This window comes from Bacillus sp. AFS017336, assembly GCF_002555445.1.
Taxonomy (GTDB): domain Bacteria; phylum Bacillota; class Bacilli; order Bacillales; family Bacillaceae_G; genus Gottfriedia.
The window spans coordinates 1-54095 of the sequence record NZ_NUCO01000014.1 but is presented as its reverse complement, the minus strand read 5'-3'; the positions used below and the strand labels follow the sequence as shown (position 1 = coordinate 54095).

General features: G+C 33.8%; 82 protein-coding genes (1 of these 82 running past the window's edge). 66 read left to right on the top strand and 16 right to left on the bottom strand.

Features of this window, described 5'->3' with window-relative positions; translation table 11 throughout:
• On the top strand, nucleotides 1–182 hold the 3' portion of the coding sequence (locus CN601_RS07105; protein WP_098119741.1) for a DsbA family protein. Its footprint begins 523 nt before the window's first position; 182 of the gene's 705 nt are visible here — the last part of the coding sequence; the start codon falls outside the window, past its left edge; the stop codon is at nucleotides 180–182.
• 48 nt (nucleotides 183–230) lie between these two features.
• Here the strand turns inward: CN601_RS07105 and CN601_RS07100 are convergent, their stop codons facing one another.
• From CN601_RS07100 to CN601_RS07065, 6 genes are all read right to left on the bottom strand, one after another.
• A complete protein-coding gene (locus tag CN601_RS07100) occupies nucleotides 231–386 on the bottom strand; it encodes a YfhD family protein (RefSeq protein WP_098119742.1) in 156 nt (51 codons plus the stop codon).
• Nucleotides 387–413: 27 nt separating this feature from the next.
• Entirely contained in the window at nucleotides 414–548 is a 135-nt protein-coding gene (locus CN601_RS07095) for a small acid-soluble spore protein P (protein WP_098119743.1), read from the bottom strand.
• Between the two features lie 761 nt (nucleotides 549–1309).
• Nucleotides 1310–1456 carry a small acid-soluble spore protein O gene (gene sspO, locus CN601_RS07085; protein ID WP_098119745.1) on the bottom strand — a complete coding sequence of 49 codons (147 nt, stop codon included), beginning with the start codon at nucleotides 1454–1456 and terminating at the stop codon, nucleotides 1310–1312.
• 1034 nt (nucleotides 1457–2490) lie between these two features.
• Entirely contained in the window at nucleotides 2491–3636 is a 1146-nt protein-coding gene (locus CN601_RS07075) for a site-specific integrase (protein ID WP_098170614.1), read from the bottom strand.
• Between the two features lie 38 nt (nucleotides 3637–3674).
• A complete protein-coding gene (locus CN601_RS07070; protein ID WP_098170613.1) occupies nucleotides 3675–4136 on the bottom strand; it encodes an ImmA/IrrE family metallo-endopeptidase in 462 nt (153 codons plus the stop codon).
• Between the two features lie 97 nt (nucleotides 4137–4233).
• On the bottom strand, nucleotides 4234–4599 hold the full coding sequence (locus CN601_RS07065) for a helix-turn-helix domain-containing protein (protein ID WP_098170612.1): 366 nt from the start codon (nucleotides 4597–4599) through the stop codon (nucleotides 4234–4236).
• 172 nt (nucleotides 4600–4771) lie between these two features.
• Here CN601_RS07065 and CN601_RS07060 point away from each other — a divergent pair, with 172 nt between their 5' ends.
• From CN601_RS07060 to CN601_RS26890, 4 genes are read left to right on the top strand one after another with little or no spacing between them, the layout of a single operon-like run.
• On the top strand, nucleotides 4772–4990 hold the full coding sequence (locus tag CN601_RS07060; RefSeq protein WP_098170611.1) for a helix-turn-helix transcriptional regulator: 219 nt from the start codon (nucleotides 4772–4774) through the stop codon (nucleotides 4988–4990).
• 51 nt (nucleotides 4991–5041) lie between these two features.
• Nucleotides 5042–5224, top strand: a complete 183-nt coding sequence (locus CN601_RS07055) for an excisionase family DNA-binding protein (RefSeq protein ID WP_098170610.1) — start codon at nucleotides 5042–5044, stop codon at nucleotides 5222–5224.
• Nucleotides 5225–5236: 12 nt separating this feature from the next.
• The gene (locus tag CN601_RS27470) at nucleotides 5237–5368 is read left to right on the top strand and encodes a hypothetical protein (protein WP_257131638.1); all 132 of its coding nucleotides are present in this window, start codon (nucleotides 5237–5239) and stop codon (nucleotides 5366–5368) included.
• Between the two features lie 36 nt (nucleotides 5369–5404).
• Complete coding sequence (locus CN601_RS26890) at nucleotides 5405–5575, top strand: hypothetical protein (protein ID WP_179865474.1); 171 nt, start codon at nucleotides 5405–5407, stop codon at nucleotides 5573–5575.
• Nucleotide 5576: 1 nt separating this feature from the next.
• Here the strand turns inward: CN601_RS26890 and CN601_RS07050 are convergent, their stop codons facing one another.
• Nucleotides 5577–6200, bottom strand: coding sequence for a hypothetical protein (locus CN601_RS07050; RefSeq protein ID WP_098170621.1), 624 nt, complete (start codon nucleotides 6198–6200; stop codon nucleotides 5577–5579).
• 72 nt (nucleotides 6201–6272) lie between these two features.
• Here CN601_RS07050 and CN601_RS07045 point away from each other — a divergent pair, with 72 nt between their 5' ends.
• The 14 genes from CN601_RS07045 (at nucleotide 6273) to CN601_RS06980 (ending at nucleotide 14492) form a co-directional block, all read left to right on the top strand.
• Nucleotides 6273–6662: a hypothetical protein gene (locus CN601_RS07045; protein WP_098170609.1), complete on the top strand. Its 390-nt coding sequence runs from the start codon at nucleotides 6273–6275 to the stop codon at nucleotides 6660–6662.
• A complete protein-coding gene (locus CN601_RS07040; protein WP_098170608.1) occupies nucleotides 6659–7459 on the top strand; it encodes an ORF6N domain-containing protein in 801 nt (266 codons plus the stop codon). The genes CN601_RS07045 and CN601_RS07040 overlap by 4 nt, the downstream gene beginning before the upstream one ends.
• Before the next feature lie 155 nt (nucleotides 7460–7614).
• Complete coding sequence (locus CN601_RS07035; protein WP_098170607.1) at nucleotides 7615–7926, top strand: Rossmann-fold NAD(P)-binding domain-containing protein; 312 nt, start codon at nucleotides 7615–7617, stop codon at nucleotides 7924–7926.
• Nucleotides 7920–8822 carry a YqaJ viral recombinase family nuclease gene (locus CN601_RS07030; RefSeq protein WP_098170606.1) on the top strand — a complete coding sequence of 301 codons (903 nt, stop codon included), beginning with the start codon at nucleotides 7920–7922 and terminating at the stop codon, nucleotides 8820–8822. The genes CN601_RS07035 and CN601_RS07030 overlap by 7 nt, the downstream gene beginning before the upstream one ends.
• The gene (recT, locus tag CN601_RS07025; protein ID WP_098170605.1) at nucleotides 8822–9604 is read left to right on the top strand and encodes a recombination protein RecT; all 783 of its coding nucleotides are present in this window, start codon (nucleotides 8822–8824) and stop codon (nucleotides 9602–9604) included. The genes CN601_RS07030 and recT overlap by 1 nt, the downstream gene beginning before the upstream one ends.
• Before the next feature lie 29 nt (nucleotides 9605–9633).
• Entirely contained in the window at nucleotides 9634–9999 is a 366-nt protein-coding gene (locus tag CN601_RS07020) for a replication terminator protein (protein ID WP_257131637.1), read from the top strand.
• Between the two features lie 34 nt (nucleotides 10000–10033).
• Nucleotides 10034–10741: a hypothetical protein gene (locus CN601_RS07015; protein WP_098170604.1), complete on the top strand. Its 708-nt coding sequence runs from the start codon at nucleotides 10034–10036 to the stop codon at nucleotides 10739–10741.
• Nucleotides 10742–10795: 54 nt separating this feature from the next.
• Nucleotides 10796–11557, top strand: coding sequence for a DnaD domain-containing protein (locus CN601_RS07010; protein ID WP_098170603.1), 762 nt, complete (start codon nucleotides 10796–10798; stop codon nucleotides 11555–11557).
• Nucleotides 11557–12363, top strand: coding sequence for an ATP-binding protein (locus CN601_RS07005; RefSeq protein WP_098170602.1), 807 nt, complete (start codon nucleotides 11557–11559; stop codon nucleotides 12361–12363). Before CN601_RS07010 ends, CN601_RS07005 begins: the two co-directional genes overlap by 1 nt.
• Nucleotides 12364–12529: 166 nt before the next feature.
• Complete coding sequence (locus CN601_RS07000) at nucleotides 12530–12757, top strand: DUF8096 family protein (protein ID WP_098170601.1); 228 nt, start codon at nucleotides 12530–12532, stop codon at nucleotides 12755–12757.
• A gap of 131 nt (nucleotides 12758–12888) precedes the next feature.
• Nucleotides 12889–13164 carry a hypothetical protein gene (locus CN601_RS06995; RefSeq protein WP_098170600.1) on the top strand — a complete coding sequence of 92 codons (276 nt, stop codon included), beginning with the start codon at nucleotides 12889–12891 and terminating at the stop codon, nucleotides 13162–13164.
• Nucleotides 13161–13574, top strand: a complete 414-nt coding sequence (locus CN601_RS06990) for a DUF1064 domain-containing protein (protein WP_098170599.1) — start codon at nucleotides 13161–13163, stop codon at nucleotides 13572–13574. Before CN601_RS06995 ends, CN601_RS06990 begins: the two co-directional genes overlap by 4 nt.
• A gap of 151 nt (nucleotides 13575–13725) precedes the next feature.
• Complete coding sequence (locus tag CN601_RS06985) at nucleotides 13726–14073, top strand: hypothetical protein (RefSeq protein WP_098170598.1); 348 nt, start codon at nucleotides 13726–13728, stop codon at nucleotides 14071–14073.
• Nucleotides 14070–14492: a hypothetical protein gene (locus CN601_RS06980; protein WP_098170597.1), complete on the top strand. Its 423-nt coding sequence runs from the start codon at nucleotides 14070–14072 to the stop codon at nucleotides 14490–14492. The genes CN601_RS06985 and CN601_RS06980 overlap by 4 nt, the downstream gene beginning before the upstream one ends.
• Before the next feature lie 12 nt (nucleotides 14493–14504).
• Here CN601_RS06980 and CN601_RS26885 read toward each other — a convergent pair whose 3' ends face one another.
• On the bottom strand, nucleotides 14505–14663 hold the full coding sequence (locus tag CN601_RS26885; RefSeq protein ID WP_179865473.1) for a hypothetical protein: 159 nt from the start codon (nucleotides 14661–14663) through the stop codon (nucleotides 14505–14507).
• 461 nt (nucleotides 14664–15124) lie between these two features.
• On the opposite strand from CN601_RS26885, the gene CN601_RS26880 reads away from it, so the two are divergent.
• Both CN601_RS26880 and CN601_RS06975 read left to right on the top strand, forming a co-directional pair.
• The gene (locus CN601_RS26880) at nucleotides 15125–15280 is read left to right on the top strand and encodes a DUF6906 family protein (protein WP_179865472.1); all 156 of its coding nucleotides are present in this window, start codon (nucleotides 15125–15127) and stop codon (nucleotides 15278–15280) included.
• 32 nt (nucleotides 15281–15312) lie between these two features.
• Nucleotides 15313–15738 carry a sigma factor-like helix-turn-helix DNA-binding protein gene (locus CN601_RS06975; RefSeq protein ID WP_098170596.1) on the top strand — a complete coding sequence of 142 codons (426 nt, stop codon included), beginning with the start codon at nucleotides 15313–15315 and terminating at the stop codon, nucleotides 15736–15738.
• Nucleotides 15739–15770: 32 nt separating this feature from the next.
• Here CN601_RS06975 and CN601_RS06970 read toward each other — a convergent pair whose 3' ends face one another.
• A complete protein-coding gene (locus CN601_RS06970; protein ID WP_098170595.1) occupies nucleotides 15771–16871 on the bottom strand; it encodes a GerAB/ArcD/ProY family transporter in 1101 nt (366 codons plus the stop codon).
• A 318-nt stretch (nucleotides 16872–17189) separates the two neighbouring features.
• On the opposite strand from CN601_RS06970, the gene CN601_RS06965 reads away from it, so the two are divergent.
• The 32 genes from CN601_RS06965 to CN601_RS06810 all read left to right on the top strand — a co-directional run bounded on the left by CN601_RS06965 (nucleotide 17190) and on the right by CN601_RS06810 (nucleotide 38745).
• Nucleotides 17190–17417 (top strand): hypothetical protein, encoded by a 228-nt coding sequence (locus CN601_RS06965; protein WP_098170594.1) that lies wholly within the window; start codon nucleotides 17190–17192, stop codon nucleotides 17415–17417.
• Nucleotides 17418–17666: 249 nt separating this feature from the next.
• Nucleotides 17667–18455, top strand: coding sequence for a phage terminase small subunit (gene terS, locus CN601_RS06960; protein WP_098170593.1), 789 nt, complete (start codon nucleotides 17667–17669; stop codon nucleotides 18453–18455).
• On the top strand, nucleotides 18445–19713 hold the full coding sequence (locus CN601_RS06955; protein WP_098170619.1) for a PBSX family phage terminase large subunit: 1269 nt from the start codon (nucleotides 18445–18447) through the stop codon (nucleotides 19711–19713). Before terS ends, CN601_RS06955 begins: the two co-directional genes overlap by 11 nt.
• 11 nt (nucleotides 19714–19724) lie before the next feature.
• Entirely contained in the window at nucleotides 19725–21152 is a 1428-nt protein-coding gene (locus CN601_RS06950) for a phage portal protein (protein ID WP_179865471.1), read from the top strand.
• The gene (locus CN601_RS06945) at nucleotides 21145–21429 is read left to right on the top strand and encodes a Gp49 family protein (protein ID WP_257131636.1); all 285 of its coding nucleotides are present in this window, start codon (nucleotides 21145–21147) and stop codon (nucleotides 21427–21429) included. Before CN601_RS06950 ends, CN601_RS06945 begins: the two co-directional genes overlap by 8 nt.
• Before the next feature lie 92 nt (nucleotides 21430–21521).
• On the top strand, nucleotides 21522–22133 hold the full coding sequence (locus tag CN601_RS06940) for a phage scaffolding protein (protein WP_098170590.1): 612 nt from the start codon (nucleotides 21522–21524) through the stop codon (nucleotides 22131–22133).
• 26 nt (nucleotides 22134–22159) lie between these two features.
• Complete coding sequence (locus CN601_RS06935; protein ID WP_098170589.1) at nucleotides 22160–23119, top strand: major capsid protein; 960 nt, start codon at nucleotides 22160–22162, stop codon at nucleotides 23117–23119.
• Nucleotides 23120–23174: 55 nt separating this feature from the next.
• Nucleotides 23175–23348, top strand: coding sequence for a Rho termination factor N-terminal domain-containing protein (locus CN601_RS27995; protein WP_257131635.1), 174 nt, complete (start codon nucleotides 23175–23177; stop codon nucleotides 23346–23348).
• 2 nt (nucleotides 23349–23350) lie between these two features.
• Nucleotides 23351–24400, top strand: coding sequence for a minor capsid protein (locus CN601_RS06925; RefSeq protein ID WP_098170587.1), 1050 nt, complete (start codon nucleotides 23351–23353; stop codon nucleotides 24398–24400).
• Nucleotides 24401–24404: 4 nt separating this feature from the next.
• The gene (locus CN601_RS06920) at nucleotides 24405–24737 is read left to right on the top strand and encodes a phage head-tail connector protein (RefSeq protein WP_098170586.1); all 333 of its coding nucleotides are present in this window, start codon (nucleotides 24405–24407) and stop codon (nucleotides 24735–24737) included.
• Nucleotides 24734–25090 carry an ABC transporter ATP-binding protein gene (locus CN601_RS06915; protein WP_098170585.1) on the top strand — a complete coding sequence of 119 codons (357 nt, stop codon included), beginning with the start codon at nucleotides 24734–24736 and terminating at the stop codon, nucleotides 25088–25090. Before CN601_RS06920 ends, CN601_RS06915 begins: the two co-directional genes overlap by 4 nt.
• A complete protein-coding gene (locus tag CN601_RS06910) occupies nucleotides 25090–25494 on the top strand; it encodes an HK97 gp10 family phage protein (RefSeq protein WP_098170584.1) in 405 nt (134 codons plus the stop codon). Before CN601_RS06915 ends, CN601_RS06910 begins: the two co-directional genes overlap by 1 nt.
• On the top strand, nucleotides 25494–25907 hold the full coding sequence (locus CN601_RS06905) for a phage tail terminator family protein (protein ID WP_098170583.1): 414 nt from the start codon (nucleotides 25494–25496) through the stop codon (nucleotides 25905–25907). Before CN601_RS06910 ends, CN601_RS06905 begins: the two co-directional genes overlap by 1 nt.
• 2 nt (nucleotides 25908–25909) lie before the next feature.
• Entirely contained in the window at nucleotides 25910–26980 is a 1071-nt protein-coding gene (locus CN601_RS06900; RefSeq protein ID WP_098170582.1) for a phage tail sheath subtilisin-like domain-containing protein, read from the top strand.
• Between the two features lie 25 nt (nucleotides 26981–27005).
• On the top strand, nucleotides 27006–27440 hold the full coding sequence (locus CN601_RS06895) for a phage tail tube protein (protein WP_257131639.1): 435 nt from the start codon (nucleotides 27006–27008) through the stop codon (nucleotides 27438–27440).
• A 40-nt stretch (nucleotides 27441–27480) separates the two neighbouring features.
• Nucleotides 27481–27876, top strand: coding sequence for a phage tail assembly chaperone (locus CN601_RS06890; RefSeq protein ID WP_179865470.1), 396 nt, complete (start codon nucleotides 27481–27483; stop codon nucleotides 27874–27876).
• A 20-nt stretch (nucleotides 27877–27896) separates the two neighbouring features.
• Complete coding sequence (locus tag CN601_RS26875) at nucleotides 27897–28055, top strand: hypothetical protein (RefSeq protein WP_179865466.1); 159 nt, start codon at nucleotides 27897–27899, stop codon at nucleotides 28053–28055.
• A gap of 12 nt (nucleotides 28056–28067) precedes the next feature.
• The gene (locus tag CN601_RS06880; RefSeq protein ID WP_098170579.1) at nucleotides 28068–29828 is read left to right on the top strand and encodes a hypothetical protein; all 1761 of its coding nucleotides are present in this window, start codon (nucleotides 28068–28070) and stop codon (nucleotides 29826–29828) included.
• Nucleotides 29828–30442 carry a LysM peptidoglycan-binding domain-containing protein gene (locus tag CN601_RS06875; protein WP_098170578.1) on the top strand — a complete coding sequence of 205 codons (615 nt, stop codon included), beginning with the start codon at nucleotides 29828–29830 and terminating at the stop codon, nucleotides 30440–30442. Before CN601_RS06880 ends, CN601_RS06875 begins: the two co-directional genes overlap by 1 nt.
• Complete coding sequence (locus CN601_RS06870) at nucleotides 30439–31356, top strand: XkdQ/YqbQ family protein (RefSeq protein ID WP_098170577.1); 918 nt, start codon at nucleotides 30439–30441, stop codon at nucleotides 31354–31356. The genes CN601_RS06875 and CN601_RS06870 overlap by 4 nt, the downstream gene beginning before the upstream one ends.
• Nucleotides 31357–31605, top strand: a complete 249-nt coding sequence (locus tag CN601_RS06865) for a DUF2577 family protein (protein ID WP_098170576.1) — start codon at nucleotides 31357–31359, stop codon at nucleotides 31603–31605.
• Nucleotides 31602–32030: a DUF2634 domain-containing protein gene (locus CN601_RS06860; protein ID WP_098170575.1), complete on the top strand. Its 429-nt coding sequence runs from the start codon at nucleotides 31602–31604 to the stop codon at nucleotides 32028–32030. The genes CN601_RS06865 and CN601_RS06860 overlap by 4 nt, the downstream gene beginning before the upstream one ends.
• Nucleotides 32020–33054, top strand: a complete 1035-nt coding sequence (locus tag CN601_RS06855; RefSeq protein WP_098170574.1) for a baseplate J/gp47 family protein — start codon at nucleotides 32020–32022, stop codon at nucleotides 33052–33054. The genes CN601_RS06860 and CN601_RS06855 overlap by 11 nt, the downstream gene beginning before the upstream one ends.
• On the top strand, nucleotides 33044–33583 hold the full coding sequence (locus tag CN601_RS06850) for a putative phage tail protein (protein WP_098170573.1): 540 nt from the start codon (nucleotides 33044–33046) through the stop codon (nucleotides 33581–33583). The genes CN601_RS06855 and CN601_RS06850 overlap by 11 nt, the downstream gene beginning before the upstream one ends.
• A 15-nt stretch (nucleotides 33584–33598) precedes the next feature.
• Nucleotides 33599–34333: a hypothetical protein gene (locus tag CN601_RS06845; protein WP_098170572.1), complete on the top strand. Its 735-nt coding sequence runs from the start codon at nucleotides 33599–33601 to the stop codon at nucleotides 34331–34333.
• An 8-nt stretch (nucleotides 34334–34341) separates the two neighbouring features.
• A complete protein-coding gene (locus CN601_RS06840; protein WP_098170571.1) occupies nucleotides 34342–34632 on the top strand; it encodes a hypothetical protein in 291 nt (96 codons plus the stop codon).
• A 24-nt stretch (nucleotides 34633–34656) separates the two neighbouring features.
• Nucleotides 34657–34812 carry a hypothetical protein gene (locus CN601_RS26870; RefSeq protein ID WP_179865469.1) on the top strand — a complete coding sequence of 52 codons (156 nt, stop codon included), beginning with the start codon at nucleotides 34657–34659 and terminating at the stop codon, nucleotides 34810–34812.
• Nucleotides 34813–34867: 55 nt separating this feature from the next.
• Complete coding sequence (locus CN601_RS06835) at nucleotides 34868–35239, top strand: phage holin family protein (protein WP_257131634.1); 372 nt, start codon at nucleotides 34868–34870, stop codon at nucleotides 35237–35239.
• Entirely contained in the window at nucleotides 35232–35864 is a 633-nt protein-coding gene (locus tag CN601_RS06830) for a peptidoglycan-binding protein (RefSeq protein ID WP_098170569.1), read from the top strand. Before CN601_RS06835 ends, CN601_RS06830 begins: the two co-directional genes overlap by 8 nt.
• Before the next feature lie 13 nt (nucleotides 35865–35877).
• Entirely contained in the window at nucleotides 35878–36285 is a 408-nt protein-coding gene (locus CN601_RS06825; RefSeq protein WP_098170568.1) for a phage tail fiber protein, read from the top strand.
• Between the two features lie 232 nt (nucleotides 36286–36517).
• On the top strand, nucleotides 36518–38425 hold the full coding sequence (locus CN601_RS06815; protein WP_098170566.1) for a hypothetical protein: 1908 nt from the start codon (nucleotides 36518–36520) through the stop codon (nucleotides 38423–38425).
• Nucleotides 38422–38745 (top strand): hypothetical protein, encoded by a 324-nt coding sequence (locus CN601_RS06810; protein ID WP_098170565.1) that lies wholly within the window; start codon nucleotides 38422–38424, stop codon nucleotides 38743–38745. Before CN601_RS06815 ends, CN601_RS06810 begins: the two co-directional genes overlap by 4 nt.
• Nucleotides 38746–39230: 485 nt before the next feature.
• Here CN601_RS06810 and CN601_RS06805 read toward each other — a convergent pair whose 3' ends face one another.
• The 4 genes from CN601_RS06805 to CN601_RS06790 form a co-directional block, all read right to left on the bottom strand.
• A complete protein-coding gene (locus CN601_RS06805) occupies nucleotides 39231–39689 on the bottom strand; it encodes a hypothetical protein (protein WP_098170564.1) in 459 nt (152 codons plus the stop codon).
• 436 nt (nucleotides 39690–40125) lie between these two features.
• Nucleotides 40126–40404, bottom strand: coding sequence for a hypothetical protein (locus CN601_RS06800; RefSeq protein WP_098170563.1), 279 nt, complete (start codon nucleotides 40402–40404; stop codon nucleotides 40126–40128).
• A complete protein-coding gene (locus CN601_RS06795) occupies nucleotides 40405–40722 on the bottom strand; it encodes a hypothetical protein (RefSeq protein ID WP_098170562.1) in 318 nt (105 codons plus the stop codon).
• Between the two features lie 225 nt (nucleotides 40723–40947).
• Nucleotides 40948–41142 (bottom strand): helix-turn-helix transcriptional regulator, encoded by a 195-nt coding sequence (locus CN601_RS06790; protein ID WP_098170561.1) that lies wholly within the window; start codon nucleotides 41140–41142, stop codon nucleotides 40948–40950.
• Nucleotides 41143–41319: 177 nt separating this feature from the next.
• Here CN601_RS06790 and CN601_RS06785 point away from each other — a divergent pair, with 177 nt between their 5' ends.
• From CN601_RS06785 to tlp, 11 genes are all read left to right on the top strand, one after another.
• Nucleotides 41320–42153 (top strand): ParM/StbA family protein, encoded by an 834-nt coding sequence (locus CN601_RS06785; protein WP_098170560.1) that lies wholly within the window; start codon nucleotides 41320–41322, stop codon nucleotides 42151–42153.
• Nucleotides 42146–42391, top strand: a complete 246-nt coding sequence (locus CN601_RS06780; protein WP_098170559.1) for a hypothetical protein — start codon at nucleotides 42146–42148, stop codon at nucleotides 42389–42391. The genes CN601_RS06785 and CN601_RS06780 overlap by 8 nt, the downstream gene beginning before the upstream one ends.
• 137 nt (nucleotides 42392–42528) lie before the next feature.
• Nucleotides 42529–42810, top strand: coding sequence for a hypothetical protein (locus tag CN601_RS06775; RefSeq protein WP_098170558.1), 282 nt, complete (start codon nucleotides 42529–42531; stop codon nucleotides 42808–42810).
• 10 nt (nucleotides 42811–42820) lie between these two features.
• The gene (locus CN601_RS06770; protein ID WP_098170557.1) at nucleotides 42821–43027 is read left to right on the top strand and encodes a hypothetical protein; all 207 of its coding nucleotides are present in this window, start codon (nucleotides 42821–42823) and stop codon (nucleotides 43025–43027) included.
• The gene (locus tag CN601_RS06765) at nucleotides 43024–43446 is read left to right on the top strand and encodes a hypothetical protein (RefSeq protein WP_098170556.1); all 423 of its coding nucleotides are present in this window, start codon (nucleotides 43024–43026) and stop codon (nucleotides 43444–43446) included. Before CN601_RS06770 ends, CN601_RS06765 begins: the two co-directional genes overlap by 4 nt.
• Before the next feature lie 2 nt (nucleotides 43447–43448).
• A complete protein-coding gene (locus tag CN601_RS06760; protein WP_098170555.1) occupies nucleotides 43449–45617 on the top strand; it encodes an ATP-binding protein in 2169 nt (722 codons plus the stop codon).
• Nucleotides 45618–45963: 346 nt separating this feature from the next.
• Nucleotides 45964–48690, top strand: a complete 2727-nt coding sequence (gene acnA, locus CN601_RS06755; protein WP_098119746.1) for an aconitate hydratase AcnA — start codon at nucleotides 45964–45966, stop codon at nucleotides 48688–48690.
• Nucleotides 48691–49451: 761 nt separating this feature from the next.
• Complete coding sequence (locus tag CN601_RS06750) at nucleotides 49452–50003, top strand: TlpA family protein disulfide reductase (RefSeq protein ID WP_098119747.1); 552 nt, start codon at nucleotides 49452–49454, stop codon at nucleotides 50001–50003.
• 72 nt (nucleotides 50004–50075) lie between these two features.
• Complete coding sequence (locus CN601_RS06745; RefSeq protein WP_098119748.1) at nucleotides 50076–50213, top strand: FbpB family small basic protein; 138 nt, start codon at nucleotides 50076–50078, stop codon at nucleotides 50211–50213.
• A 104-nt stretch (nucleotides 50214–50317) separates the two neighbouring features.
• Nucleotides 50318–50458 (top strand): acid-soluble spore protein N, encoded by a 141-nt coding sequence (locus tag CN601_RS06740; protein WP_069032371.1) that lies wholly within the window; start codon nucleotides 50318–50320, stop codon nucleotides 50456–50458.
• A 43-nt stretch (nucleotides 50459–50501) separates the two neighbouring features.
• Nucleotides 50502–50729: a small acid-soluble spore protein Tlp gene (gene tlp / locus CN601_RS06735; RefSeq protein WP_373604960.1), complete on the top strand. Its 228-nt coding sequence runs from the start codon at nucleotides 50502–50504 to the stop codon at nucleotides 50727–50729.
• 53 nt (nucleotides 50730–50782) lie between these two features.
• On the opposite strand, the gene CN601_RS06730 is transcribed toward tlp, so the two are convergent.
• From CN601_RS06730 to CN601_RS26510, 3 genes are all read right to left on the bottom strand, one after another.
• Complete coding sequence (locus CN601_RS06730; protein WP_098119750.1) at nucleotides 50783–52066, bottom strand: glycosyl hydrolase family 18 protein; 1284 nt, start codon at nucleotides 52064–52066, stop codon at nucleotides 50783–50785.
• A gap of 155 nt (nucleotides 52067–52221) precedes the next feature.
• Nucleotides 52222–53112: a prohibitin family protein gene (locus CN601_RS06725; RefSeq protein ID WP_098170554.1), complete on the bottom strand. Its 891-nt coding sequence runs from the start codon at nucleotides 53110–53112 to the stop codon at nucleotides 52222–52224.
• On the bottom strand, nucleotides 53093–53254 hold the full coding sequence (locus tag CN601_RS26510; protein WP_179865468.1) for a hypothetical protein: 162 nt from the start codon (nucleotides 53252–53254) through the stop codon (nucleotides 53093–53095). The genes CN601_RS06725 and CN601_RS26510 overlap by 20 nt, the downstream gene beginning before the upstream one ends.
• A 141-nt stretch (nucleotides 53255–53395) precedes the next feature.
• Here CN601_RS26510 and CN601_RS26865 point away from each other — a divergent pair, with 141 nt between their 5' ends.
• Together CN601_RS26865 and CN601_RS06715 are read left to right on the top strand one after the other, a co-directional pair.
• Nucleotides 53396–53551 (top strand): acyl-CoA thioesterase, encoded by a 156-nt coding sequence (locus tag CN601_RS26865; RefSeq protein ID WP_179865465.1) that lies wholly within the window; start codon nucleotides 53396–53398, stop codon nucleotides 53549–53551.
• A gap of 42 nt (nucleotides 53552–53593) precedes the next feature.
• On the top strand, nucleotides 53594–54095 hold a 502-nt coding region (locus tag CN601_RS06715; protein WP_179865467.1), incomplete at its 3' end, for a tyrosine-type recombinase/integrase.

Genomic DNA, 54095 nt, shown 5'->3' with positions numbered 1-54095 from the left:
TAAAACAATTTAAAAAAGACTTATATAAAAAAGACGCAATGAAACAAGTTGCTAATGATGTTGCGATTGCTGGCCATTATGGCGTAAACGGTACTCCTACAATTTTTGTAAATGGAAAAGCAGTTGATAATCCAAGTTTAGAATCAATAAAAGCAGCTATTGATGCTGAGGTAAATAAATAAGATTAAAAGAGGTATGCGAGCATAATCGCATACCTTTTTTGTACAAGTTTATTGTTTCTTTTTCACACGTGCATCTGCTTGAGCTGAACGCTCTTGCGCTTGCATATCCTCTTGGTCAGCTAATTCTGCTGAGTACTCAACATCTAGTCCATCTGGTGTTATATTCTGATTAATTTTATTTGTTCCATTACTTTTTTTCTTCAACTTAAAAACCCTCCATTAAATTAAAAATTACATATCGTGACTACTATGTTTTTTCTGTCTAGAATGATTTTGATTCTTTACTTTATGAGAACCACTTAATGGTTTTGGTTGCCCACTTTCATGATCGATTGGGCTATTTCGTTTTGACGATTTGTTTGTCATTCTTGTCACCTTCCTTTATGAATAGCTTTAGTTGTATTGAAAAAAATATGCCACAATGAAAAATTTACTAATTCTAAAATGTAAGCGTTTTAATCAATTTTTCCTACTAATTTTTGATAACCATTTTCCATATAATAAATAAATTAATGAAAGGGAGGAATTTATATGATTTAATTCAGCTTTGAATCATTAATAATAGAAAGTTTGAGAAAATTATTTTTCATAATTTTAAGATAAAAAAACGACAAACAATTTTTAAATATATATTTTCTAAGAAATTACTAGAGTAAAAGTTAATTTTTTTAGTTTGTCTGACTCTTTTGATGTATGAAACAAGTAATTTGACCAATACTAGTAATAGTCAAAATGAAAGAGGAGACTGATACTGATTATGCAAGTTCTAGCGGTTTGTCTTATATATTCGGGTGTGATCGTACTCTATCTCTTGTTCAAGAAAGTTCAATATAATAAGAGACAAAGAAACGTGATTAATTTTTTCCTATACTATAATCGAAGAAAAAGTAATGTTAATAGAGAGACAAAAAGAACTGGTGACATTATTTATTTAATGCCGCAATCGACAATGAACAGAGGTATTCTAAGAAAACGTAAAGATGATTTTGAGTAATGATCAAAAAAAATTTAAAAATAGCAAGCAATTTGGCGATTGCTTGCTATTTTTTTGTTCATAAATTGGCGACGGAGAAGAAAAATTGACGGATTTAGTAGTGTACAACTACCAATAAATCGTCGAGTTTACTTTATTGTCTTTTTTTAGTCTTTTTATTGTTTAATTTATAATCTGCTGAAAGTGGCTCTTGTGCAGTTTCTTCATTAAAACCAGCAGCTTTTCCTTGCTCAACGGATGCAGACATACCACTACCTGAATTATTTTTACGTCTAGACATGTAAATTCCTCCTTAAATATAAGGCTCTATGATTTATTTTCTGTATATCTTCATAAAAACGCCTGAGAATTAATTGAACAAAGCCTTTTATAAAAAATAGTCTTTCCTTAATTTTTTTAAGTAGCCTAATTATCTTTATGGTAATTTTTGTGAGGAGAAAACAATCTGTATACATAAAGTCATGGTTAAGTAAAAAAACATTGGTCTTTTAGACTGATATTACAAACCGTTTTCATTGTTCGTGAATATATTGACATAAGTCTTCTATTTTCTGATTGAACTAAATTATTGTGAAAAGTCTTCCTATTAGGATGGCTTTTTTTTATTTATTAAAAAGGAGAAATGACAATGACAAATCCAACTTATCACGAAAGAAATTTATCAAATTTAATTAGTTAGCTCCAAATACAAAGCAGGCAGCCTTAAAATGGTATAAATACTGCGTAAAAAACAATATAAATGTTTTGATTTACGAACCTACCCGCACAAAGGAGCGTCAAGAAGAACTTAACCTTGTATTTGTGTATATAGGGTTTGTTTGCGTGGTGAGAATAAAACATATTCAATTTTAAAATGAAAAAATCATACTTATTATGATTCATGTGTAATAAAAAAATGTATGCCACTAATTAACAACTGATATTTTAACCACTTAACCCTAATAAACCATTAAATAAATGAAGATCTACCAAGTAATACATAAGTATATGGTAGTTTTACCATTGATTGGAGTATAGTGTGAAATGCTTAGTTATTGATATAATAAAGATATATAACGTCTCCCGAATTGATTTTTAAGAGAGGTTATTGAGTAATTGCTTAGTTTTTTTATAACTAAAAAAATTAAATTTTCCTCAAATGACATTTGTTAATTTAACATAAAAATTTAAATTTTTTGTAAAACCAATTGGTATATTAGTAAAAGATTATTAAATTTCCTATTCGATAAATTTAGTCATAAGTAATTCTTATGATAAAAGAAGAGGAAACTATTAGTATTATTAAGTTTCCTTTTCATTGTGCTCACATAATGCTCACATTTCATTTGTCTTTTTCGAAAAAGATTCTTCAAAACGAGAGGCAGATTGTTGTTGAATGGTTGGTGTGAGGTGACTGTACACATTCAAAGTGGTTTGGACGTTTTTATGACCTAATCGTTCTTGAACGATTTTTGGGTTTTCTCCATTTTCTAACATGATCGTTGCGTGGGTGTGGCGTAACCCGTGTAATTTCACATGTGGTAAATGAAGATTCTTTGAAAAGCGTTGTAAAAAGTGAGCTGCACTTGCTGGATTATACAATTTTAATGGTTCAGTACCATCGAAAATAGTTGATTCATCAGTTACTTTTAGTCCGTATTGCAAGTATTCTTTTTTCTGGTGTATTTTATATTCAGTTAACTGTTCTAATACATAATCAGAAATTGCAATATTTCGTATGGAAGAAGGGGTTTTTGGAGAAGTTATAATTATCCCTTTTCCATTTTGTGAAATTGTTGTTTTTGTAACTGATATTTGTTTCTTCCAGTAATCAATATCTTTCCATTGCAGTGCAGAAATTTCTCCACGGCGCATACCTGTATAAATGGCAAGTAAGAAAAATAAGCGTTCCTTGTAATATTCCCGTTTTTCTAAGAAATCTAAAAACGTAATACATTGATCAATGGACCATGTATCTGGTATCTTCTTTTCTTTCTTTGGTAGCTTCACTTTCTTTAATGGACTATTTTTTACAATTTCCCAATCCAAAGCGTATTTGAAAATGATTTGGAAGTACACATGAATGTATTGAACAGTAGATGCGCTTAAACCATCCTCATACAACTCATGATAGTGTTTTTGAATCATCTGGGCATTTACCTTATTAATATTCATAGCGCCGAATTTAGGTAAAATATGATTTCTTACTGTGTATTCAGAGTTTTGGATGGAAAGAGGCTTTAATTCTTGTTTTCGAATTTCTTGCGCTCTACTCCAAACTTCTTTTACTGTAATATTTTTTGATTCGAAATATACACCTTTTTCAACTTCGCTAATCATTTCAGCGCAAGCAGCCTGTGCTTCTTTTTTAGTTTTAAACCCACTACGAGTTTTTTGTCTTCTTTTTCCTGTAATAGGATCTTTACCTAAATCAACTGCAAAACTCCATTTGTCGCCACGTTTTCTAAAACTGCCTTTCATAATATCACCTCATAATCATTATAGTTTTCTAAATAGGATTATCCGATACTCAAAATTTGGTAACGATTGATTAATTGATTAAAACGCTTTTCACACAAATGATAAGGAACTTTAAAAACTTTCTGTAAAGCAATAGGATTCTCCCAATGACGATTTTCAACCAAGTGGTATGGCATGGTAGCATATAAGGTAAATCGCTGCGCATCCCATTCCTGGTATTCAATAAACGATTTTGGTAAATTCATTTGATTTCCTACGTGCCTTAGCGAATGGCATAATTCATGGAAAAATACTTCACGTTGTTCGTATTCACTTAATCGAGAGTCTATGTTTATGCACGTAACCGATTTGATAGTTGTCATGACAGAATCGAATTCCGAATAAGTCAGTAAAATATTTAAACTTTTTGATATTTTTTTGATATTGATATCTTCTGGCGTAAAAATACCAATATTTTTATATAAAGTTGATACGTAATCTTCTAAAACAGTCGTATGCATGTTCCACCTCTAGAATGTATGTTCTGTTTTTTAGTTAAAAGAAAAGCCCTTTAGGGCAATAATGACACCACAGGTGTGTAAATTTTTGAGTGGGTTACTATTTATTTCTTTGTTCCGCCATTTTTGCAACCATTTCAAAGTGCTGTTTTACTAACTCGATTTCGGCTGGAGAAAGATTCTTCCATTTTTCGATATCAAAGAAACTAATGTTTTCGATTCCGTGTTCTTCTACTAATTTTTGAATTTGAGCAAGAGGATTGCCTCCCGTTTCTTCTCTACCTAATATGTAATCAACAGAAACCTCAAATAAATCTGCAATTTTCGTCAACATTTCCTGATCCGGTTGTCTAACTCCGTTTTCATAATTTGAATATCGTTGTCTACTTATTTCTAGCTTTTTTGCTACATCTTCTTGAGTAAGCTTCTTCGAAATGCGCAACCTTCTTAAATTTTCTTTTAACATTTTAATTATCCTCAAAGTTTTTATTTATTAAATTAATTATAATGCAACTATTCGTTGCATAAAACAAAAGCAACAAAAAGTTTATTTTTTATATTGACAGCAACGAAACGTTGCATTATATTTGAATTACAGAGCAACGATTCGTTGCTAAAAAGAGAGTTGGTGAAACAAAATGAGAGAATGGTTAGTTCGTGCTAGGCAACAAAAAAAGCTTACTCATGAACAGGTTGCTAATGAAGTAGGCATATCAAGACAATATTATTCAATGATTGAAAACGGAGAACGATCTCCAAGTGTTAATGTAAGTAAAAAAATTGCCTTAGTTTTAAATTTTGATTGGACAATTTTTTTTGAAACAAATAGCAACGAATCGTGTCAAAGGGCAACTTGATTTATAGTTAGTTTCCGTAAAACAAAATTATTAATACAAGGAGATGAAGAAGTGCAATCGATTGAAGAATTACCAATTATTTTAACAGCAGATCACGTTGCAAACATTTTAAGTTGCACCAAGAGTCATGTATACGAGGTGATGGAAAGAAAAGATTTTCCATTAATCCGAGTAGGAAGATTAAAACGTGTTAACAGAGATCAGTTTTTTGATTGGTTAAGTAAACAAAGATAAAGGAGGACCTAAATGACTACTTTATTAGTAATGTATTTCATGGTTGGTTTTGGATTAGCTGGATTTTTAGCTTTTATGATGATAGCTCCTAAGAGTATAAAGGCATTATTTAATAAATGGTTGTGGAATCCCGAAGGGGAGTAACCATTAGTGGACAAGCATTGAAGGGTGGTGAGAGGGATGGAGAAGAACGAAAAAACAACCCCAGCTGCAACTGAGGTTGAACAAAGTAAAAACTGTATCATTTGTAAGGAACAAATTGGTCAACTTGAATTAGACAATAATGAGTGGATTTGTGAAACTTGCGCGCAAGTAATGAGTGACTTAGGGCACTCGTTAACACATGACTAATTTATTTGATTCTATTCCATATATACGTAAATTGAGATGCCTCAGATTCTAAAGCGGTTAATTTATCTTCGTTTAATTCATTATCTGAAAACAAGCGGCCTTTTTGAATATTTAGAACTGAGTATTGAATATCTTCGGGTTGGGACTTCTCATAAACTGAAGTATTAAGCATCGTAAGTGTAGATGCAATATTGTATCGATCCACTTTCTCATTTTTACCTTTGAAGTACAACTTAATTAAATGAGGTTCATTATCAATATATATTCCTACTTCAGGAGTTGAACGTATAAATAAATCTTCATAAATCCAATGAGATTTACCTGGATTAATCCATAATGTTTCTTTTCCTTTTATGAATTTTAAGTACATTTTAATGGATTGAATATAATTATCTTTTTTTCTTTGGTCGACACGGGAAATTAAATTTTCAAAAGTATCAATGTCTAAGTTGTTTTTGTGAAAACTTATTATTTCATCGCGTAATTGTTTCCAATAATCAAACGCTGGATGATATTCGGTTTGAGTTTTAATTTTTCTAATAGCATTCATTTTCGCTGCACTATTTTTTAAAGTAAATTCTAGAAATTGAGTTAGACCGATTTGAATTTTTGTATCTTGTTTAATCAATAGTATCACCTCCTTCTAACTCGTACATATTCGACAAGAAGTGAGGAATAACCTTTAGGAGGAGAAACAGTGAAAAACATTTTAGAAGCACAAGTTAGATTAGAAGTAGCGTTAGAAGGTATGCAGCGTTTTCCAAACGTACCAGTAGCAGCGATTAAGCAAGTTGAACAAGCTGTTGAATTATTAAAAGGTGAAACAAATGATTTAGACAAAAAATCTAATGTTGAACAAAGATATAAAGAATTTAAAGCAGTAGTAGACAAAAAGCTTAATGAAATATTTAACACTCTTCTTGAAGCTGTGGTACATGAAGAAAAGTTTGAAATAAAGATTATAGATAAACATGGTGAACGAATAGTTCCGATTAGTCGAGAAGAATATCTAGATCATGCAATTAATTGGTGTTTAGAAGCTTTTGTATCAATAGATGAAGAATTAGAAGTGGGGGAAGTTAAATGAGTAATTTACAAGTTATCAACCAAAATGGAGCTCGAGTATTAACTACACAGCAATTAGCAGAATCATACGGAACTGACGACAGAAGGGTTTCGGAAAATTTCAATCGCAACAAAAATCGTTTCCAAGAAGTCAAACACTTCATTTGTTTAAAAGGTGAAGAATTAAAACGCTTTAAGAGCGAATACGCAAATTGCGTGTCTGCAAATATCAACGTTTTATACCTTTGGACGGAAAAAGGAGCGTGGCTTCATGCAAAATCTTTAAATACAGACGAAGCTTGGAATGCTTATGAAATGTTAGTTGATGAATATTACAACATTAAACAAAATGCAATTGATACTTCTCAACTAAGCCCAGAGCTACAAATGTTTAGTCAAATTTTTAACACGTTAGCAAATAGTCAAATAGAACAAAATCGATTAAGCAAAGAAATAGAAGAAACAAAACAACAGGTACATAACATCAGTGAGATCGTTGCTTTAAATACAATCGACTGGAGAAAGGAAACAACTGAAATCATTAACAAAATTGCTCGTAAAACTGGTGGACATAAACAATATCAAGAAATAAGAAATGAAAGTTACAAATTATTAGACGAACGTGCAGAGTCGAATATAAAACAACGTCTAACGAACAAGCAAAGAAAAATGGCTTTAGAGGGTGTAGCCAAATCTAAAATTGATAAAGTTTCTAGGCTAGATGTAATTGAGGAAGATAAAAGATTACTAGAAATATATTTATCTGTAGTTAAAGAAATGGCAATTAAATATCAGGTCCAAATAAATTCAGCATCATAATTTTTAAACCAATTTGCGAAAAAATACGAAAAAAATTTGGAATATTTTAAAAAACACAAATAAAAAAAGCTGACCGGAAGGGTCAACTCTTAATAATGCCTCGACACCATTATTATATGTGCTGACTCCTGGAATATGCAAGTGGAGGGAAAATGATGAGTATTGTAAGCCAAGAAGAATTTGGTTCATTAAAAGGAAAGTTTAGTCAATTAGCATTTAAAAAAGCGTTATTAGAAGAGCAGTTAAAAGATCGTGATGAAGAAATTAGAAGTCTTCACAACAAGTTAGGCTACGAAGCCATTAGTTTAAGAAGCGTTACTGATGAGAATAACCGTTTGAAATATGAAAATATGATGATTCAGAAACAACTTATTGAAATAAGTGAATACATGGTTCTACTAGAGCAAGACAAGAGTAGTCTGGTACATGGTCTTAAAATCTTAATTGACGGAGGTAGAACATGTTAACTCAAGAACAAATTTCTCAACGCGTTAAATCAATTGGTGGTAGCGATGCAGCTACAGTATTAGGTCTTAACAAATATAAATCTAAAGTAGAACTTTGGCTTGAAAAAACTGGTCAGATTGAAATTGAACAAAAGAATTCATGGCCAATTATTTGGGGGAACCTTTCAGAAGATAATGTAGCAAAACTGTTTGAAATGGAAACAGGTAAAAAAGTACGTAGAAACAACCAATTATTAATTCATCCAGAACATGAATTTATGAGCGCAAATTTAGATCGAGTAGTAGTTGGTGAAAAAGCAATATTGGAATGCAAGACCGCAACAGGGTGGAAAGCAAAGGAATGGCTAGATGATGAAGTTCCAGTATCGTATTTAATCCAATGCTTACATTACCTTGCAGTAACAGGATACGAAAGAGCATATATTGCATGCATGATTGATAACTCTAAATTTGTTTGGAAAACAATTGAACGTGATGAGGAATTAATCGAAAACCTTATTGCTGCAGAAACTGAATTTTTGAACTATAACGTATTACAAAATGTCCCTCCTGCTTTTGATGGATCGGATGCTGCAACTGATTTATTAGGTCGATTATATCCAACAGCTGAAGAGGAAAGTGAAATTGAACTACCAGATGAAGCTGATGAGTTAATTCAAAAATTAGAAGAAGCAAAACAATACGAAAAGATTTGGGTTGAGAATAAAAAGCTAGCTGAAAACAAGTTAAAAGCTTTATTAGGCACTTATGAAACTGGTTATGCGGGCGATCACGTTATCACTTGGAAAAATGTAGAACAAAATAGAGTCGATTCCAAAGTGTTGAAGGAAAAATATCCTGAAGTTTACCAATCAGTTTTGAAAACAAATTCATATAGAAAGTTTGGTGTTAAGTGATGGCAACAAATGAATCGTTAAAAAATCAAATTACAAACAAAAAAACTGGTGAAGTACCACTGACCCCTGCTCAGCAAGTTAGCAGCTACTTAAAAGCTTATGAAGGTACATTTCAACAAATTGCACCTAAACACTTTAATACAGAACGTTTTCAACGTATTGCATTATCAGAAATTCGAAAGAATCCTAAATTATTAGAATGCTCAGTACCTTCATTGATGTCAGCTGTACTTCAATCTGTAAAGTTAGGACTTGAGCCTGGTTTATTTGGACAAGCATATCTAATTCCTTATGGAAAAGAAGTTCAATTTCAAATTGGTTACCGAGGATTAATTGAATTATCACAACGTAGTGGACGAATTTTGAAAATCCAAGCTCGTGAAGTCTATGAAAACGATGAATTCGAAGTTTCATATGGAATTGACGATAACATCATTCATAAACCTGCATTAGATGTAGATCGAGGAAAAGTAAGGCTCTATTACGCAGTTGCATGGTTTAAAGATGGTGGAGCTCAATTTGAATTAATGTCAATCAGTGATGTTGAAAAGCATCGAGATAAATTTAGTAAAACAGCTAAGTTTGGACCATGGAAAGACCACTTTGACGAAATGGCTAAGAAAACAGTTTTAAAGAAATTAGTTAAACAACTTCCGATGGATGTTGAGTTCCAAGAAGCAGTTCAAGAGGATGAAACAGTCCGCAAAACTATTACAGATGAGCCAGAAATATTACAAGCAGAATTTGAAATTGTGGATCAACCTGAAATATCAGTTGAATAATCCTAAAAAACAGAAAAGGGAGAGTTATTATGTCACAGATTATCGATTTACAAAGTTTAGCAGATGGAGCTGTAGCTGAACGAATCAACCTGGAGTTAAAGAAAGTACTTCAAAATTTAGCTGATCCAAATACTGATGCTAAAAAAGCTAGAAAAATTAATTTAGCTATCACTTTAAAAGGTAATGAAAAGCGTGATGTTGCTTCAGTAAGTATTGTTGCAAAAACAACTCTAGCTCCAGCAAAAGATATTGAAACTCAAATTATTCTTGGTTACGACAACGATGGATCTATCACAGGCGCGGAATTAAAAAGTGGTATTAAAGGTCAAACGTATGTAGATGACAATGGTGAAATTCTAGACGACAACGGAAATAAAATCGTCAGCTTTAAATAATAAAAAAACTCAAAAATAGAATGGAGAATGAAAAATGATTAAAGAAGCGATCCAATACATTGTTAGTTTAGGAAATACTCGTTTAGAAAATATTAATGGCCAATCATATTCAACTCAACAAATGTTTCTTTCTAAAGAACCAACACCAGCTGAATTAGAAGTACGCTCATTATCTGGACTAGTTGAATACCTAAAGTCACATTTTGATGGTGATGAAAAAGTCATGGTTCAAGTAATTAATCCTGTTAAAGTTCAAGCGTTCAGCACATTTAATAATGATTTCAATCGAAAAGAATTCATTAATGCAGTAGCGATGTTACCGCAATTCACATTCGACCGATTCCATGATACAGAAGATTTTAATATCAAATTGCAATCAGCATTCGTACAAAACGAAGATCGTGACATCATGTTAAAAGTTGTTGGAAATATCAAAGAAGAAGCTGTAAATACAATCGGTGATGATGGGGTAAGTCAATCAGTAGTAGCTAAAACAGGCGTTGCTACAGTATCACAAGTCAAAGTACCTAATCCTGTTCAACTAGCTCCATATCGTACTTTTGTTGAAGTAGAGCAACCAACAAGTGATTTTATCTTCCGAATGAAGAATGGTCCACAGGCAGCACTATTCGAAGCAGATGGTGGAGCTTGGAAATTAGAAGCGATGAAGAATATTCAAGCTTACTTAGTAGATCAGTTGAAAGATGAAATTGAAGCTGGACGTATTGTAGTAATTGCTTAATTAAATGGCTAGGGGCTCTAATGAGTCTCTAGCTTGAAAATATCGGAGGAACATATGATAGGTTGGATTTCACTTCATAGGAAGGTCAGAGATCATTGGTTATTCGAAGAAAAGCGCTCATTCTCCAGGTTTGAAGCTTGGGTTGACCTTCTTATGGAGGTTAACCACCAAGACAATAAAGTCCTATTAGGGAACGAATTAATTGATGTTAAAAGAGGTCAAAAAATCACTTCAATGGACCAATTAGCTAAGCGTTGGGGATGGGGTAAAACGAAAACATACAAGTTTGTGAAATTATTAGAATCGGAACAAATGATAACGATAAAAACGAACACCAAAAGAACGGTTATAACCATTGTTAATTATGACTTTTATCAAGTTTCAGAAACACAAAAGAGAACGCCGAGAGAACACCAAGAGAATGCTAAGAGAACGCCACCGGACACAAACAATAATGTTAATAATGTTAATAACGTAAATAATGATTATAATAATGCAATTTCAAACAATGATGATGTTTTTGATTTTTATCAGAACAACTTCGGAGTCATTAGTAGTCATACAAGCGAAGAATTACTTTATTGGATTGAAGACTTGAATGAGGAATTAGTTCTCGAGGCATTGAAAAGAACGAATGATCAAAAGAAACAATGGAGTTATGCAAAAGCAATACTATCAAACTGGTTAAATAACAATATTAAATCCATTGATGATGTTTATGCTGCTGATACTGAATTCCAAAATAGGAAATCTAATAGGCAAGGATCAACTAGACGAATTATTGAAAATAAAGAGGATGAGGAGTTAGGTTGGTAATGCAAAAAGTAGATATTGATGCGGTTATGGAGATTTGCTTTAGAAACAGTGGCGCTAAATATATCGACAAATATTGTGACGAGCATAAAAAACAATGGATTCAATTTAAAGATGGACGAGCTAATTGTCCAAAGTGCTTTTGTAACTCTGGTGGACAGGCATTCCAACAAGAAATAAATCAGAAGATTCAAAAAGAACGAGAATCAAATGTTAGTTTGAATCTTGAAAGATATTCAATAATTTCTAATCAAAAGATTGATAATAGTTCTCTAGAAAACTATAAGACTATTTGCGAAGAAACAACTTTAGCAAAGCAAAAAGCTAAACAATGTGCTAAATGGTATAAATTCGGGAACAACTTCAATGTCGTTATAACAGGAAATACAGGTGTAGGGAAAAGTCACCTAGCTTACGCAATTGCTAAAGAGGTAAGTGAGAAAAGAAGATCTTTATTTATCAGTGTTCCTAAAATGGTTAGTTTGATTTTAGATTCGTTTAATAACAAGGAATCAAAATATACTCAGGAATATTTTTTGAAGCTGATGGAAGATGCAGACATTTTAGTCATTGATGATCTTGGAGCTGAAGTTGGGCGAGTTGATACGGAGAAAGTAGCAAGTGATTTCATTAGTAAGCTGCTATTCAATGTCTATGAATCAAGGCAAGGTAAGTCGACGATTACGACAAGTAATCTTAGAGGAGAACGAGCCAAACAACTCTATGATGAGCGAATGATTTCTAGATTGAATGCAGATGTAACGAAAGAAACGATCATTACGTTTAAGACTGCTAAGGACATGAGATGAATTTAATGATTAAGTCTAAAAGTTTAAACTTATGGACATAAAAAAGGGTGCTCCTGAATGATAGGACAATCAGGAGCAGGAGGTTCTTTGAGTGCCCATTTGACAAGGCTTGGTTTAATTATATACCGGTAGATTTATAAATATACCTAATTTTTCGGAGGAATTCATGAAAAAGAAAGGTTGGAACGATTTATTTCAAAAAAATTATATGGAACAGGATGAGCAAGAAGTTGTTCGACCTGGTATCTGTGCAAATTGTGGACATGGATCTTTTAAATTAAAAATTGTTAAACACCGATTGCTTAGAGGATGTAAAAAATGTGGTGAAGTTATAGATCCGGACAATATGAAAGTACTTAGTAAGGGGATGGAACACTCCAATGAAAAAGAGTAACTTAAAATCTTTCAAAGACCTCAAACAGAAATAGCTTTACTCATTATGGATCAAGAGATAAAAGGCAGGATTAAACCGAGAAAAATTGGATTGGGTTAATAAATGATCGAACTTAGAAAGGGGAAAACTCAATGATTATTAGTACAACAACTGAAATTGTCGCAAATTGTTTATCTCGTTCAGAAGGATTTGCAGTAAAAGAATTTTTCAACACTATAAAGGGTGAAGAAAAAGGCAAAATTTGCATTAAAACATTATCAGCTACCAATTCAATAACAGTAGCTGCGCTTAGAAAATTAGAGATAGTTGGAATTCTTAAGACTCGTAGTTTAGGAACTAAAGGTACACGATATGAAATTCTAAATATGGTTGCACTACAGGATGTTGTAAGGAATTTGAAAATATGAGTAAGTACTGTGCCAAGAAAGTCGTTATCGATAATATAAAATTCGCTTCAAAAATCGAAGGGGATTATTATTTACACCTTAAACAGCTGCAAGAAGAGTGCAAGATCCTATCATATATCATTCAACCAAAGTATGAATTACAACCTAAATTCGAAAAGAACGGTAAGAAATATCAAGCAATTAATTATATCGCAGATTTTGAAGTTACAAACATTGATGGAAGTGTCGAGGTAATCGACATTAAGGGAATGATTCTAGAAGCCTTCAAGATTAAACAAAAACTTTTTGAGTACAAATATCCAGATTACACAATCAAACTTTTAACATATACCAAGAAGTTCGGATGGGAAACACTTGATGAAGCAACCAAAAGACGCAAGGAGGCTAAAAAGTGTTTAAAAGGCTCATAGAGAAGTTTTTTAATAAGGTAATAGGAATATACCTGAAAGACCAAAACGAATCGATATCTGTAGAAATTCCCAAGGATTACGAAGAGATTTTTAATGGAGAGCCACAACTAGGGAATGAAAGTAAGTATTTCTATAAAAGGAAGTGAATTCGATGGAAACATGTCTTTATCCAGGCTGTGGCTACAAAGCTGATTTTATATCAAAAATTCATTGTCGTATCAATCATGCGATGGAACGTGAAGAGATTGAAAAGAAATATAGTAATCCAACAGATAATAAGAATCGCGCAAAAATGAGTTTGCTTAAATGGTTACCAACCCAAGAACAAATTGATCGTGCTGCGAAATATGGAATTAGTGTTGAAAACCTTCGTAATCGAGGGAGTTTAGGTTGGGATCCAGAGAAAGCCATTACTACTCCTCTACATTCATTTAAAGAATGTGGTCAGAACGGTGCTAAAAAATCTGATTTCAGACACAAATGGAGGGATAAGAAGTGAAAAGACAATTCAAGCCTAATAACAGGGTTAAACACTTTGAAAATAAAGCTAAAAGGTATTTAGCAATCGGCAAATGGCATGAGCAAATGCATCGTAACGCTAGAGAACATGCTGTTATGTTGCAAGAACGACTTGATAACAAAACTAATGATCATACTGCTCTTTACAGTCAGTTTATGGGGTTAAGAAATGAATACTTTGAACAAAACGATGAGTTGCGTAATGCCAAACAAGAGATTCTTCACTATCAACAGAGAATTGAGGAGCAAATGATTCGTTTTAATAAAAACGAAAATGCTTTAATCATAGAATTGTCGGAACAGGATAAGTTAATTTCTGAATTAAGAAGTGAACGTAATCATTCATTAATGGTTTTAGCTGGTGTTATTGCCACATTTACGTTCGTAGCATTTTGGTGAGTGGGATTTACACTAGTTTTTGGCTTTAATTTGTGTGTAAAGATCCATCAGTAAGGGAGAAAAATAAAGAATTAAACCTAAAATCACTAATAAAACATTTTTTTCAAGATGGCCCAGCGCAATACAAAAAAATCCAACTAGAAAAGAAAAAAAAGATATATATACTTTCATCGTTAACCACCTAGCATTAGAAAAATAAAACGGGCCAATCATTCTGCCTGGATTTGTAGAGAAAGGGGAAAGTCTGGCCCGCATAGTCCGTAAGGTCCGATGGATTTTTAGGGAAACTTCAGAACTTATGAACTTATTTAGAGTATTTGTAAATATTGGGATATTTATACATTGGAGGAAACGGAATGATTATCATAACTGAAAACCCAATCTATCAAATTACTAAATTACTTCATGGTGAAGATGATGGAAGTATTTAGAGGGTGTTTATATATGTCACTTGTTGCTATTCCATTTTGGCTTATCGTTTTGTGGCTTATTTTTAAATAAAAAGAGAGAAGCTTTTGGGAAAAGGCTTCTCTAATGAATAATAGGTGATATTTGGCAAAGAAGATATTTGCTTAGTACATGTTATGTAAAAAAATGGAAAATGTGTCGACAAATATAGAGGAGTAAATAAAATGAAAAAAGGTAAACGTCCAACAAAGAGACAAGCTATTTTAATAAGATCATTTGGGTTAAAGCATGAGAATTGGCTAATAGTTAAAAACTTGCCAGATGAATTGCATATTGCACATCGGGAGACTGGTAGCAAAAAGGTTTTACCTAATTATTAAAAATTAAGAATGAAAAGGTAGGTGATTGTTCTTTGTATGAATGGTTAAAAGATTATCAAAGATTAGAAGAAGAAATATCCTATTTAGAATTTAACTTAGAACAATCAGAGAGAGAATTAAAACGGTGGGTTTTTGGTGATTTATCAGATGTAAAGTTACAAGCAGAGTCAGATGGAGCAAAATTAGAAGATCGTATTGAATGGATAAAAAATAAACTTACTGAGAGAATTGAACAAAAAGAACAGTTAGTGATACTTGTAAGTACATTTAAAGGACTAGATCATAAAGTTCTTAGGTTGAAATACATTGATGGATGTACTTTAGAAGAAATCGCTGAACAACTTAACTATAGTTCAAGTCATATTAAAAAAAAGCATGCTGAACTGGTGAGGACTATTAAATTTGCTGAAGAATACACAGCATATAAGGTATTAAAAACTATTGAAACAAGAGGATAGCTAAGTCGCTATCCTTATCTGTGATCAATAAATTAATTTGATTTTAATACCTTTTGGATTTTCACTATAATTAAAAGTATTAAAGGAATGATAATTTGAAGTGGTACATGTAATAATTTTGGAATTAACTCAAACCCCACCTCAATATGTTCTAAATAGTTTCCAGCCATCCATGCTGATAACAAAATAACTATTATACTCATTGGATAAATTAGTTCTTCGGATTTTTTTACATTAAATAAATCTGCGGCACCAGAAAGTGCACAATAAAAATAGACAGTCATTTTAATAAATGCTCCAAAAACCATTAGCATAATAATTAGGGTGTCTAATCTTTGTAAAAAGTCACCGACATTTACAAAACTAATTGAAGTAAGAATTGGATAAGTAGTTCGGTCTAATAATGAAACTCCTAATACTGCTATATTAATTATTGAAAATATTATTAATATTAACCCCGAGAATAATACTCCTGAAATCCCAATCTTTACTATTTTTTTTTTATTTTCTACTAAAGGTAAAATCATAGTAAAAGTTATTAGTTCACCGAAAGGAAAAGTTATAGTAGTGGGAAAGACTGATTTAATAATCGGTTCTAATCCATTTTCTAATACTGGTCGTAAGTTATTGAAATCTAATAAATTTGAAATTACTACAATTCCAATTAAAAAAATAATCATTAAAATAATTAACAAGAAAATGAATTCATTTGCACGTGCGAAAGATTCAAATCCTTTATATAAACAATACATAACTAATATCATCATTATAATTCCTATCGATATTAAAGACGAAGAACCATATGTGCTAATAACCATTAATTCTTCGAAATCACGTAAATCTCTTGCGGCAATGTAAATGAAATAAACAATATAAATTAATGCTAGTAATTTACCTATAAATTTACCTAATATAAGTTGTATGTATTTAGTGAATATAATGTTTGGATAAAATTCACATAATTTTATATAAACATAAAATAATAAACAACCAAAGATAAGACTTATGCATATACTTATCCAAGCATCTTGTTTTGCAGTATGTGCAATACCAACAATCGCAGTTGTTCCTACTTCAAACAAAAAAATCATACAAAATAATTGAAACCCACTAATACATAATTTTCGATTCATTGATTTACCCCAAGGCCTATATTTAATCTAATGTTAAATAAAGTCCCCAATTTTTACCAATATATGCAATATAAATAAGATAGGTATGCTTTAGGTTCACTCATACAATGAATTTATACTATATACAAAACCGGTTATTCTAATAACATAGAAATCTATCTAAAGGGCGGCTCAATCGAGCTGCTTTTTTATTCTTCTTATTCTTTGTAAACTAGATCTGTTAGTGAGGTTCCCCAATCCTCCATTATTTTGGTGGGTCTAGTTTAGAGGGAATAAAACTTCTTTTGTCGAATAACAGGACAAAAGGAGGTGATAATTATGTTTTTTGACGTATACTTTAAAAGTGTAAATGGGCAAGAGATAAGAATCGAAAAAATTGAGAGAGAATCAATGGATGAACTTTCAACCGAGATAACATACAGTAATACAAGCTGGTTTGGAAATGAATCCAAAAAAGTTAACTTAAATAATGTTATCGAGTTTAGACTTATTGAAGTTGACAAAGATGGTTTTGCGATTGATAGACCTGGATTTGATATAGTGTAATTTCAGAACCGACATAAATTATGTATATGATATTCATTTCTAGTTTACATAATAGTTGTTTTAGGAAGTTATAAAGTTTGGACACCCTTGATACGTAAGGGTTCTTGCCGTAAGAATATTTCTTGTTTATTCATGTTTTTATACAATGTTGATAAATCAAGGATTTTTGAGGCTTGGATTAAATACCAAGTCTCTTTATTTTGCATGAAAACTTGAATAAATAAACCATTTGGAGGTGAGGTGTAATGAGTGGCTAGAGAGAAGAATCCCAACAGAGAGAAGGCTTTTAATATTTTTCGAAGTCATAATGGAAACATTACAAATCGCGAAATTGCTAAGCAAATTGGTGAAGATGAAAAGAAAGTAGCAGTGTGGAAACAACGAGATAAATGGAATGTTGTACAACAAACAGAAAATAATGTTGTACAACAAACTAAAAGACCTAGAGGTGCACCTAAAGGTAGTAAGAACGCTTTAGGGAATAAGGGTGGTCATGGTGGGCCAGTCGGAAACAATAAAGCTGTTAAACATGGATTTTTTGCTAAGTATCTTCCAAAAGAATCGTTAGATATCATCGAAGAGCTTCAAGAACTCAGTCCTTTAGACATTCTTTGGCAACAAATTAATATTCAATACGCAGCTATCATAAGAGCTCAAAGAATAATGTTTGTAAAAGATCAAGCTGATATGACCAAAGAACTTAAGAAGACCAAGGTAACTGACACTACTTCTGAAGAAGAATATGAAATTCAATTTGCTTGGGATAAACATGCTAACTTCCTTCAAGCACAGTCGAGGGCAATCGGAGAATTACGAAGCCTAATAAGACAATTCGATGATATGGCAAATATCGATGATGAGAGAAAATTAAAACTTGAACAAATGCGAGTTAGTATCTCTAAAACAAAACTAGAGACTAAATTGCTTGATCCAGAAGATAATGACTCTAACGATGATGTTATCGATAATTTCAATGAAGCTACAAAACCTAGTGCTGAAGCGATGAAGGATGTATTTGGTGATGAAAATGAGGATTAAAAAGAGACGGGAAAAAGCGTTTAAATTTAAATCATTTTCAAAAAAACAATTAAAGCTTCTTTGGTTTTGGAGAGACGGTTCACCGTATGAAGATATGGACATGGTTATCGCCGATGGAGCAATACGATCTGGCAAAACGATATCTATGATATGTAGCTTTCTACAGTGGTCACAATCTACTTATAAAGGCGAATCCTTCATTGTTGCAGGTAAAAGTATAGGTTCATTAAAACGTAACGTTATTAAACCGATGATGCAGATACTACAAGCCTGGGGGTGGAATTATCAATACAACCGTTCAGAAAATTATATTGTTATTGGTTCTAACACTTACTACCTTTTCGGAGCCAACACAGAAGCCTCCCAAGATACACTTCAAGGATTAACAGCAGCTGGAGCATTTGGGGATGAGATAGCACTGTTTCCTAAATCGTTCACTGATCAAATGATTGGTCGTTGTTCAGTTGACGGTGCGAAAGTGTTTATGAACTGTAACCCAAAAGGACCACACCATTACTTCAAAACAGAATTTATAGACAAGGCAAAGGAAAAGAAGATCCTTTACCTAAAATTTACGATGGACGATAACCTATCATTAGCTGAATCAGTTAAAGAACGATTTAGACGAATGTTTAGTGGAGTGTTCTTCCAACGCTATATTTTAGGTTTATGGGTTAATGCAGAAGGTCTTATTTATGATATGTTTCTTGATAAAAAGCATGTGGTCAAAACAATCGATAGAGAATATGAACAGTATTATGTTAGCTGTGACTATGGTACTCAGAATCCATTTGCATTAGGCTTATGGGGGCTTCATAAGGGCGTATGGTATAAAACCAAAGAATACCATTATGATGGCCGAAAAAAGGCTATTCAAAAGACTGATAACGAGTATTTAGATGCTTTAAATGAGTTTGTTACGGTTGATGATAAAATGCTAGCAAATACAATTATTATAGATCCTTCGGCTTCTTCATTCATTGCACTGTTAAAGAAGCATGTTTGGAGAGTTAAGAAAGCAAATAACGACGTACTTGAAGGTATACGTAATGTGGCTAGTGCTTTAAACGAGGAATCAATTAAATACAATGATTGCTGCAAAGAAACATTCAAAGAGTTTTCTTCATACATTTGGGATGAGAAAGCACTTGAACGAGGCGAGGATAAACCTAAGAAAGAACATGACCATCAAATGGATAGTGATCGTTACTTTGTTAATACAGTCCTTAAGAAACCGAAAAATTTCCAACCATGGTAGGAGGTGTGACTTTGTTTTATCCTGAAACCCCAACATTAACAGAAGAGTATATAAAGATTATTACCGAGAATAGCCCTAAGACAACTGAAGTAATCAAGGAGCTAATCAATCAACATAATCCACAGGATATGCTTGATGGTATTAAGTATTATGAGTCTGAAAACGACATCTTATTACGAAAACAATATTACTATGACATGAATAAGAAAAAAGTAGTAGACGATACAAAAACAAACAATCGAATACCGCATAATTACCATAAGATTCTTGTGGATCAGAAGGTAGGCTACCTAACTGGTAATCCTGTTGCAATGAAATCGAAACACGAAGCATTTACCAAGGAGCTTAATCAAATCTTTTCAGAGGAATTTGATGATGTTTTACCAGAGTTGGTAAAGGGTGCTAGTAACAAAGGCAGAGAATGGTTACAACCTTTTATTAATGAGGATGGCGACTTTGATTATATGATTATCCCAGCTGAGCAAGTAATCGCGCTCTATAATCCCAAAGATAAAAGGAAACTAGATTCGATTATTAGATATTACTATTTAGCTGATGGTAAAACTAAAAAGATTGAAGTATGGGACGATCAAGAAGTAACTTATTATGAGGAAATAGATGGAATTGTCTATTTAGATGTCACGGTCGAAGAAAATCCAGCTTCTCACTTTTATTTTAATAAGGTTGGCTATGGTTGGGGCAAGGTTCCATTTATTGAATTTGCTAACAATGATGAAAGAATTAGTGACTTGAAAACATATAAAAGAATAGTTGATGCATACGATTTAACTGTTTCAGATACCCAGAATAACATTGAGGACATTCAATCGCTTATCACCGTATTAAAAGGATACGATGGAGAGAATCTTCAAGAGTTCATGGACAATCTTAGATACTTTAAATCAATAAAGGTAGATGCTGAAGGCGGAGTAGATTCTTTAAAACAAGAGACTCCTATTGCAACCGTAACTGCTCAACTTGATCGCTTCGAAGAGAATATCTTTTTATTTGGCCAAGGTGTTAATCCAAATAAAGAGAATCAGGGCGGGGATAAAACAGGTGTGGCCCTTAAATTCTTATATGCCCTTTTGGACCTTAAAAGCGATGTCTTAGAAAGGAAATTTAAAAGGTCATTAAGACTATTAATGTGGTTTGCTTGTAGCTATCTAAAGTTAACAAATAAGGGCTCATTTGATTATAAAGACGTGACATTTACATTCAACCGTTCAATGATCTTTAATGAAGCTGAACAAGTTGAAATGTTTACTAATTCGGCTGAACTATCTATGGAAACAAGGTTAGCTCATCATCCATGGGTTGAAGATGTTCAACAGGAGATAAAAAGAATTGAAAGTGATCAGGAAAAAGAAATCGAAATCCCATATAGCAATTCGAAGATAGACACTAATAAAACGAATGGAGGTAAGACAAGTGAGTAATAACACGGTAACTCAAGAACAAGTTGACAAAATTTTAGAGGAGTCAACTATTGAATATCAGCAGTTTGGAAATAAAACGTTAGTTGGAGTTTGCACACTTCCAAATGGATTTATACTGGTCGAAGATGCATCATGTGTAGATCCTGCTAATTTCTGTAAGACAATAGGTAAAGAAATTATCTTGGAACGTTTTACAAATAAGATTTGGGAATTAGAGGGTTATAAACTTCAAGATTTTGTTTATCAAACTCATAAAGCTATAAGCGAATCTAAATAAAGCACACTCTCCTTTCACGAGATGATGTGCTTTTTATATACTCAAAAATCCACGTGGACACGACCACGTTAAACAGTGTAGGAGGACGCAAGATGGAATGGTTAAAAGCCTTATTAACAAAAAATAACGTAGGTGAGGAAGTCGTTACCTCTATTTTAGAAGCAACAAAAGATACACAATATGTTCCTAAATCTCGTCTTGATGATGAAATCAATAAGAAAAAAGATTTAGAAACAGAAATCGTTAATAGAGATAAGCAAATCAAAGACTTATCTAAACTTAGTAATGATAACGAAGCGCTAACTAAAAAACTAGCAGACTTAGAGACGTCTAATTCTGACTGGAAGAATAAGTATGATGTGCTTCAATTAGATACAGCTATTAAGCTATCAATTACAGATGCGCATAACTTAGAAACAGTCCTTAAGCTTTTACCTAGGGAAGGGTTGGAGCTCCAAGAAGGTAAAGTAAAAGGATTGGATGATGTATTAACAAAAATGAAGACTGATCATGCGTATCTGTTTAAAGCAGAGGATACAAACAACCCTAATTTAACTGGGTTCAAACCAAACAATCCTCCTGGAAAGAATAACAGCTCTAACACTAACCCGTGGGCTAAAGAGTCATTTAATTTAACAGAGCAAGGTCGAATCATGAATGAAAACCCTGAGTTAGCAAATCAATTAATGGCGCAAGCAAAATAATTAATGAAATTGGAGAGTGAAAACAAATGGCTTTTACTAAAATTAGTGATGTAATTGTACCTCAAGTCTTTAATCCTTATGTTCTTAATCGAACAACTGAGCTATCAGAAATTTATCAATCGGGAATTGTTCAACGCGAACAACAATTTGATGACTTAGCAGCATCAAGTGCACGAACAATCAATATGCCGTACTGGAATGATTTAAGTGGTGCTTCTGAATCTTTAAGTGATTCTGGTGCACTTACTCCAGATAAAATTACTGCAGGTCAAGATATTGCTGTTATCTTACGTCGTGGTAAAGCTTGGAGCTCAAACGATTTAGCAGCAAACTTAGCAGGTAGCGATCCAATGAAAGCGATTGGGGATTTAGTTGCTGGTTTCTGGGCACGAGATATGCAAAAAACAGTTTTATCTCTTTTAAAAGGTATTTTTGCTTCTGCATCAATGTCAAATAACGTTTCTGATATTTCAGCTTTAACTGGTGGAGCTGAGAAAATTGGCGGGTCTTCTTTCATTGACGCTTCATATCGTTTAGGAGATGCGCAGTCGACCCTATCAGCTGTAGTAATGCATTCAGCAGTAGTGGCTGCATTAGCAAAACAAAATTTAATTCAGTACCTTAAACCATCTGAAGGATCTCCAGAAGTTCCTTACTACTTAGGTAAACGAGTAATCGTTGACGATTCTACTCCTAACAGTTCAGGAGTATACACAACTTATTTATTCGGACAAGGAGCAGTTGCATTAGGTTTCGGTAGTCCAGTAGGATTTGTTGAGACTGAAACAGATCGTGACTCATTGGCAGGTAACGATTACTTAATCAACCGTAAAACAATGATTTTACATCCACGTGGAGTAGCGTTCCAATCTGCTTCAGTGGGAGGTGCAGCTCCGACAAACACTGAGTTAGAGACTGCTACTAACTGGAATCGTGTATATGATCCTAAAAAGATTCGTGTCGTAAAATTCGTTCACAAAATCTAAACTGATTAAGAGAGTCTTCACGGGCTCTCTTTTTATTTTATAGGAGGTAATTTCCGTGAGTTTAACAGCATTTGAACGTTATCGAAGAGAGCAAGCTAAAGAAGAGAACAAACCTAAATTAGATACTTTGAAAGTGGCTGAATTAAAAGAATTGGCCAAGGAAAAGGAAATCGAAGGATATCAGGATATGAAAAAGGATGAACTCATTCAAGCTTTAAATGAGCTGTAACCATGAGAAGTGATAAGTATTGGCAACAACGTACTGAAGAACGATTAAATGAGTTATACACAGGTGTGGATAACTTTGAGAATGATTTAAGAGGACATTACACTACTGCATTAATGGAAATGCAGAAAGAAATTGCCTATTTCTTCTCAAAATACTCAATCGAAAATAACGTACCCTATAAAGAAGCTATTAAAATGCTTACTGGAGACGATTACAGGGTATGGAAAAGAGATATCACTGATTATCTTGGAGAAATCCAAAGCTTATTAGACAACAATAATGATAAGCAGGCCAATGATGTACTCAAGGATTTAAATGCTTTATCAATCCGTAGTCGTATAAATCGCCTAGATGGCATGATTGCGAAGATAAATGTAATCTTGGGTAAATTATCGTTGGAAGAAAAACAACGTACAGAAGCCCATTTAAAGATTTTATACAAAGAGTCATATCATAAGACGATGTTTGATTTATTCCAAGGCATAGAAGTAGGCGGAGCGTTTGCACCTGTCAATGATAAATTGATTAGAAGCACCTTAGATCATCCATGGAGTGGCGCTAATTTTTCTTCAAGGATATGGAACAATAGGGATAGATTGGTCCAGGTACTGAGAGAAGACTTAACTCAGAGTATGATTCAAGGTAAAGACCTTCGTAAGACATCAGCAGTCGTAGCAAAACGTATGGACGTTAGTGTTAAACAAGCAGCAGTGGTTGTTCAAACTGAATCAGCTTATATTATCGAAGAAGCTTCTGCTAAGGCTTATGAGAGCAGTGGAGTCATTGACCAGTACGAAATATTGGCTACGTTAGATAATCGAACTAGTCAAATCTGTCAAAAGCAAGATGGAAAAATCTACAATGTAACTGATAGAATGGTAGGTTCAAACTATCCCCCATTCCATCCTAGATGTAGAACAACCACTATTCCTGTTACTAGATGGCACGATGAAGATCGTACTCGTATTGCGAGGGACTTAAATGGTAAAACATACGAAGTACCAGCTAGTATGAAATACGAAGAATGGTACAACACTCATGTAAAGGAGTGAAGTAATGATATCTGAATTAGTTAAAATCTTATTAGGCGTTAGTGATAGCAGTAAGAACGCTATTATAAACTTCTATATCGAATCAGTAACTCAAAAGATATTAAACTATTGTAATATTACTGAGCTACCTGAAGAGCTCGAGTCAATTGTGGTTGAGAAAGTAGTAGCAATCATGAAAAACTTAATTGCATCTGAAGGAAATGGACCAGTTAAGAAAATTACAAGAGGAGATACTGTAATCGAATACGGTACAAGTAATAGCGATTCAAGCGGATCTGTTATCTTAGACGATGTAAAATCTCAATTAAATAAATTTAGGCGAGTGAAGTTCCAATGAATGAAATGGAAGCTCTTGAAAGTACTTACTGGGATAAATGCGATGTATGGAGAGATGTAGAAACGGTCGTAAACAATCGAGATTCGTTTGTTCCTCAACAACTCTATTCAAGTATTAAATGCGCATTGAGTAAGCCAGCCAATACAACAAGGCTTAACACTAATCAAACCGAAGAACAAAATCAAATCGATTATACATTTATTCTTTTTTTGAGTCCTAGTTACGATCTTAAAACGGGGGATGAAATTAGAGTAACTACTTCTATGAATCAACAATTCGAATTAATTGCAGGTGAGCCATTTAAATACCCGTCTCATCAAGTGGTAACTGTCCATCGTAAGGACGAAGCTTAATGGGAATGAAAGTATTCGGATTCGGTGAATTTAGAAGTAAACTTGAAAAGATTAATAGAGAATTGCCTCATGAATTAGACGTCTTTTTAAAAGAACTTGCAATGGATCTATTAGCAAGAACGAAAGAAAAGACTCCAGTCGGAGTGTATCCTCCAAGTAGTGGTCGTGTAGGCGGGACTTTACGAAGAGGTTGGCAAATATCTGATTTGAAACGAGTTGGTAGTAATGTCCAAATCGAAGTATCTAATCCTGTTGAATACGGAATCCACGTTGAATATGGCCATAGAACAAGAGGTGGTGGAGGATTCGTTGAAGGTAGATACATGTTAACAGTCAGTTTAAAAGAACTTGAAAGAGCAATGCCAGCTCGTGTACATGATTTATGGAGGAGGCTGGGCTTATAATGTTTGAAGCAATTTTAGACGCAATAATCAGCGTTTTAAGGCTGAACTTTCCTGCACACAAAATATATGATGAAAAGATTCAGCAGGGATTTAGTAAACCTGCTTTTTTTGTACGCATTTTACCAGTTGCAAATGAATTCACTGGTAGGTACAGAAGAGAGAAATCATTAATCATAGATATCACTTATTTTGGTGGGGATGATTCGAATTTAGAAAATTACAAGATGGCTGATGATTTAGGTGATCTGTTTCAATTAGTTAGAACGACTCAAGGTGTATTTATGCCAAGGAAACATCGATATCAAATTGTAGATGGAGATTTACATTTTATGTTTGATATAGATGTAGTCGAGATTCTAAAAGAAAAAGAAGGACCTGTCATCAAGGAAATCAACTTTAACAAGGAGGTCTAAGAATGCCATTACCAGAGGTTTATATTACATTTAGTCAATTAGCTTCAACGGCATTTAAGCGAAGCGAACGTGGCATATTAGCCGTTTTACTGAAAGACGCAGCAGGACAAGCAGGAGTCTATACTTTGTCAGATGCTTCTCAAATACCGTCGGGATTAAGCACAGCAAACAAAACTTACCTACAACAAGCATTTGTAGGAGGAGAAAATGCTCCTCTAAAATTATTAGTTCGGGTGGGAAATAGTGCTACAGAGTCCGATTGGTCTGCTTCATTAGCGTGGGCAGAAACAGTCAAATTCGATTACTTAGTAATCCCAACAGCAGTGTCTGGAGACTTAGCAACAATTAACACATGGGTTGCTACACAAAGAACAAACAACAAATTGATTCGCTTCGTATCTGCAAATAATGCTGCTGATAAGGAGTATATTTACAACTTTACTACAGCATCAATTACAATGAATGACTCAACAACACCATCAACAGCTTCATTCTGTGCACGTATGGCAGGTCTAATTGCTGGTACACCATTATCTAAATCGATTACTTATGTTCCATTACTAGATGTGAAAAGTGTAGAATCCCAAACTAAAACCCAAATGAACACAAGAATCGATAATGGAGAGATTATTCTTTTCCATGATGGTGAAAAGGTCAAAGTAGCAAGAGGAGTAACATCTCTAAAAACACTAACTCCTACAAAAGGTGCTAAGTTTCAAAAAGTTAAGATTGTAGAAACGTTAGATCTAATTGCAAATGATATTCGAAAAAACATAGAAGACAATTACATCGGTAAAGTAGCAAATGGCTATGAAAATAAGTTGCAGTTGGTTGTTGCTATCGGAAGTTATTTACAAGGGCTAGAAACAGAACTATTACTTTCTCCAGGTAAAAATACTGTTGAAATTGATTTGCAAGCACAAACAACTTATTTAACTGCACAAGGGATAGACACTTCATCTATGTCAGAACAAGAAATTAAAGAGTCGGAAACAGGAGATCAAGTCTTCATTAAGATGACGATTACAGTACTTGATGCAATGGAGACATTTAATCTAGCTGTAGCAATTTAATCAGGAGGTGATTTAGGTGGAAAAGATGATTTCTGAAAAAGCTATATCCGGTACATGGGGCGAAGCTTGGGTAGACGGTGAAAAGTTTGGCGAAGTTTACGGACTACAGGCAAATGGAGACATTGTCCTAGAAGACGTGCCAATGTGTGGAGTTGCAAGTGGAAAAGGTAAAAAGTTTACTGGAGTAGACTATAAAGGCTCTATTCGTTTTAACAAAGTAAATTCTAAATTGGTGAAGAAAATATCTGACGGGATTAAAGCTAGGAAAATTCCATACTTTACAATTGTATCCAAGTTAGCAGATCCTGCTGCATATGGAGCAGAACGAGTAGCTCTTTATAATTGTATATTTACAAGTATCCCGTTAGCGGACTGGGAAGCTAGTAAACTAGTACAATCTGAAATGCCTTTTGTATTTGAAGATCACTCATTTTTAGATGTCATTAAGGAAAGTAAATAACTAAGGGGGCGTATGCTCCCTTTTTAATATGGAGGAAATCATGAATATTACTGATATCTTATTATCTTTAGATAGTGACGATTTAAAGGTTCCGGAAACGAAAGTTCGTATTAAGCGACTTTCTGATGTTACTAACCAAGATGTACTTTTTACATTGCAAGCTATCAAACGAGAAAAATTATTCGAAATTACAGATATGTGTTCAGATGAGGACGGAACCGTAAACAACCAAGAATATCAACTTCAAGTAGTATTAAATGGTGTAGTAGACCCATCTCTAAAGGACCAAAAGTTGGTAGAGAAATTTAAATGCGTTACTCCATATGAAGTAGTTCTTAAGTTATTAACTGCAGGTGAAATCACTCAAATTTATGGAAAGATTCTTGAATTAAGCGGCATCCAAGATACGGCGGTGGAAGAAATTAAAAAAAAGTAAAAGAATGCGGTTACCATGAAATGATGTACTATTACTGGAAAACAAAAGGCATATTCCCTTCTGTGTTCAAACGAGTAAAAGATGGTGAATGGCAAATCATTCGAGCCTTTTATGAACTTGAAATCGAGGAGCGAAACCAATCGCTTAGTGGCGGAGCCTTTCCAGTTATTCCAGTATAGGAGGTGGTTTAAGTGTCAGACGAAAGACTTGGTGCCGTCATAGAAATAATCGATGATGCTAGTAGACCTATGGATAATATAATCCGCGTTGAGAAAGCACTCGAAAAACAAACTCAGGAATTAGCTAAGATGTTTGGTAAATTAAACGAGACTTTAAATGTTACTAGAACTGTAAGCAACGCTGAAAGAGATCTAACAAGGCTTCAGAGACAAGTGTCAACTACTGAAAAAGTGTTAGGTGGTTTAAGGAAAGGTGTAAATATTGCGATTAAAGTAACGGACCTTGCTACTAAACCAATTACCTCAATTGGTAAAAAACTTTTTTCTTTGAACGGAATGCTTGTTGCAGCTGCTACAGGGTATGCTGCACAAAATGCTGTGAAAAGTACTGTTGGTCAAGCTCTTGAGTTTGATTTAACTAAAAAGCAACTGGAGTATGTAGCAAAAAATAGAGGTTTAAACGGAAAGAATATCATGAACCTTGCTCAACAAACGTCATTAACTTCCATGTTTAGTCAAAAGGAAATATATGATACTTTTGCGGGGATGCTTAGTTATGCTAAGAAAGATAATCAAACAAAACAATTGACGGATATGGCTCAATTACTGGCTTATACAGATCCCATGCAGGGGATGAGTGGTGCAAAGGTTGCTATTCAGGAATTGTTAGGCGGAGATGCAAAGTCGCTATATATGCGATTTGAAAAGATACCAAAAGCAGTTGCTGACAAATTAGCTACCTATGCAGATAAAAACCCTATAACTAAAGGTAATAATCTAGACGGTTTTATTAAACTTTTTAACGACTCAATGAAAAGTACTGGGTACGATAAAAACTTTGTCCATGCGATGGAATCAACTTCATATGGTAAGTACTTATCATCTATGGAAAATATACAAACTGTACTAAGGAAAATAGGTGAAGCAGCACTGCCAAATGTGACAAGAATGATTGATAAGTTTAATGCGAAAATGAATAACGGAGGAATTGAAAAAATCTCCAAGTTATTTGGTAAATTAAGTCTTAGTATTTCTAAAGTAGCAGATAGAGCGTTAGATGGTTTGATTAAAAATGCTCCAAAAATCGGGAAAAAATTAGACAGTATATTTACCTCATTTAGTAAAACAGTAGACGACTTGTTATCAGGTAAAAAGAGCTTTGGTGACGCAGTAAACGAATGGCTTGGAAAAGGGTTAGAGGCCTTGAATAGTTTTGTTTCAACAAATCAAGCTGCAATTACTGCAACAATGGACACTTTCACAGAATACATTATTGGCGTTCTTCAAGCACACACAGGAGATTTTGTTTCAGCAGGAGCTGGGATAGGCAAAGCAATCCTTGATGGAATACTCCAAGGCATCGGAAACAAGTTGACTAATATACCTGGATTAAAACAGTTGGGACAGCTATCTGAATGGACAGGGAAAAGTGATAATGTTGTGGCCAAGGTTTTAGGCGGAGGACTACAAGCTTACGATAAGCAAAAGCTTAAAGACCAACACATAAAAGATTCCCAGAGAATGCACCGTCAAGCTAGAGCTATTGGTGGTATTGTTCAACGCGATAATACTCCGACCTTACTTCATAGAGGTGAAGAAGTTAAAACACAACGAGAAGTGACCAGAGATAAGTTCTCTCCAAAGTCTTCAGGTGTTGTAGTTAACATGTATGGCACTGTTGTTAGAGAAGAAGCTGATATTGATAAAATCGGCAATAAATTCTTAAAGAATCTTGTAAAACATAATGTTTCATTTGGAGGTGCGAATGACTAATGGAATTTTGGTTTATTGATGATAAAGCTAAAACAAAAGTCCAATTACCAGTACCCCCTCCTAATTTTATGAACGAAACAGGTAAGAACATAAATATTTTAAATATTGCAGACTTTGGCGAGTATGCAAGACCTGGTGATACTAAATTAGCGCGGCTGGGTTTTAAATCCATTTTCCCATCTATTAAGTATCCGTGGGTCCGTGTAAAGACTCTAACAAAGCCTTATGATCTTGCAACGCGATTTGAAAACTGGTCAGAAAAAGGAACTCCAATTCGTTTCATGGTTACAAGTACAAACATTAATCGTACATTCCTAATTGAAAGCTTTGTATATGGAGAGAAAGATGGTTCAAGTAGAGATATCGAATATGAGATACAGCTTGTAGAGTATAGAGTGCCTGTAATTAAAACGTCCACTAAAAGCAGTTCTAAACCTCGGCCATCTAGTTCACCATCAAGACCTAAAACATACACAGTTAAAAAAGGGGACACATTGTGGGACCTTGCTAGGAAATATTATGGAGACCCATATAAGTGGAAAAGCATTGCTTCCCTTAACGGTGTTAAAAACCCTAGAAAGCTCCAAATTGGCAAGGTGTTGAGGTTGCCATGAAAATATATATTGGGAAACAAGAAATTAAATATACAAGACTGACTTGGAGCGGTTCAAAGTACAGCGCTGCTAGACAATTGGAATTCTCTATACCCTCAAATTTCCTATATAGCATTAGCCAAGGGAATACTCTTTTACTAAAAGAGGGCGATACTACATTGTTTGAGGGATTTGTATTTAGAAAAGAGAAAAGTCGCCAATCTAATGAAGTAGCTATTTTAGGGTACGATTCATTGATTTATCTGTTAAAAAGCGATGGATCATTTAACTTTAAAACATCTACATTTTCTACGGTGGTCAGAAAATCATGTGGCGATGTCGGTGTGCCAGTAGGTTCTATTGCAGACGGCAATGCAAGTATTAAATTGGAACCAATGATAAACGTGAACTTGTATCAGATAATCATTTCTGCTTGTAAAGAAGTTAAGAAAAAAACAGGGAAAGTGTACCAACCTGTTATTCAAAAAGGGAAGTTGAATATAGTTATTGCAGGTTCAATCATTAAAAACTTTGAATTAGCAGAGGGTAGGAACCTTACCGATTCTACTTTTTCAGAAACGATAGAGAATGTAGTAAATAAGGTAATTATTGTTGATGATAAGGGGAAGAAAATCGGGCAAGTAACAGGAGATGGACTATCAACTTGGGGCACTTTTCAGCAAGTATACGAAAAAGAAAAAGGGAAAAATTCTACTACTGAAGCCAAAGCTATGTTACACGGGTTAGATCGAGAAGCTAATGTGGAAGGTTTAGGTAATGTAAGTTGTATAAGCGGAAGGGCTATAACAATTAAAGACACCAAGACAGGTCTAAAAGGTATATTTTATATTGAAGAAGATACACATACAGTTGAAAATGGTAATTATACTATGTCCCTTCAACTGAATTTTAAAAACATACTGGAGGAATCTTAAATGAGTTTCCCAGGATTAATTAATTTCATTCAAGAAGTTAGTAAACAAACAAATATGAACTTTGTTTTTAGCGGAGAAGTGACTTCAACTTCACCTTTATTGGTTAGAACAAATGACATTGATTTAGATAAAGAAGAATTAAAAATAGCGACAAGTGCTAAAAGTGGACTTACTACTGGTGACGAAGTACTCCTAATAAAACAGGGTGCTTTTTTTATTGTAGTCGCTAAAGTGGAGGAAGCTACATGAGTATATTTCCATTTGTAGATGATACAGAAAACATTATTAGCACTGAAGAGCTTCCTCTTTATAAAGAATGGGCATGGGATTTTGATTTAAATGATTTTAAATTGAATAATGGAAAACCATATTTAGTTGAGGGAGAAGAAGCTATTAAAATATGGGCATATAAGGCGCTAATCACTGAGCGTTTTAAATACACTGTTTATTCATGGGACTATGGGTCAGAACTTAATAGTTTAATTGGTAGTGGTTTTTCAAACGAAGCAGTGGAAATAGAAACTGAGCGAATGATAAAAGAAGCTTTATTAGTTAATCCGTACATCACAGACATAACAGATACAAGCATAACTGCAGAAGATGATGTAGTGAATATATCTTTCACGTTAGGAACGATTTACGGTGATACGGAGGTGAGTTTAGTTGCAACTTAAAGAAGATATCATGGCACGAATGTTTGCAGCAATTTCAAATGATTATGACAAGAGTGAAGGCAGCATTATTTATGATGCAGTAGTAGCGGTAGCAAATGCTATTGAAGACAATTCAATCGAAACCGATAACTTCTTAGATCAAGTTTTCCTTGATACTGCTACAGGAGATTATTTAGACAAAAGAGCAGGGGAATTTGGTATTTATCGTAAAACTGGAACCTTGGCCACGACTAACTTAATGATTTCAGGTACGAATGGCACTGTTATACCTGCTGGTACAAGGTTTTATGCAAATGACACCTACTTTGCATCAACGTCAGATGTAACAATTTCAAGTGGGACAGCTTCAGTTTCAGTAACATGTGAGGTCGCGGGTACGATTGGAAACGTCCCTGCAAATACAATTGTTAATGCGGTAAATAGTATCAGCGGTGTTACTTCAATTACTAACACTTCAGCTGTTACAAACGGAACTGATGATGAATCAGACGACTCATTAAGAGCGCGTTGTTTTGCGCAAATCCAGTTACCTTCAGCAAGCGGAAACATAGCAGACTATACAAAATGGTGTACTGAAGTAACTGGGGTAGGGGCTGTAACAGTAATACCGATTTGGAACGGGAACGGTACAGTAAAGTGTGTTCTTGTTAATTCGAATATGAGAGCAGCCGATGGCACTCTTATCTCTGCAGTACAAGCCAATGTAGAAGCTAAAAGACCAATTGGAGCAACAGTTACGTATGTTAGTGCAACAGAGCTTGCGATTAACGTATCAGTAGACGTTGATTTAGCTAATGGCTATACATTAGCTCAGGTACAAACAAACCTTATTAGTTCGTTAACGGATTACCTAAAATCTGTTGCTTTGAAAACAAGTTCTATAAGCTATGCAATAATAGGTTCGAAAATATTAGCGACTCCTGGAGTAATTGATTATCGATCATTAACTTTAAACAGTGGAACTGCAAACGTGTCAGTCTCAAATACTCAAGTTGCGGTGGTGGGTACAGTCAATGCTACGTGATGATTTTCCTCAATTCTATGAAAATAACGGGACTATGTTAGCCCTATGGGCAGCAGAAGAAAGTGAAATTGATATTTTACAAGCTAATTTAGAATCTACTGTTAATCAGATGTTTATTGATACAACTGATACAGAGATTGCTAGGTGGGAAACGATGTTTGGTCTACCTATTAGACCTAATATCCCTCTAGCAGATCGTCAATCGACAGTTAAAGCAAAAATAAGGGGGATAGGAGTCGTAAATGTAGCTCAGATAAAAAGAACTGCGGATGCATTTACAAACGGGAATGTTCAAGTAACTGAAAAAGCATCGACTTATGAATTTGAAATTAAGTTTACTGCAGTCAATGGTACTCCTCCGAATATGGGAGACCTACAAGAGGCAATTAATCAATTGAAACCAGCTCATTTGAATGTGATCTATGTTTATGCGTACAGGACCTGGAATAAGATTGACTTAGTAAATTATACTTGGAATCAGATTGATGCACTTGGTTTAACTTGGGATCAATTTGAAACATTACTATAAGAAAGGAGATAAAATATGCCTACAAATACACCAATTTTCGGCATTCCTAAACCTTTGGGGACAGAATACTTTAACCGAACAAACTTTAACAATATATTGGATTTAATTGAATCTGGAATGCTAAATAAAGTACAAATGATGAAAATAACTGATGATACTGGCGGAGTAAAAATAAATGCTCCCAACACTTCTGATGATATTTTGGCACTTCTTTTAGCACAGGGTAAGGGGATACACACCTTTTATAATATCTTAGGTGCAGTAAATAACCCTGCATCTGGAGCTAGTATTAGAGGTACAGCACATTTTACTGCATCTAATACCGGTTGGGTCATTGCGTTCGATACGAATAATAGTGTATACACAAATTATTGTGACATAGGAACTTGGAAGGGTTGGAAAAAGATTGCAGTTGACCAATCTACATCATGGACAAATTTAACACTTCAAAACTCTTGGGTTGCTTTTGGTGGATCTTACCCTAATCCATCATACAGATTGAATACAAATGGAGAAGTCGAGCTTAGAGGGAAAATGAAAGACGGAGTAGTCACCAATGATACTCTTTTAGCAACATTACCTGTGGGTTTCCGTCCAACTCACAATAGAGATTACTCTGTTATTTGTAAAAGCGGAACATCGGATGTTTTAGGAAGGGTGCTAATTACTACACTTGGTGAAATAAAATTCCAAAGTGGCGGTAATGGTTTATTATCATTGGATAATATTCCTCCAATAGCACTTAGTTAGGAGACCATATGAAACGAGTTTATAGAATTGATTTAGAAGGTTTCTATGTAGAAGATGTAATACTTGAAGACGAAGCAAATTTACCAAGTGACTGTATCGACATGCCAGAACCAATAGGTTTTTATAAGATTAAATATGATGCTGTTACTAAAAAATGGGTTGAAGGGTTATCACAAGAAGAAATTGATGTAATTCGAAATGCGACGATTCCACCAACTGAAATCGAAAGATTAAATGAACAAATGGATTATCTAGTAGATGTAGACTTTCGTTTATCACTAGTTGAACTAGGACTATAAATAACGATACTTGGAGGAATGGATATGTCATTAACTTATAAAGCTTGTAAATCAATGATTGATCGTGAATCTTATTCTAGTAAAGAGGATATGCAAACAAAGTTAGATATTTTCTTATTGAATAATCGAATTACTCAAATAGAATATGACGAGTTAACACAACAACTAAATGCAGAGTAATCTTCAGGCACCTAAATACTAGGTGTATTTTTTTATGCCCAAAGGAGATGGAGTAATGAATATAGATGTTATTTCGTTATTACCAAAGTTAATTCAAACAGCTTTACTATTTTACTTTCTAGTTAAGTTCTTAGATTTTGTAACTGGTCTATTAAAGACTTGGAAAGGTGTTTCCAAGTATAAATCTAGAGTAATGAGAGACGGAATTATTCGATGGATTGGTGAACTGGTTGGAATTGTATTTGTATTAGCACTAGATATTGTATTAGGGCTAAACTTTTATTTAACAGGGTTTACACTAGCCCTTTTTATTTACAAAGAAGGTGGTAGCATTGTAGAGAATTTAAGAGCGATTGGTGTGGTACTTCCTGCACAAGTAGAAGACAAATTAAAATCATTTGATAAAGGAGACGTTCATAATGACTGATGTAACAAAAACTTGTAGAGATATTGGGGAACTATTACCGGTTACACAAAAGGCAGTTAAATTGTTTCTTGAAGAATGTAAAAAGGCAAATCTTGATATCTTCATTACAGAAACATATCGTTCACAAGAAAGACAAGATTATCTTTACTCTTATGGTAGAACAAGAGAAGGTGAAAAAGTTACTTGGACAAGATCGAGTAACCATACTGGTCGTTTAGCATGGGATATTGCTGTTAATAAGCCGAAAGATTTATATGATTCTTCTACACTGAAAAAAGCAGGTGAAATTGCAAAAACACTAGGTATTACATGGGGTGGTACTTGGAAACAACCTGATACTCCACACTTTGAAGTGAAAAAAGATTGGGTAGCACCAAAAACTTCAAAGCCAGACACTTCTATTAAAGCGGAAATCATTGAAAAGGACATTGTTCCTTATCCAGGTAAACCTTTGAAAGAAGGCAGTAAAGGTAAAGATGTGGAACGCATTCAGCGCGCTGTGAAAGTACCAGTTACTGGTGTTTATGATGAAGTAACAAAGGCAGCGGTAAAAGCGTACCAAAAACGTAAAGGACTTACTGTAGACAGCGTTGTGGGTCAACAAACATGGAGTAAATTATTTTAAGGGGGGATTTATAATGGCTAGTAATTTAACAAACTATGCACAAGCAAAACTGTTAGACCACGTTCTTGGTACAACTGCTTTCACAAAACCTACAACGATTTATGTATCTTTACACACAGCTGACCCTACAGAGACAGGTTCAACTGCTGCTGAAATAGTGGGTAACGGTTATGTAAGACAAGCTATCACCTTTGCGGCAGGTACAAATGCTGCTGGGATTGCAACCGCTCTAAGTAACGGTGCTGATGTACTATTCCCAGCAGCTACTGCTTCTTGGGGTACGATTACTCATATCGGTATCAATGATGCTGTATCCGCTGGTAATATGTTGTTATATGGTCCAGCATCAGCAGCAAAAACAATTGCTTCAGGTGACCAATACCGTATCAAAACTGGCCAAGGCTCAGTTACATTAGGTTAATCTTATGAATTATTATCTGGTTAATAAAACTGGGGATGGTACAAAACAGAATCCGTTTAGACCAGAGTTGGAGGGGGACATATCTTTTGTATGTTCCCCTTTAAACAATAACCAGTATCTAGTGGGTACGGTTGACCCTGTACCCTTAGTTGAGATTGTAGATTTAGAAAGTTTTTGCACATTAAACGGAATACCTTTTTCTGACGTCTTAAAATGGTTTGTAGGTGATTAAATGGCTATTAAAGGACGGACGGGCCTAACTAATATATTTAACGGTTTGGCGGACGATGATTTTATACAAGTACCAACGTTTCTTTTTAATTTTCCTTTTTACGGGACCGATTACAATACCGCATACGTTGGATCAAATTCATATTTAACGTTTGGTAGTTCGTCGATTGCGTTTGATGGGTTTGGTTTTACATCTCAAAAAGGTTTATATGTACAAGCTAGTGACCGAGCCGACATATGGGTTGGATATGTTTCAACAACGGATTATACCCGCATTAGGTGGGAGGGCGGGACTTTCACCGACGGCAATTATCCGTATGATTGGGAGGTAACTCTTTTTAAAACAGGAGTTGTTCAATTAGATATTGGGACATTGCCGAACGACACGCCTAATAATAATTTTATAACTAATGGTTTGAATGATTCGTCAGCGGCCAATTTTACTAATAACGTTAGTAATAGGACGATAAGGTTTACGCCAAAAAACACCGCCTCAAACGGATATGATATTTTATACGATGCTGCAGAGTACCAAATAACAAATACTTTATTTAAGGACACGTTCACAGATACCAACGGAAAAAGTTTAAGCGCTCATACCGCAGACGTAAACGGTACAGGAAACCCTTATGTCTTATCGGACTTCTCTAATGGAGTTTCTTCAGCTACAATAAACGCTAGTGGTCAAGGGGTAATTACAAACGGCGATTCTTTTGCAGTTGTTGACGTAGGACAAGCCGACGTTACTATCCAAGCAACCTTAATATCGACAGGCGCTGCTCAAATCGTATTTAGAAGAAATACATCAGCCTATTTCTACGCTGAATTTGATGCTGGCGGAGTATCTGTATTTAACGTTATTCCAAACACTAACTTCATATCAATGGGTAGCGCCAGTTATGCGGGAATATCTTCTGGAGCCTTGGCTAAAGTAGTTTTGACTGGCTCTACCATAGATGTGTATATGAACGGTACAAAAGTTCTAACCGTAACAAGTGCCGTTAATCAAACTGTAACCTCTCATGGTATTGGTTCAGGAGTGGGAAATACCGCATTTGATAATCTACAAATAGATAGTCCAGCAGGTGGAGGCGGTACAATTCAAGATGTGACATTATCCTTATCGGCAAATAGTAGTTTTTCTCCTATCCCAAGTACTACTTTATCTGGAGCGATTAATTTTTCCGGAGATTCCAGTATTACTCTGCCTGGAGGAATAATTCAAAGTACTGGTTTATCTATGTCTGCAGTCAGTTCTCTAATGTTAAATTCAAGTGTTATTACAGAGAGTTCGATTAATATGAGCTCAGACAGCTCTTTAACTGCAATTCCAAGCGTTATATTGGATGGAAAAATCACTTTATCTGGAGACACTACCCTAACGATAGCAGTTGGAGGAGTAGTCGATGCTACAATATCTTTCTCCTCAGACAGTAATTTATCAGTTGTACCTTCAATACTGATAGATGCTGGAGCGATTTTATCTGCTGCTTCTGATATATCGGTCAATCCATCGCTACTAGTTGGTGGAGGTATTGGATTAATAGCAGATACCCAACTAACAGTTACACCAGATATCATAGGTTTGGATATTTATCTAGATCTCTCTGCTACATCCGGAATGAATGTGGTACCAAGTGTAATCTTAGGAAGTGGTTTAAATTTATCTGCGGATGCAAGTATAAGTGTTAATCCTTCATTATTAGCCAATGGATCGACCAGTCTATCCGCATTGGCTAATATGTTGATAAATGGTGAGGGGTTTAATCCAAATAACGTTATTTCATCCTATGTATATTTAGATGGTTCAAGACAGTTAATCGTACAACTAGAAGGAAAAAGAAAACTAATCATTAACTTAAAAGCTGAAAGAGTTCAAATGGTAAAGTTAAACGGGGTGATACATTGACTTCCTTAAAGCAAAACTTCAGTATGTATGCAGGTGATTCAAAGGAAATCGTTGTTTCAGTAGTGGATGAGAACGGAGTTGCGCTGCCTTTATCTGGAGCAACAGTGAAATGGATATTGATGAATAACAGTTCCAGTATTACTAAAAATACGACAAATGGGATAACATTAAGTGGCTCAGATATTCATATAAAATTGGATCCAGCTGATACACTTACATTAACCGGATTATATGAGCATGAAATAGAACTAACTGATTCCTTAGGAAATGTATCAACAGTAACAAAAGGAACGGTTAATATAATTAAAAGTTTAATATAGAAAAGCCCTGTTACCGTTTGGTAGCAGGGTTATTTTTCATTCGTCTAATTTTTTTGTAACAGTAATCCAAATGAAAAATAATATTATAATTACTCCTAAAGGTATTAACCAAACTGCAAGTTCTGCATATACCATTTTACTCACCTATTTAATATCATTTACATATTAAAGATTTTTATCCCCAGGAACGCTAATAGCCGACTATTGGATACAAATAAAAAAGACATCGCCAAAATGACCGGATGGATGTCTTTTGTAATAGTAGGAGTTAATTTATTATATGCTTGTCTTATTTTTCTGGAACACTTTAAAATAAATATGCACACCCAAAATGATTACAAATAAAAAAAGACATCACTCTATTTCTAGGGCGATGTCTTTTTTATATATGAAGGTGATATTGGTTAATATTATATGCATGTTTTATTTTTCTGGAACACATATTGCACCTTCCTTAATTAGAGTTCGTTAGTTTTACAAGAATTTTATTGTTGCTTATCTAATAATCCAAAATAAAGTATTAATTTGTAATAACTTAAGACAATTATATATGCAAAAAAATAACTTATTGCTGTGTAATATATAGTCCACCCATTTCTATAAATCACCTGTCCTTTACATAAAGCCCAGAACTCAATTAATGTAGTTATCAATGTAAAGAAAACAATGGCAATAATAATATTTAACTTCTTAAAATAAATAGAAATTATATATAAACAACCTAAAATTGGATATAGTCCAAGATTGAAAGGAAATGCTGATAAGGATAACTCATTATTTTTAATTTTTAAACTCCAATAATAATTAAACCCCCAAGTATTTATGATGAAAGCTATAGCTACACAGATAGGTAAAAAAATGACCATTATTTTTGGTACTTTTATTACTAAAAGTAACCCAAAAAGCCAAGGTAAAATAAATCCCCATAAAATATATATGAGCATGTAATCCCGCCGTTCAGTTTATTAAATGGTTATATTTTATCCTTTTTCTTATGCAATTAAACTATCATTTAATATTATTTGTTTTGTTTATGTAAAAAGATAAATCCCCAAATACAAAGGATAATTATGTTTACAAAAGATAAGGTAAATGGCAATAATGATACAAAGTAATTCCATTTAGAAAAGCCTTACATCGTTTCTATTTCCTTTCGTCTTTTCATAACACATATTGTTTTTATTTTGCTCGGCAGATATACTACTGAAAGACAAACTTGATGATTAAAAATAAAAAAGAAAACCTAGATCTAAAGGTTCTCTTTTTTTTTTGGAAATAATTAAGGTGATATTGTCAAAGAAGATTCGTTCAATACAATATATGATATTAAAAGCAAATAGATTAGATTTTCTACCTAATTACTGTTCTAAATTTGAAAATTTATTGATTAGTTTTTTCTGGCACACTTAAAGCTGATTCCCTCACAACTCCATTATCAATCCTCAATGCGATCGTTCCAATCCATCTATCCATATTAGGCAACAATACAGCACCTTCCAACTTACAAGAAAAGTACCTTATATGAACCGAATCCTTAGAATCTTTGCTAATCACTGGGCAAGCGAGTAGATTCCCAAGTCGTTTTAATGCAGCTTCTTTTTTCATTCCAACTATTTCTTTTTTGATGACTGATTCGTAGTAGTTTTTTAGTGGGAACATTTAATCACCTAGTTGCATATTTTCTTCTTTAGCATCTATCTTGTTATTATCTTGTAAATTCGTTACTAAAAGTATAATAGCAGTTAACATGTGTAAAATCATTCCTAAAAAAGGAATCCATCCTAAAAGGCATGTTATAATTCCAAACTTACTTCCAATAAGTTTTAAACCTCTATTACCAGAAGCCACAATTGCAATTATGTGAAGTATTAACATAATTAGTAATGCTGAATAGTGGGTACTTATTACTACTAAGCCTCCGATTAAAGGAATTGCTAAAATACACTCACAAACCAGAGTAAGCCATCTCCACCCCATATAAAAACCCCATTTCCAAATATTTCTTAATAAAATATTTATATTCTACTAATGTTCAATCTTTCCTTTAAATGAAAAAGAGTGTATCGACACGAAAATATATTATTCTCTCTTCCAAGTGTACTGGCAATTTTCCACCTTTTTAGGCATACATTGAAACATACGGAGATGTTTCAAGGCATGTCCAATAAAAGAAAAGAGGGCCCATCTAAACGGTGGGTCCTTTTATTTGTCTAGACTCCATATATCCTCTACTTTTAAATTCAAAGCTTTAGCTATTTTAAGAGCAACTTCTAATGTTGGCGTACTTTTTCCATTAGAAATTAAACTCATTGTAGATAATCTAATCTCGGCCTTTTCAGCAATAAAAGATTGTTTCAATCCTTTTTCTGCCAGGATCACTTTTAGTCTAGTCTTCATTTAATCACCTCATAATTTCTGATTCTACAAAACTTTTTATTATCCTTTGAAAAATTATTTTCGAGGGACAGACAATAAAAATACGGGACACTAATATCATTTATTAAACAAATGTTAATCAAAAGTAAAACGGTAAAACAAAAGATAAACATTTGTTTAATCTAGGAGGTGTTTCAAATGCTACTTGGGATTGATGCAGGAAATAATGAGGTGAAAGTGGCAACAGAAAAAGGTGTATTTTCTTTTAATAGTTGTTTAGGAGATGCAAGAGACCGAAGAATAGTAACGGCTTACGATGATGAAATGATGCTTCATTACGAAAATGAAACTTATTGGGTAGGAGAATTAGCTGAAAAAGAATCTAACTTTCCTAGAAGATCAATGGGAGCTACTAAAGCAAATGAAGATGTAAAACTAAGAATCCTTACAGCGATCCATCGTTATAGCGATGATTATCATAATACAGTAGTTGTAGGTCAACCGATTGAAATGCACCTACCGAGTGAAAAGGATAAATTAAAAAGGATGCTTATGGGGAAATACAAAGTTATCTTAAATGGAGTAGAAAAAGAATTTATGATTGATGAGGTAGCAGTAGCGGTAGAAGGAGCTTCAAGTTTCTTTGGGTGGTTTGTTGAAAGTTCTAGCTTCAGAATTATAGATTGTGGCTCTGGTACTGTAAATGTAGCTTCTATTATAGATTGGGAGCAAAACGATAAACAAAGCTTCACATTATCATTTGGAGCTAATTCAACTAGAGCAAATGATTTAACTGCATTAGCTAGAGGAATCGTTTCAGAATCTACAAAATACTTCCAAGAAGAGGATTTTGTTCTACTAGTAGGTGGAGCAGCTGAAAAGATTTATCCAGTTATTAAACTATCCTATCCTAATACGAAGATAGGTCAGCCAGTTCACAAAAAGAATAATGAGTATACTTTAGTACATCCCAAATATGCAAATGCTATTGGTTTCTATAATTTAGCAAAAGAGATATACAACAATGGCTAGGATCGTTAAAGGTGTTTCGTTCAATTCAGATGATGAGTTTGATATGAAACTATTAGAATTTGTTGAAAACAAAGGGATGTTTTCTAAAGTGATAAAACGGTTAATCGAAAAAGAATTAAATGGAATCATCATTAATCAACCAACTCCAATTATTCAACCTACTACAAAAGAAATAGACCTTCCTAAACCAGTAGAACTTCCAGTAAAGAAAGGTCCTAGTGCATCTAAATTTATTTAATGTCCTAAAAAATCCCCAATAGCTTTTAAAACCGCAATAGCAGATCCACCAATAACCATTCCCCAACCTAACTTAACTAATGCTGGCATAAGTATCACTCCTTTACTTTAGTTTGTACTGAAAGGATGAGAAAACTCATGGAAATTATTAGTAAGCTTCAAAAAGGTATTCATGACGGAATATTTTGGGTAGCAGATAAAACTGGCCACTTTTTAGGTGATCATATTTTACACCATGTTTCAAATGGTGCTACTGGTTACGCAATCGTAAAAGCAGCTCCGTATGTATTATTAGGTATGAAATTCAGTTTTGTAATCATGGGATTAGGTTTTATCTTAATTTGTTTCGGAATGCCTAAAACAGCTATTAAGTGCATTGGTGTAGGTTCATTATCTTATATCATACTTTCGATAATTTAGGAGGGGTATTATGACGATAAAAGAATTTTTAAATCCTAATGCTGCAAAAGAGGAAATGTTAAGTAACTTGAAAAGTTTATTTAAAAAAATATTAATAATGGCATTTAAAACATTTTGCTTACTTTTAGTAATTAAGATTTTTCCTTTGCTCATTAGTTTTATGTATGGGTATATATCACCTCATGTTATAGGACCAATAGGAGGTTGGGGATTATGAAAACAGAGGTAATTAAGTTTAGTGATTTTATGGATGGGTCATGGAAGTTACCAAAAGAAACGAAGAGTGCAATTCCAATGATTGTTGCTCCTATAGTTGCTTCATCATTAGCTTTTTCAAGTAAGTTAGTATCTGCTGCATCTAACAATATTGTTATTAAAGATGTTATTCCTGCTAGTGCTGGGATAGGTGACAGAGTAGCTCATGCTTTTGATCCATTATTTCAAGCTATTTCAGGTTTTGCTTATCCTGCATGTTTCTTTACCATCTCTGCTGGTTGCGTTTTAATTATGATCGGTCAAAAACATAAAGGATTAAACATGATTAAATGGGCGGTAGTTGGATTCATTGGATTACAATTCGCTCCTGGTCTTATGTCAATTGTTATGGAAGTAGGAAAAGCGATTAAGGGGGCTTAAGTATGAAACACTTTCAGCTCATTCCGGATAGTAAATTAACAAATGATAAAGTGGACCATCTTACTCAAGCTTTAAACCAATACAAAACACCTTATCAAAGATACAAAGATAAAGAGCAAAACTTCTTCTCATACGAAATCTACATGGAGAAAAATAAAACAACATTTAATCTCACTACAAATAACAGAATGGCAGAACTTGCTGAAAAGTCTCTGCTTTCCTCCTTTCCGAATATCACAGTTAAAGAAGTAGAAGACCCACTAAACAAAATAAAACCAATTGCTATGAAAAGCATGGATTATAAAAGCCATTATTTTTTATCATTAAAAGTCGATAGAAGAACAGATTGGTTAGTTTACTTATTAGAAACGCTCAGTCTTATGAAAAAGAGTGAAAAATGCCTGGTGCAATTATTATGTATACCTCTTCATTTTGATTGGGGAGTAGGCGTGAAAGAAGGGTATGAAAACTTTAAGAAAGGTGAATTACCGCATAAATTTAGATTCAATAAGAAAGAAGTTGCTAACCTAACTGCAAAAGGAGTAGCTGGAGTTATACTAGGTGCCCATAATACTATGGTCGAACTAATGGGGTTCACTCCAGATAAGCATGATATTTTCGCATCTGATAGAGCAAGTATATTAACAGATGGAATGTTACGTGTAGAAACACAACAGAAAGCCAAATACGGAGGATATAACGTTAGGTTAAACATTTGTATTGAGTGTGAGGAAAAGCGTAAAGATATCCTAATGAGAGCAATAGAAACAGCCTTTAATGTGTTTGATGGCGATAACAAATTACTTCCTAATAAAAGAAATATTAAATACTTTGAATCAATGAAGAATAGAAAAATAGGATTACTGCAATCAAACTATATGAGTAGTTTAGAAGTTTCAAGATTGATGTATCTTCCAGGTTCTACACTTCAAGAAAAATATGGATTGGAGAGGATCACTATGTCAGAAACAGTTATTCCAGCAGCAGTTACTAAAGGTGGTATGTTATTAGGTTCGAACACTTATAAAGGAGCAAAAACTAATATTTATATGCCTGTTAAAAATCATGATGAATTATGTTTACCATATTGTGCAATCGGTGGAATGGGTCAAGGAAAAACAAATGGTTATGGAGCGAATAAGTTAGTTGAAGCTGTACGAAATGGATTTGGAGCACTATTAATAGATCCAGCTAAAAAAGAAGTTACAGAGCAAATTGTTAAGGTTATGGATCCAGAAGAATATGAAATTATTAATATCAAAGAGTTAAAACCTTCATTTGATTGGTGCGAAGCTAAATACAGCGATGATAGTAAAACGATTGTTTCAGATACAGTACTATCCTTTTTTGAAGATTCTTTAGAAGATACAGTCCAAACTGAGAGGTATTTAAGAGCTTTTGTTATTGGTATGAAAACAACTAAGATGAGTGAAATATTTAAGATTATGGAGGATAAACAGTATTTAAAAGATGTAATTAAAAGAATGCCAGATGGAATACACAAAAGCACTTTAGAGCAGTATGAAAAAGAAAAAGACGGAATGCGAATGAAAATAGTAAGGCCTATTTACAACCGTTTGGATATGATTATGGGTGATCCATTCCTTAATGAATGTTTTCAAAGTGAAAATGAATTGGATTTTGTGAAGATACTTAGTCAGAAAAAAGCTTTTGTTATTGATGTAAGTAAAATGGATGGATTAACTCCTAAACAAATTAATATTATTGGTAACTTATTAATGACAAAGATTAATTTAGCCATGCAGATGAGAAAGATAGAAGATCAATTTCCGTTTTTCGTAGTGATTGATGAGCCACATCAATTTAATAGAGGTGCTAAACTTTGGGAAAATATGGCTGTTGAGTCAAGAAAATGGAGAGTTAGCTTTACTTGGCTATTTCATTACTGGGAGCAAATACCGACTCAAGCAAGATTAGCCATTAAAAACGCTTTACCTCATTATCATCTTTACCCAACTTCCAAAGAAACATGGAAAGCATTTAAAGAAGAAGTCCTACCTTTTAGTTTAGAGGAATGCATGAAATTAAAGAGATGGCATTCGATTAACATTGTAAGAACAGGTGGGGAATCAACAGTTCCATTTGTTGCAAGTATGGCTTTACCTCCTATAGATAGAGTATCTAAGAAGAAAATTTTGAATGAAAAATGAGAAAATAATAAAGACTCCTAGATAATTTTAGGAGTCTTTATTATGCTCACATAATTTACAATCTCACACCTAGAAAAATCACATAATGCTCACAATATGCTCACGAACTTAAAAAAACTTAAATGAAATATATTGAAATATATTGAATTAATTACTGTTGCATTTGAGCAGAATATTATTAAATGACCTATTTGATTTAAAAGGTCATAAGTAATTCTTATTGCAAATGATAAGTTACTTCTTATTTACTTATGATATACATTGTAATAATATATTATTGTAAGGTATTGAAAAGTTTGGATATAAAATATATTCAGACATTTTTTGCTTAATAGGGGGAAGAACAATGGGGAAAAATGACGTTTTCCAATCTCGTTCGACATTTACTGCGAACGATAAAACTTATCATTATTATCGCTTAAAAGCAATTGAGGAAGCTGGAGTAGCTAAAATCGGTAAATTACCTTATTCGATTAAAGTGTTACTAGAGTCAGTTCTTCGTCAAGTAGATGGAAGAGTAATTACAAAAGATCATGTTGAAAATTTAGCAAAATGGGGAACAAGCGAGCTACAAGATGTAGATGTTCCGTTTAAACCTTCTCGTGTAATTTTACAAGACTTCACTGGTGTTCCAGCTGTAGTTGACTTAGCTTCATTACGTAAGGCAATGGCAGATATGGGTGGAGACCCTGAAGTAATTAATCCTGAAATTCCAGTAGACCTAGTAATTGACCACTCTGTAATGGTTGATAAAGCTGGTTCAGTTGATGCATTGGATTTCAATATGGATTTAGAATTTTCTCGTAACGAAGAGCGTTACCAATTCTTAAGCTGGGCTCAAAAAGCATTTAATAACTATCGTGCAGTACCACCAGCAACTGGTATCGTACACCAAGTTAACTTAGAATACTTAGCTAACGTAGTTCAAGCAGTTGCAAATGCAGATGGTGAAGTAGTAGCATTCCCAGATACATTAGTAGGTACTGACTCACATACTACAATGATCAATGGTATCGGTGTATTAGGTTGGGGTGTAGGTGGTATCGAGGCTGAAGCAGGAATGCTTGGTCAACCATCATATTTCCCAGTTCCAGAAGTAATCGGTGTTAAATTAACTGGTTCTTTACCAAGTGGAACGACTGCAACTGACGTAGCGTTAAAAGTTACTGAAGTTTTACGTAAAAAAGGTGTAGTAAATAAATTCGTTGAGTTCTTTGGACCAGGTTTACAAAGCATGCCTCTAGCAGACCGTGCAACAATCGCAAACATGGCTCCTGAGTATGGTGCAACATGTGGATTCTTCCCAGTTGATGTTGAAGCACTTAACTACTTACGCTTAACAGGTCGTAGTGAAGAGCAAATTCAATTAGTAGAAGCATACTGTAAAGCTAATGATTTATTCTATACAACAGATCTAGAAGATCCTACATTCACTGATTTAGTTGAAATCAATCTTTCAGAAATTGAATCAAATCTTTCTGGTCCAAAACGTCCACAAGATTTAATTCCATTATCAGAAATGAAAAAAGCATTCCAAGCAGCAGTTTCTGCTCCTATGGGTAATGCAGGTTTCGGTTTAACTGATGAAACATTAAATAAAGAAGTAAATGTTAAATTCGAAAACGGTACTGAAACAACTTTTAAAACTGGTGCAGTAGCAATTGCAGCAATCACAAGTTGTACAAATACTTCAAACCCATACGTAATGTTAGGTGCTGGTTTAGTAGCTAAAAAAGCTGTTGAAAAAGGATTAACTGTGCCTGCTTATGTAAAAACTTCATTAGCTCCTGGTTCTAAAGTTGTTAGTGGATATTTACAAGAAGCTGGTTTAATTCCTTTCTTAAACCAATTAGGATTTAACATTGTTGGTTACGGATGTACTACATGTATCGGTAACTCTGGTCCATTAGCACCTGAAATGGAAGAAGCAATTGCTGATAATGATATGTTAGTAACATCAGTACTTTCTGGTAACCGTAACTTTGAAGGACGTATTCATCCTCAAGTTAAAGGTAACTACTTAGCATCACCACCATTAGTAGTTGCTTACGCGTTAGCTGGTAATGTAAATATCGACTTCTCTGTTGAACCAATCGGTCAAGACAAAGATGGAAACGATGTATTCTTAAAAGACATTTGGCCAACATCTGCTGAAGTACAAGAAGTTGTTGCTGCTACAGTTACTCCTGAATTATTCAAGAAAGAATATGAAAGAGTATTTGAAGATAACAAACGTTGGAACGAAATTCAAACAACTGATGATTCATTATACAAATGGGATAGCGAATCAACTTATATCGCTAATCCTCCATTCTTTGAAGGTTTATCAAAAGAGCCAGGCGTAGTTAAACCATTAGCTGGTTTAAAAATCGTTGGTAAATTCGGTGATTCAGTAACAACTGACCACATTTCACCAGCTGGTTCAATTGGTAAAACAACTCCTGCAGGACTTTACTTACAAAGTAAAGATGTTAAACCTGTAGACTTTAACTCATATGGTTCTCGTCGTGGTAACCATGATGTAATGATGCGTGGTACATTCGCTAACATCCGTATCCGTAACCAAATCGCACCAGGTACAGAAGGTGGATACACTACTTACTGGCCAACTGGCGAAGTTATGTCAATTTATGATGCAGCAATGCGTTATAAAGAAGACGGTACTGGACTAATGATTTTAGCTGGAAATGACTACGGTATGGGAAGTTCTCGTGACTGGGCTGCTAAAGGAACAAATCTTTTAGGCATCAAAACAGTTCTAGCTGAAAGCTTCGAACGTATTCACAGAAGTAACCTAGTATTAATGGGAGTTTTACCACTTCAATTTAAAGCTGGTGAAAATGCTGAAACATTTGGATTAACAGGTAAAGAAATCTTTGCTGTTACTGTAGATGAAAATGTTAAACCACGTGATCTTGTAAAAGTAACTGCAACTAAAGAAGACGGAACAACTGTTGAATTTGATGTAGTTGCTCGTTTCGATAGCGAAGTTGAAATTGACTACTACCGTCACGGTGGTATCTTACAAATGGTATTACGTGATAAATTAAATAATTCTAAAGTAACTCATTAATTAGATGAAAAACACGGTCCTTTTTGGATCGTGTTTTTTGTTGTTTGAATATATTATGGGATCGCTTTTAAAGTTGGGCATCACACTTAAAATCCGGGAGTCGCAAATAAAAAAGGAGAATCGCAAATAAATTGGGGCAATCGCAAATAAAAAAGGAAAATCGCAAATAAATTGGGGCAATCGCAAATAAAAAAGGAAAATCGCAATTAAATTGGGGCAATCGCAAATAAAAAAGGAGAATCGCAATTAAAATCGGGTAATCGCAAATAAAAATGAAGAATCGCAATTAAAATCCGAGAATCGCAAATAAACTAACCGATTATGCGATTTTTAGGAGAAATCTGAAAGAAATTAGATGAAATTCATCAAATTTCATTGAAAAGTGGTGTTCATTCTTCTGATTTTATAAAAAAATACCATTTTTTCACCATTATTTCTAGAATCGCAATTAAAATACGGGAATGTATTTAAAAGTACAATCCCAAACACAGCTAAAAATCAATGGATTGGTGGTCGCCCTATTGTCATTACAAATTCCTCTAAATAATTAATTAAAATTACGAATTAATAAACCATTCATGTAAAAAATATAAAATGAGATAAAAAGTGGGATTTATTTCGAAATAATTTTAGAAAAAAAGAATTAATATTAAAAGTCATTATGTAGTGCGTAAAAAAATCGCTTTGAAGATATTCGGGCTTGTTCCACTTTTGTATTTATTATGGTTAAATAGAGATAGTTAATTAAAAGGGTGATTTGTATGAGAAAAGTAATTCCTTTGTTAGTGCTTTTAGTTGCGTTAGGCTATTCATTTTTTCAATTATACGAGAAAAAAGAAGCAGAGAGTAAGGTTACTAGTAATAATGATGCGTATATTGCTTCGATTCAAAAATTGGGTGTACAAGTTGGTCAGCAAGCACCTGATATTCAATTGATGACTTTGGATGAGAAGAAGGTTAATTTATCTTCGTTCAAAGGCAAAAAAGTAATCTTAAATTTCTGGGCTACATGGTGTCCTCCGTGCCAAGATGAAATTCCGGCATTAGAGAAGTTTCATCAAGCGCATAAAGATATTGAAATGATTGGTGTTGCCGATTATATTGGTGAGAAGAAAGATTTGAATTTTATTAAGAATTTTGTTAGTAAAAATAGTATGAATTATAATATCTTAATTGATGAAAATGGGGATAATTTTCGGAAATATGGTGTGATTTCAATTCCTACTACATATTTTATTAATGCGAATGGCGAGATTGTTTTTAAGCAAATAGGACCAGTTACTGAGAAACAATTAAATACATTTTTAAAATAAGAAAAAATTTACTAAAATGTAAGAAAACTCTTTTTTTTGTCAATACTAACATAAAAAGAAGAGGTGATTGTTATGAGAAAGAAGAGACATAAATCGTTTCAAGAATTAATTAATGAAAATAAAAATTCTCTATTAAATGATGCGGAAGCTTTAAATAAAATATATGATCGTTTAGAAGAACGTTTAGAAAGAAAAGCTAAAGCAGAATAGACAAGAGTAAGAAGGAATTTATCCTTCTTTTTTTGTTTTTTAAAATCGATTTTTTTTACATATTTAAAGTAACAAAACTCATACTATCGCTAGGGGGCGATAAAATGGGAAATCCTAAAAAACATCCTAAAGATTTTGTACCAAATCATGTTGGTACTCAAAACAAAGCAGCTGGCGGGAATAAGGGTAAACAAATGCAATATAAAGATCCTACTGGCAAACAACCAATCGTTGATAACGGGTAATATTCAAATTCCAAAACACAATTTTGAATTGGAGTGATTAATGATGGAATACAAATCAAAGCCAGATGATCGCAGTGATAATGCTGATAAAATTCAAGATATGATTAATAATACGAAAGAAAATATTAAAGAAGCAGAGACTTCAATGCAGATTGGTAATGAACAGCAAAAACAAAATGCAATAGAAAAAAATCAACGTCGTGAGGAATCACTTTCAGCATTAGAAAGTGAACTAAGGGACGAGCAGGCATTTAATAATACGAATGACTGAATAAAAAAGAAGCTAGGTATTCTGAGTCTGACTCATAAATACCTAGCTTTTTTTTATGCTCTTTTTACGACATTAAAGTTAGCCTCTAGAAGTTCCCAATTTTGGATAAACGGTAAACCTAACTTCCAATAGGAAATACCGCGGATATTTTCTTCTTTTATTAAGTTAAATTTCGCCTGAATCGATCTCGCATCTTCAAACCAGACTTCATGTTTTTGCCCGTTTGATTCTGTGTAACGGAAATATGGTGCTTTTGCTTTGTTATCAAAAAGAATTTCATTTGTCATTTGAATTGCTAAATTTGTAGCTGCTTCTGCGCTTAAGGCTTTTGCCATCGTACCTTGTTTAAAAGGAACTTTCCAGTCAAAGCCGTATAAGTTTTGCCCCATCATAATTTTAGGTACTGGGATAACAGTTTTTGCGTAATTGATTACTTTACGAACTTGGTCGATAGGAGAAACGGCCATTGGTGGACCACCTTGCCAACCCCAGTCATAAGTCATGATAACGACAAAGTCTACAACTTTCCCAATATTTGCATAATCATGTGCTTCGTAAAATCTTCCTTTTTGAGTTGAGCTTGTTTTAGGTATTAATGTAGCACTTAAGATGAATCCTTGAGGGAGTCTAGATTTTAATTTATTTAAAAAGTTAATATAAGGGACTCGATCTTTAGAAGCAACGTCTTCAAAGTCTACATTTACTTCTCTAAAGCCGTATTTATTTGCTGTGCTAATGATTGTGTTTATTAAACGATCTTGAACGGCTGTACTTTGTAAAATATCAGTTGCAAGTGATGTGGAGAATTGGCCATTTTCAAGATTTGATACAACCATCATATAGATATTACGGTTTTCCTTAGCGATTTGTGGAATATTACCTAATGGTGGCTCTGTTAAAGAACCATCCCTTTTTGCATCAAAGCTAAAATGTGCTAAATAAGTTAAAAACTTTCCTTCCTTGCGTGCAGCATCTTCTAGAGCAGGCTTAATCGGGTTTGAAGTAGGTTGTAAGTAGCCAATGGATTCAACATTTCTTTTTTTACGTGCTGGCAAATGTAGCTTTTGGCCGACATTTAAAGATGCATATGGACTAATCCCACTATAGGTAGCAATTTGACTTGCTGAAACTCCATACGTTAAACCAAGATCGTATAAATTATCTCCAGGTTGGACAATATATTCGTTTCCTGTAGTTGGTACAACAAGCGCTTGACCTTTTATTATTTTATAAGGAGCTACTAGAGCATTTGCATTTATGAGCGATTGCCTTTCAACTCCATAAAAATCTGCAATACTCATGACTGTTTCTCCGCTTTTCACTACATGAATTTGCATTTTTTGTCTATCTCCTTTCATCAAACGTAGATATTCGTCTCTATTAAATATATGCCAAAGAGTTTGGATTAGAAGAGAATAGGTGGAAAAGCAAATCAATTTCATTTTAAAAAGAAACAAACCTAGCCATAGACTAGGTTTTGAAAATATAATCATTATTTTGTTTCATTATTACTATTTGGATCAATAGGGAATTGAATGATATTAGCATCGCTTCCTGAAACAGTAGGTAGTTTACCATCCCATTTTTCAGCTTTTTTATATTCAATTAATTCTTTCGTTAATGAGTGCTGAATGACTTGGTTTGCTTTTGCTTGACCTTGAGCACGAATTAGCTGTGAATCAGCGTCGGCATGAGCTTCTACCTTCTTTTTCTCAGCTTCAATTCGAGCAGTTTCAAGTTCAATTTTTTTACGATCATTTTCTTGGGCTGCTTGGACTCTTGCATCAATTGCATCTTGTGTTTTTGCATCAGGTTTTGGTGTTCCTAAAGTTAAATTTTCAACAAAAAAACCAAGTACTTTTACATCATCTTTATAAATTGTCTCAATATCTGCAGAGGCGTTACTTGATTTCTCGCCATATAATTGTAAAACTGTGTATTTCGAAACTGCAATTCGGGCTGCATCTTGTAATCGTTTCTTTAAATATGTTTCTTCTATTTCTTCGATAGCAACTGGACCAAACTCATTAAACATTGAGACAACTTTTGAAGGATCAATTTTATATGTGTAAGATAAGTCCATTTCAATTCTTTTTCCGTCTGAAGTAGCTAGAGCAACATCTTTATATTCTACTGTTCGTAAGCGGACTGGATATTCGGTGACTTTATCAAATAAACCAACAAAATTCCAACCTTGTGAAAGTGTATTTTTTTGTATTCCTCCATTTGGTGAATAAACAACCCCCACATAACCAGGTGTTATTTTCTCAATAAATAAAGTAGGAATTGTAACAATTAAAATAAGTGCGATACCAGCAATGATCCCACCAATAACTTTACGATTCATAAATGATTTTTTAGTTTCATTTGGACGAATTTCCATTTTGCTTTTCCTCCTTCTCCTTCAAAATATTTTTTACTTTTACTGTTTTGTCACCGATTTTTTCAAAGGTCGGTGAGAGAAGTAGCCATAAACCGAATAATAAAAGAAGGATGATGATAATTGACCCTAATATGACCTTCAATAAAATCTGCCTCCCAATTTTAGAATATTAGAAAATGATTAATTAATTATAAGGAAATTATAACATTTAGTGTATGTTAAAAAATAGAACAATTATTAATTTTTTGGTAAAGTAATCTGTAGAAGAAGATGAGGTGAAATTATGTTTATATCAGAGAAATTAGTTGAAGTAAGATATGCAGAAACAGATGCAATGGGTGTAGTTTACCATGCAAATTATTTAGTTTGGTTCGAAGGAACTAGCTGGAAATGGCTCTATATCAACGTTTCTGACGTAAACACCTCAATTATGTCTTAGTACAGTATCTAACCTAATTATTTACAATTAGGAGGGTACAAGATGGAAAATATGTACATAAAATCTTATCTTTTGGAAATGCAAATTAGGTCACAGTCTCCTGTAACAGTAAACTGTAAAAGGTATATCTTGAAATACTTTGAGAGGTATCTTAAAGGTCAAGGAGTGTCAATTGAAGATGTAACGACTCTTACTATTAAAGAATGGATAGTAAGTCAACATGTAGAGAATAATGGTGAATTAAATGAATTAAACAATGAATCTGAAACTAGAGGACGTAAAACAGAAAAGTTAAAGTCATCTACAATCAATACAAGGTTAAAAGTCCTCAAGAATTTTTATGAGTTTTTAGTCGAAGAGGGCGAAATCAAGAAAAATCCTATGGAAAAGATTAAATTCTTGAAACAGGATAAACATTTTATACAGGCATATAAGCAAAAAGATGTAAAGTCTATGCTAAATCACTATAACAACAAGACCTTTTTGAGTTCAAGGAATAAACTTTGTATTATGTTGTTAGCTAGTTGTTTTTTGCAAGCAGTAA

Excerpts from the sequence above, each read along its gene's own strand:
- CN601_RS07095 (WP_098119743.1), bottom strand. The coding sequence starts at position 548 with ATGACAAACAAATCGTCAAAACGAAATAGCCCAATCGATCATGAAAGT.
- sspO (WP_098119745.1), bottom strand. The coding sequence starts at position 1,456 with ATGTCTAGACGTAAAAATAATTCAGGTAGTGGTATGTCTGCATCCGTT.
- CN601_RS07075 (WP_098170614.1), bottom strand. The coding sequence starts at position 3,636 with ATGAAAGGCAGTTTTAGAAAACGTGGCGACAAATGGAGTTTTGCAGTT.
- CN601_RS07070 (WP_098170613.1), bottom strand. The coding sequence starts at position 4,136 with ATGCATACGACTGTTTTAGAAGATTACGTATCAACTTTATATAAAAAT.
- CN601_RS07065 (WP_098170612.1), bottom strand. The coding sequence starts at position 4,599 with ATGTTAAAAGAAAATTTAAGAAGGTTGCGCATTTCGAAGAAGCTTACT.
- CN601_RS07060 (WP_098170611.1), top strand. The coding sequence starts at position 4,772 with ATGAGAGAATGGTTAGTTCGTGCTAGGCAACAAAAAAAGCTTACTCAT.
- CN601_RS27470 (WP_257131638.1), top strand. The coding sequence starts at position 5,237 with ATGACTACTTTATTAGTAATGTATTTCATGGTTGGTTTTGGATTAGCT.
- CN601_RS26890 (WP_179865474.1), top strand. The coding sequence starts at position 5,405 with ATGGAGAAGAACGAAAAAACAACCCCAGCTGCAACTGAGGTTGAACAA.
- CN601_RS07040 (WP_098170608.1), top strand. The coding sequence starts at position 6,659 with ATGAGTAATTTACAAGTTATCAACCAAAATGGAGCTCGAGTATTAACT.
- CN601_RS07035 (WP_098170607.1), top strand. The coding sequence starts at position 7,615 with ATGAGTATTGTAAGCCAAGAAGAATTTGGTTCATTAAAAGGAAAGTTT.
- CN601_RS07030 (WP_098170606.1), top strand. The coding sequence starts at position 7,920 with ATGTTAACTCAAGAACAAATTTCTCAACGCGTTAAATCAATTGGTGGT.
- recT (WP_098170605.1), top strand. The coding sequence starts at position 8,822 with ATGGCAACAAATGAATCGTTAAAAAATCAAATTACAAACAAAAAAACT.
- CN601_RS07020 (WP_257131637.1), top strand. The coding sequence starts at position 9,634 with ATGTCACAGATTATCGATTTACAAAGTTTAGCAGATGGAGCTGTAGCT.
- CN601_RS07015 (WP_098170604.1), top strand. The coding sequence starts at position 10,034 with ATGATTAAAGAAGCGATCCAATACATTGTTAGTTTAGGAAATACTCGT.
- CN601_RS07010 (WP_098170603.1), top strand. The coding sequence starts at position 10,796 with ATGATAGGTTGGATTTCACTTCATAGGAAGGTCAGAGATCATTGGTTA.
- CN601_RS07005 (WP_098170602.1), top strand. The coding sequence starts at position 11,557 with ATGCAAAAAGTAGATATTGATGCGGTTATGGAGATTTGCTTTAGAAAC.
- CN601_RS07000 (WP_098170601.1), top strand. The coding sequence starts at position 12,530 with ATGAAAAAGAAAGGTTGGAACGATTTATTTCAAAAAAATTATATGGAA.
- CN601_RS06995 (WP_098170600.1), top strand. The coding sequence starts at position 12,889 with ATGATTATTAGTACAACAACTGAAATTGTCGCAAATTGTTTATCTCGT.
- CN601_RS06990 (WP_098170599.1), top strand. The coding sequence starts at position 13,161 with ATGAGTAAGTACTGTGCCAAGAAAGTCGTTATCGATAATATAAAATTC.
- CN601_RS06985 (WP_098170598.1), top strand. The coding sequence starts at position 13,726 with ATGGAAACATGTCTTTATCCAGGCTGTGGCTACAAAGCTGATTTTATA.
- CN601_RS26885 (WP_179865473.1), bottom strand. The coding sequence starts at position 14,663 with ATGAAAGTATATATATCTTTTTTTTCTTTTCTAGTTGGATTTTTTTGT.
- CN601_RS26880 (WP_179865472.1), top strand. The coding sequence starts at position 15,125 with ATGAAAAAAGGTAAACGTCCAACAAAGAGACAAGCTATTTTAATAAGA.
- CN601_RS06970 (WP_098170595.1), bottom strand. The coding sequence starts at position 16,871 with ATGAATCGAAAATTATGTATTAGTGGGTTTCAATTATTTTGTATGATT.
- CN601_RS06965 (WP_098170594.1), top strand. The coding sequence starts at position 17,190 with ATGTTTTTTGACGTATACTTTAAAAGTGTAAATGGGCAAGAGATAAGA.
- CN601_RS06955 (WP_098170619.1), top strand. The coding sequence starts at position 18,445 with ATGAGGATTAAAAAGAGACGGGAAAAAGCGTTTAAATTTAAATCATTT.
- CN601_RS06940 (WP_098170590.1), top strand. The coding sequence starts at position 21,522 with ATGGAATGGTTAAAAGCCTTATTAACAAAAAATAACGTAGGTGAGGAA.
- CN601_RS06935 (WP_098170589.1), top strand. The coding sequence starts at position 22,160 with ATGGCTTTTACTAAAATTAGTGATGTAATTGTACCTCAAGTCTTTAAT.
- CN601_RS06925 (WP_098170587.1), top strand. The coding sequence starts at position 23,351 with ATGAGAAGTGATAAGTATTGGCAACAACGTACTGAAGAACGATTAAAT.
- CN601_RS06920 (WP_098170586.1), top strand. The coding sequence starts at position 24,405 with ATGATATCTGAATTAGTTAAAATCTTATTAGGCGTTAGTGATAGCAGT.
- CN601_RS06915 (WP_098170585.1), top strand. The coding sequence starts at position 24,734 with ATGAATGAAATGGAAGCTCTTGAAAGTACTTACTGGGATAAATGCGAT.
- CN601_RS06910 (WP_098170584.1), top strand. The coding sequence starts at position 25,090 with ATGGGAATGAAAGTATTCGGATTCGGTGAATTTAGAAGTAAACTTGAA.
- CN601_RS06905 (WP_098170583.1), top strand. The coding sequence starts at position 25,494 with ATGTTTGAAGCAATTTTAGACGCAATAATCAGCGTTTTAAGGCTGAAC.
- CN601_RS06900 (WP_098170582.1), top strand. The coding sequence starts at position 25,910 with ATGCCATTACCAGAGGTTTATATTACATTTAGTCAATTAGCTTCAACG.
- CN601_RS06895 (WP_257131639.1), top strand. The coding sequence starts at position 27,006 with ATGATTTCTGAAAAAGCTATATCCGGTACATGGGGCGAAGCTTGGGTA.
- CN601_RS06890 (WP_179865470.1), top strand. The coding sequence starts at position 27,481 with ATGAATATTACTGATATCTTATTATCTTTAGATAGTGACGATTTAAAG.
- CN601_RS26875 (WP_179865466.1), top strand. The coding sequence starts at position 27,897 with ATGATGTACTATTACTGGAAAACAAAAGGCATATTCCCTTCTGTGTTC.
- CN601_RS06875 (WP_098170578.1), top strand. The coding sequence starts at position 29,828 with ATGGAATTTTGGTTTATTGATGATAAAGCTAAAACAAAAGTCCAATTA.
- CN601_RS06870 (WP_098170577.1), top strand. The coding sequence starts at position 30,439 with ATGAAAATATATATTGGGAAACAAGAAATTAAATATACAAGACTGACT.
- CN601_RS06865 (WP_098170576.1), top strand. The coding sequence starts at position 31,357 with ATGAGTTTCCCAGGATTAATTAATTTCATTCAAGAAGTTAGTAAACAA.
- CN601_RS06860 (WP_098170575.1), top strand. The coding sequence starts at position 31,602 with ATGAGTATATTTCCATTTGTAGATGATACAGAAAACATTATTAGCACT.
- CN601_RS06850 (WP_098170573.1), top strand. The coding sequence starts at position 33,044 with ATGCTACGTGATGATTTTCCTCAATTCTATGAAAATAACGGGACTATG.
- CN601_RS06845 (WP_098170572.1), top strand. The coding sequence starts at position 33,599 with ATGCCTACAAATACACCAATTTTCGGCATTCCTAAACCTTTGGGGACA.
- CN601_RS06840 (WP_098170571.1), top strand. The coding sequence starts at position 34,342 with ATGAAACGAGTTTATAGAATTGATTTAGAAGGTTTCTATGTAGAAGAT.
- CN601_RS26870 (WP_179865469.1), top strand. The coding sequence starts at position 34,657 with ATGTCATTAACTTATAAAGCTTGTAAATCAATGATTGATCGTGAATCT.
- CN601_RS06835 (WP_257131634.1), top strand. The coding sequence starts at position 34,868 with ATGAATATAGATGTTATTTCGTTATTACCAAAGTTAATTCAAACAGCT.
- CN601_RS06830 (WP_098170569.1), top strand. The coding sequence starts at position 35,232 with ATGACTGATGTAACAAAAACTTGTAGAGATATTGGGGAACTATTACCG.
- CN601_RS06825 (WP_098170568.1), top strand. The coding sequence starts at position 35,878 with ATGGCTAGTAATTTAACAAACTATGCACAAGCAAAACTGTTAGACCAC.
- CN601_RS06815 (WP_098170566.1), top strand. The coding sequence starts at position 36,518 with ATGGCTATTAAAGGACGGACGGGCCTAACTAATATATTTAACGGTTTG.
- CN601_RS06805 (WP_098170564.1), bottom strand. The coding sequence starts at position 39,689 with ATGCTCATATATATTTTATGGGGATTTATTTTACCTTGGCTTTTTGGG.
- CN601_RS06800 (WP_098170563.1), bottom strand. The coding sequence starts at position 40,404 with ATGTTCCCACTAAAAAACTACTACGAATCAGTCATCAAAAAAGAAATA.
- CN601_RS06795 (WP_098170562.1), bottom strand. The coding sequence starts at position 40,722 with ATGGGGTGGAGATGGCTTACTCTGGTTTGTGAGTGTATTTTAGCAATT.
- CN601_RS06790 (WP_098170561.1), bottom strand. The coding sequence starts at position 41,142 with ATGAAGACTAGACTAAAAGTGATCCTGGCAGAAAAAGGATTGAAACAA.
- CN601_RS06785 (WP_098170560.1), top strand. The coding sequence starts at position 41,320 with ATGCTACTTGGGATTGATGCAGGAAATAATGAGGTGAAAGTGGCAACA.
- CN601_RS06780 (WP_098170559.1), top strand. The coding sequence starts at position 42,146 with ATGGCTAGGATCGTTAAAGGTGTTTCGTTCAATTCAGATGATGAGTTT.
- CN601_RS06775 (WP_098170558.1), top strand. The coding sequence starts at position 42,529 with ATGGAAATTATTAGTAAGCTTCAAAAAGGTATTCATGACGGAATATTT.
- CN601_RS06770 (WP_098170557.1), top strand. The coding sequence starts at position 42,821 with ATGACGATAAAAGAATTTTTAAATCCTAATGCTGCAAAAGAGGAAATG.
- CN601_RS06765 (WP_098170556.1), top strand. The coding sequence starts at position 43,024 with ATGAAAACAGAGGTAATTAAGTTTAGTGATTTTATGGATGGGTCATGG.
- CN601_RS06760 (WP_098170555.1), top strand. The coding sequence starts at position 43,449 with ATGAAACACTTTCAGCTCATTCCGGATAGTAAATTAACAAATGATAAA.
- acnA (WP_098119746.1), top strand. The coding sequence starts at position 45,964 with ATGGGGAAAAATGACGTTTTCCAATCTCGTTCGACATTTACTGCGAAC.
- CN601_RS06750 (WP_098119747.1), top strand. The coding sequence starts at position 49,452 with ATGAGAAAAGTAATTCCTTTGTTAGTGCTTTTAGTTGCGTTAGGCTAT.
- CN601_RS06745 (WP_098119748.1), top strand. The coding sequence starts at position 50,076 with ATGAGAAAGAAGAGACATAAATCGTTTCAAGAATTAATTAATGAAAAT.
- CN601_RS06740 (WP_069032371.1), top strand. The coding sequence starts at position 50,318 with ATGGGAAATCCTAAAAAACATCCTAAAGATTTTGTACCAAATCATGTT.
- tlp (WP_373604960.1), top strand. The coding sequence starts at position 50,502 with ATGGAATACAAATCAAAGCCAGATGATCGCAGTGATAATGCTGATAAA.
- CN601_RS06730 (WP_098119750.1), bottom strand. The coding sequence starts at position 52,066 with ATGCAAATTCATGTAGTGAAAAGCGGAGAAACAGTCATGAGTATTGCA.
- CN601_RS06725 (WP_098170554.1), bottom strand. The coding sequence starts at position 53,112 with ATGGAAATTCGTCCAAATGAAACTAAAAAATCATTTATGAATCGTAAA.
- CN601_RS26865 (WP_179865465.1), top strand. The coding sequence starts at position 53,396 with ATGTTTATATCAGAGAAATTAGTTGAAGTAAGATATGCAGAAACAGAT.